Raw genomic sequence first — 57,147 nt, forward strand, 5'->3', positions numbered from 1 at the left:
CATTGAGGAAGAGGCCGGGACGGTAAGCGACATTGACGATGCGGCCACGCACGGGCGCGCGGTTCACATGGCAGTTGAACACGTTCATAAACACCGAAATGCGAACCATCGGCTCCCTGCCGAGTTCCAGTTCCAGCGGCGGAACGACGCTCTGCACGGCGGAAACCTTGCCATCGGCCGGGCTGATGATGAGGTCGTCATCCTGCGGCGTGACACGCTCGGGATCGCGGAAGAAATAGGCGCACCAGGCCGTCAGCACGAGACCGACCCAGAACAGCGGTTCGGCGATCCAGCCGAGCACCAGCGAAGCGACGAAGAAGGCCGCCACGAAGACATAACCTTCCTTGTGGATCGGTACGATGGTGTTGCGAATGGTGTCGAACAGATTCATATGGTTCCTTGCTCCGGTTTTTGTCTGCGCCTCCATATGTGGTCTTCATACGACACGATCCATACGGGCATGCGACAAACTTCGCCTTGCTGGTTACAGCCAAACGTCCCGCCCGGCAATGGCCCGGCGGGTCTCCCACCCCGGTTCCCCCGGAGTTTATGCCTTCAATGCGCCGGTTCGCCGCGGTTCACGACGCCGAGATCGTCGCTTTCGCGAACATGGCGCAGCATTTCTTCGGCGCGGATCGCCTCGCGCTGGCGGCTCCACATCGAGGCGTAGAGGCCATCATGCGCCATCAGCGAGGCATGCGTTCCCCGCTCGGCGATCAGCCCTTCCTTCAGCACGATGATCTCATCCGCGTGGATGACCGTGGAAAGACGGTGAGCGATGACCAGCGTCGTGCGGTTTTTCGAGACGATGTCGAGCGCGCTCTGGATTTCCTGCTCGGTATGCGTATCGAGCGCCGAGGTCGCTTCGTCGAGGATCAGGATCGGTGGCGCCTTGAGAATGGTCCGGGCAATCGCCACGCGCTGCTTTTCACCGCCTGAAAGTTTCAAACCGCGTTCGCCGACCATCGTCGAATATCCATCCGGCAGCTTGCCGATAAAGGCGCTGATCTGCGCCGCATCCGCCGCTGCCCTCAATTCCTCGTCTGTCGCGGAGGGCCGGCCGTAGCGGATGTTATAGGCCAGCGTATCGTTGAACAGCACCGTATCCTGCGGCACCATGCCGATCACCGAGCGCAGGCTCTTTTGCGTCACATCGCGAATATCCTGCCCGTCAATGGTAACCGCGCCCTCCTGAATATCGTAGAAACGATAAAGCAGCCGCGAGATCGTCGATTTTCCCGCACCGGAAGGGCCGACGATCGCCACCGTTTTGCCCGCCGGCACATCGAAGGAAATGCCCTTGAGGATCGGTCTTTCAGGATCATAGGCAAAATGCACGTCGCGGAAGGAGATCGCGCCGGGACCGGCCGCAAGCGGCTTCGCATCCGGCCTGTCGGTAACTTCGGCTTCCACTTCCAGAAGATCGAACATCTGTTCGATATCGGTCAGGCCCTGGCGGATTTCGCGATAAACGAAGCCGATGAAATTCAGCGGCACGGAAAGCTGCAGCAGCAGCGCATTGACGAACACGAAATCGCCGATGGTCTGCTCGCCGCGCTGTACGGCCAGCGCCGACATCACCATCATGACCGTGGAGCCAATGCCGAAAATCACGCCCTGGCCGAAGTTCAGCCAACCGAGCGAGGTCCAGATCGAGATGGCCGATTTTTCGTAACGTTCCATGGCGATATCGAAACGTCGCGCCTCCATCTCCTCATTGCCGAAATATTTGACGGTCTCGAAATTCAGGAGCGAGTCGATCGCCTTGGTATTGGCGTCGGTATCGCTGTCATTCATGGCGCGGCGGATGCCGATACGCCAGTTGCTGGCCCTGACGGTGAACCAGATATAGGCCCAGACGGTAATGACGGTGACCAGCACATAGGAAAAACCATAGGACGCCCAGAAGATGATGGCCGTCAGCAGAAATTCGATGAAGGTCGGTGCGGTGTTGAGAATGGTGAAACGGACGATAGTTTCGATGCCCTTCGTGCCCCGCTCGATCACCCGCGATAGCCCGCCGGTCTTGCGCTCCAGATGGAAACGCAGCGAAAGTCGGTGCATATGCACGAAGGTGCGATAGGCGAGTTGGCGCACCGCATGCTGACCGACGCTGGCAAACAGCGAATCGCGCAGCTGGTTGAGCCCAACCTGGATCAACCGCGTCAGATTATAGGCGATGACCAGCGCTACCGCGCCGAGCAGGAAGGCCGGAACCAGACCCGCCATGTCGAGCTTACCGTTCAGCGCATCCGTTGCCCATTTGAAGAAATAGGGAACGGCGATCAGCACCAGCTTGGCGACGATGAGGAACACGGTTGCCCAGATCACCCGCATCTTCAGGTCCCATCGGCCCTCCGGCCACATATAGGGCCACAGATTGATCAGGGTCTGGGTCGGATTGCTGGAATCCGCCGAAATGGTTTTTTTCTTCGTGGCCATCATTCTCTCCGGTCACTGCCGGAAGCCGACAGCAGGACGGCGGCTTTGCTCAAGCCGCCGCGCGTGTCACAGATAGGGACGTTGCAGGTTCACCGCAACGTCTTCACATCGTCAGGAGCCACTCTTCAGCCGCTTGCGGTGGAGTTCTTCGGCATTGGGCAGCGCCTCTTTCGGCACGCCGAAAATCTGGCCGGGCTCGATCAGGTCAGGATTTTTGATCTGGTCCTCATTGGCGAGGTAGATCGTGGTGTAACGCACGCCCTGTCCGTAAACGCGCCGGGAAATCTGCCACAACGTGTCGCCGCGGCGGATGATGACGCTGTTCTGGCTTTCGGCAAGCGGCGCCTGCTCGAAGGTCTGCGGGCCGGCAGGGGCCTGCGGCGCGGGAGCAGGCGGAGCGATGATGTGCAGTTCGGCGAGGCGGCTTGCCAGCGAGGCGATGCCCTTGCCGATGGCCGCCACATCGTTCGGCCAGGCTTCGACCGTTGCAAGCAGCTGACGCGCCTTGGCCGTGATATCGCCGGCAAAAGCGGTGAAGCCAGGCTCGGTGGCGGCGGCGGTGCGGAACTCGGAGAGCGATTTCAACGCGATCACCACGGCGGAGCGGCCGGCAATGGCCTGATCGAGCGCCGGCGTCGCCTGATCCTTGTAGAGACCGGACAGGATGCCGAAGGCCTTGGCGACATCGGTGCGCAGCTTTTCAACTGCGGCGCGATCGCTTGCCGTGCTCTGGTTTTCAGCCGGTGCCGCGGTCGTGTTAGCCGAAGATGAGGTGGATGGGGCCTGCATGGCGACGGTTGCCTGATCGGTCTGCGGCCGCTCGAAGGGAACGCGCACGCGCACCTTCGCCGTGCCGTCGGCATTCAGTTCCTCGACGGTAATGATATGGTTGCCGACGGCGAGCTCGACATCGCCTTCGATGACGAAATGCCCGGAGGCTTCAGTCGTGCTCTTGCCGATTTCCTTGTCATCGACAAGCGCGCGAACGGTCGAACCGGCGGGCGCGGAACCGGCGACGAAGATCTTCGATCCCTCGAATTCGACGGCGGTGACCTGAACGCTCGACGTAAGCGGGGCACCGGCGGCGTTGGGGGCGGCCGTGGCGGAGGAGGGGGCCGGCGCGGTGTTGGCTGTGGTTTCGGAAGATGCCGCAGGCTGTTGCGACGGCGTTGCCTGCTGCGGCTGGAGCGCCGGCGGTGCTGCCTCCGGCATGGCCAGCACACGGCTTGCCTTGCCGGGTTTGGAAACCATGGCCAAAAGCTCGCCCGACTTGGTCTCCGGCACGGAAACCGTGGCGACTTCTTCGGATTGCGTTGCCTTGCCGTTGGCATCGGTCGAACGCAGCACCAGCTCATGATCGCCGGGTGGCAGCGGATTGTCGAACACGGCGGCGAAATCGCCGCTGCCGTCGATGGTCGTCTGGGCGACCACTTTGCCGTTGCTCAAGATTTCGAGCTTCGCACCGGGCTGCGCCTTGCCGGCGATCACGGCCGAACCGTCCGGCTCGACGCGCAGCACGTCGAAAGTCGGCGTGGCGGATGATGATTGCGCCGCATCGGCGGGTGCTGCGGCCGGTTTTTCCGGTTCTGGTGCACCATCGTCGGTGCCGGCGAAGACGCCAGCCAGACGACGCACCTGGGCCGCCGCCGCCGCCGCATTGTCAGGCAGGCCGCGCAGGAACGCCGTGGTGCGCTCGGCGGCCGCGCGCGCCGTAGTGATGAGCCGCGACGTCGTTTCGTCCAGCGACTCGGGAATTTCGATATTCGTCAGTTCCTTCAGCGAGGTTTCGACCTTCTTGCGCGCCGCTGCGAAATCGGCGTCGGAGGGAACCTTGCTGTCGGCGAAAAGCGTCGTCAGATCCTTGATCGACTGGGTGGCGGAAGCCGCCCGCCGCCCGACCTTGTCGGCGATGTTAGCGGTTTCCTCGGCCGCGTCGGACAGAATGTCGCCCGCCTTGTCGGCGCCCATTTCAACGCTGTTCTTCACGGCGTCGCCGGCCTCGTTGATAGCGTCGCCGATCGGTTTGCCGTCGTTTGAAATCCGCGGCAGGACGAAAAAGATCATGAGCAGGGACGCAATCCCCAGCACGACCAGCGCCAGCAAACCGGCTTTATTATTTTTCATCCTGGAATCTCCGGGTATTTCAAGCTTTTCACACAAGTTGAGATTGCTAGCGCCTTACCTTGCGCCAGACAAGCGGCGAGTGGCTAAAAGGCCATATTTGCAAGGGATTTCCCAAATTTTCTTGACGTGCCGCATCGCACATAGTTCCTTCCCTTCATGACGGACAAAAATACATCGATTCGATCCATCTGCGTTTATTGCGGCTCCCAGCCCGGACGTGATCCGGCTTATATGGAAGCAGGCCGCGCGCTTGGGAAATGCTTTGCCGAAAGCGGCATTCGCCTCATTTATGGCGGCGGCACCAAGGGCATCATGGGCGCGGTCGCCAGCGGCGTTCTTTCCAATGGCGGCGAAGTAACCGGCATCATACCGGAATTTCTGGTCGATATGGAGGCGACGCGCCATTCTCTCGGACAATTGAACGAGCTTGTCATAACCAAGGACATGCACGAGCGCAAACATATGATGTTCGAGCGGTCCGATGCCTTCGTGACATTGCCGGGCGGTGTCGGCACGCTGGAGGAGATCGTCGAGATCATGACCTGGGCGCAGCTTGGCCGCCATTCCAAACCGATGGTCTTTGCCAATATCAACGGCTTCTGGAACCCGATGCTCGAGTTGGTGCAACACATGCGCGACCAGGGCTTCGTTCACCGCGCGCATCTTCTCAACCCGCTCGTCATCGACGAGGTGAAGGATATCGTGCCCGCCATCATCGACCGGGCGCTGGCGCAGCAGAACCCGGAAGGCGACCCTTCGGTGATTTCCCGCCTCTAGCTTTGCCCTTTGTTAACGGCCGCCTGGGCGGCTCGTTACAATTTTAAATGTATATTAATACAGATTTAACGGCGGCATCTCTCCGCCCGCTCTTTTCATGGCCCCGCGGCTTATCTTGTGCCAGCCTCAATAAGGCGTTGGTTGTCGCGGAATTCGTTTCGCCGCCATGAGAGTGGGTGTCATCGGGAAATGATTGCTTTTGTGGTGCGGCTCAAAAGCCGGGCGCATTTTATTATTCAGAGAAATTCCGCGCAGGGCAGGGAGGCGCTCCTCGGTTCCGCCGCTCGCCGCAGGGTCGATGCGCGCATGAGGCTCGGCATCCTGATCGCTGCCTTCGCTGTCATCTATGCTGTCGTCGCCGCACGTCTCGTCCAATATGGCCTTGCCGAACCGGTGGCGACCGCATGGATCAATACCGGTGCCAATGCCGTCGCCTCCCGGCCGGATATTGTCGATCGCAACGGCACGCTTCTGGCAACCGATCTTAACATGGTCTCGCTCTATGCGGATCCGCGCCGGATCGTTGATCCGGACGAGGTGGTGGAGAAACTCGCGACCGTTATTCCCAATCTCGACTGGCGTGAAACACACCGCCGGTTGCGCTCGGATACCGGCTTTCAATGGCTGCGACGCCAGCTGACGCCCCGGCAGCAGGCGGATATTCTCAACCTCGGCATACCGGGCATCGGCTTCCGGCCGGAAAAGCGAAGGTTTTATCCGGGCGGCCCCACCGCTTCGCATATTATCGGCCACGTCAATGTCGACAATCAGGGGCTTGCCGGCATGGAGCGCTACCTCGACCAGCAGGGGCTGGCCGATCTGCGCGCCGTGGGTCTTGCCAGCGGCGCGCCGATGGAGCCGGTGCGGCTCTCCATCGATCTCAGGGTACAAAACATCGTCCGCGATGTGGTCGTGAAGGCGAAAAGCGCCTATCAGGCCGAAGCCGCCGGTTCGGTGATCCTTGATGTGGAGACGGGCGAAGTGCTGGCCATGGCCTCGGTGCCTGACTACGATCCGAACGAACCGTCCCGCACCCTCGCCGATGGCAGCATCGACAGGGAGTATGAAAAGGGCTGGTTCAACCGGATGAGCAACGCCACCTTCGAGATGGGCTCCACATTCAAGAGCTTCACGCTCGCCATGGGGCTGGATGCCGGGGCGATCACGCTGGGTTCGGTGGTGGATGCGTCGCGGCCGATCCGCATGGGCGGTTTCACCATCAAGGATTTCAAGGGCAGGAACCGGCCGCTCTCCATTCCGGAAGTGTTTCAATATTCATCGAATATCGGCACGGCGGCGGTGGCCGACAAGGTCGGGGTCGAAGGCCATCAGCAATTTCTGACGAAACTCGGGCTTCTTACCAGGATGGACACGGAAATGCCCGGTGTGGCCACGCCTACCCAGCCGAGAACATGGAAGAAGATCAATTCCGTCACCATCTCCTTCGGCCATGGCGTCGCCACCACCCCGTTGCAGACGGCGGTGGCCGCTGCCGCGCTGATCAATGGCGGCAACCTGATTTCGCCGACCTTCCTGCCGCGTTCGAAAGAAGCTGCCACATCGCTCGCGCGCACCGTCATCAACGACAGGACGAGCGCCGATATGCGCTACCTGTTCAATTGGAACGGCATCAAGGGTTCCGGCCGTGGCGCGCAGGTGGAGGGATTTCATGTGGGCGGCAAGACTGGAACCGCCGACAAGGTGATCAATGGCCGTTACGCCAAGGATATCAATTTCAACGCCTTCGTGGCAGGTTTTCCCATGCACAAACCGAAATATATCGTGTTGACGATGATCGACGCCCCGAAGACCGGCGTGAACGGCGGGCGCACGGCGGCCTCAACCGCGGCCCCGATGACCCGCGAGATAATTACCCAAACGGCAGGCGTTCTCGGCGTCAAACCGCATTTCGGTTACGACGCCAACCCGCAATTGCTGGTGGACTATTGACGCTACCTCTCTTCATTCCCGTGATGAGCAAAGGAATGAGGGATGCCGCCCGGACTACCGCTTGAGCCGCAGCAGGCTGGAGCCGGTATAGATCGCCAGCGCCACCCAGATCATCGCAAAGGCGGCCATGCGCACCATGTCGAACGGCTCCTTGAAGATGAAGATGGCAATGAGGAAGATCATCGTCGGTGCGATATATTGCATGATGCCGATGGTCGACAGCCGCAGCAGTTTTGCGCCATTGCCATAAAGGATGAGCGGAACGGCGGTGATAAGCCCGCTTGCCGCCAGAAGCCAGGTATCGGCGGAGTTGCCGCCCATGAAATGCGCCTGTCCGCTGAAGGCGAGCCAGATCATCACCAGCACGGCAGGGATGGATAAAAGCATGACTTCCAGCAGGAAACCCTGCGTTGCGCCAATCGGCAAAGTCTTGCGGAAAAAGGCGTAAAAACCCCAGGACACGGTGAGCGCGATGGACACCCAGGGCAGGCTACCCGCATGCCAGGTGAGGATCGCCACCGCCAGCGCCACGAGGCAGATAGCGGCGATCTGCGCCGGATAAAGCTTTTCCTTGAGAAGCACCGCGCCGAGGAAAATGCTGAACAGCGGATTGATGAAATAGCCAAGCGCGGCATCGAGCGCGCGGCCTGCGCCGATCGCCCAGATATAGACGCCCCAGTTGATGCTGATGAGGATGGCCGTCAGGCTCGCCATAGCCAGCATCTTCGGGGTTCTGAGCGCGGTTCTGATTTCCGCCGTGCGCCCGAGCGCAATCAGCACGACCGCCGCAATCGGCACCGACCAGACGACGCGATGGACAATGACCTCGATCGGCGAAATATGCGCAACCGCTTTCATGTAGAAGGGAAGAAACCCCCAGAGCAGATAAGCGGAAAGCGCGAAAGCAAAACCGCGCGCGCTGTCGCCGCCCTCCTGGGCCGGGAGCGATTTGTCGAGTGCCATGGGGAGTACCGCCAATTGTTCGGATGCCGTTTTATAACGGATCGCCACAGTGGCGGCCAATTCATTTCCGTGAAGGGTTCATGAGAAAAACTGCATGAATAAAAGGCGCGCTGCCCTTGAAATGGGCTGCCCCGCGACGGGAGGAAATGATCCGCGCAGGACGCCCTGCGTGAATCATTCTCTTATCCGTCCGTTGCAAGGTGATGAAAGGACTGGTTATTTCCCGGCAAAACGGTCGTTGGCGCGGATCAGTTGATCAAGAATGCCCGGCTCGCTCATCGCGTGTCCGGCCGCCTCGACGATATGGAAATCCGCCTTCGACCAGGCTTTGGCCAGCTGCCAGGCATATTTCAGCGGGCAGGGCATGTCATAACGCCCATGCACGATGACGCCGGGAATATCGTTAAGTTTGCCGGCGTCGCGCAGCAATTGGCCTTCTTCCAGCCAGCCGCCATTGACGAAAAAGTGGTTTTCGATGCGGGCGAAAGCGATGGCGTATTTGTCCTCGCCGAAATCCGCGACCCGGTCGGGATCGCTGACGAGCGAGATGGTTGCCCCTTCCCACTGGCTCCATGCCTTGGCGCATTCGAGTTTCTTCGCTTCGTCGGTACCGGTGAGATAGCGGTTATAGGCCTGCATCATCTCGCCGCGTTCGGCTTGCGGGATGGGTGCTATGAATTTTTCCCACTGATCCGGATACATTTCGGAAACGCCGAACTGGTAATACCAGTCCAGTTCCGGCCTGGTGACGGTGTAAATGCCGCGCAGAACCAGCTCACTGACGCGGTCGGGATGGGTCTCGGCATAGGCGAGCGCCAGCGTCGAGCCCCAGGAACCGCCGAAAACCAGCCATTTCTCGAAGCCGCAAAGCACGCGCAGCCTTTCGATATCGGCAACGAGATGCCATGTGGTATTGGCTTCCAGTTCCGCATGCGGCGTGGAGCGGCCGCAGCCGCGCTGGTCGAACAGGATGACGTCGTAAAGGGCCGGATCGAAAACGCGGCGATGCGTGGGATTCACCCCGCCGCCGGGACCGCCATGCAGGAAAACCGCCGGTTTTGCACCGCGCGTGCCCACCCGTTCCCAATAGATCGTGTGGCCGTCGCCGACATCGAGCATGCCGGTCTCGAAAGGTTCGATCTCGGGGTAAAAGCCGCGCAATTCTTCGGTCATGGGTCATCATCCTTCGCTGGCCATTCGGCCGTATCATGGTCCGGGTGCTGGCAATTGTTCACCCGAGGGGAAGGGCTATCCGTTGCAGGCTCCGGCTCGATCGGCAAGCCATCGAGTGCGCCGAACCACTGCATTTTGCCAGCGAGATTGGATTGCGCCTCGGGTTTGATCCGCTGGGGTTCGTCCAGCGAACCGAGGGCGATATTGATGAAATCGGCGCCCGGCATGTCGTAGAACAGCGGCGTGCCGCACCGGCCGCAGAAACCGCGACGCACGTGATCGGAGGACTGGAACCACGTTGCTTCGCCACGGGTGATTTCAAACTGCGTAAGCGTACTTGCGGCAAGCGGCATGAAATAATTGCCCGATGCCTTCTGGCACATGCGGCAATGGCACAGATGCGGATAACGAAGACCGCCCTCTATCCGATAACGCACCGCGCCGCACTGACATCCACCGCTGAAACCCTCGGCTCCGCTCATGCGCGCTCGTCTTCCGGCGGCCAGACCTGTGTGTCGTGATCCGGGTGCTGATAGGAGGTGATCTCCGCCTCGTCCACGCCTTGTTCCACGGTCGGCTTGCCGAAGAGCTGCTCTATCCACGGCATGCGCTTGTGGACATTGACCTGCACCTGCGGCTCGATCCGCTCGGGCTCATCGAAAGCGCCGATGGCGATCTCGACGCCGCCGGGATAATGGTAGGTCAGCGGCGTGCCGCACTTGTTGCAGAAACCGCGATGGATTTTCTGCGACGAACGAAAGAGGGCAGGCTGGCCGCGCGTCCAGGTCAGATGCGCCTGATCGGCTGTGACGAGGGCGCCGAAGAAATTGCCGAAATGTTTCTGGCACATGCGGCAATGGCAGATGGAGGCCCGGCCAAGCTTGCCCGCATGGAAACGCACCGCGCCACACTGGCAACCGCCGGAAAAACCACTTTCGCTCATTGTCTGTTCTCCAGCGGCCATTGTGCCGTATCATGGTCGGGGTGCTGATAGGAGACGAGATTGGTGAGATAGTCCACCGAGGTCAGGTCGTCTTCCGTCGGAACGGCAGGCAGCGTGTGAAGCGTGTCGACGAAATCGATCTTGCGCTCCACGCCCCACTGAATGGTTGGCGGCAGCGCTGCGGGATCGTCAAATGCCCCGGCAGCCACCGCCACGCCGTCCGGCGCTTCATAGGTCAGCGGCGTTCCGCATTCCGGGCAGAAACCACGCTTGACGACGCTGGAGGACTGGAAACGTTTCGGCTCTCCCCGGGTCCATGCAAACTCCACGCCGCGCACCGAGACCAGCGGCGCGTAATAGGCCCCGAAAGCCTTCTGGCACATACGGCAATGGCAGATGGAACTGTCTTTCAGGTCGCCCGTGGCGCGAAAACGGACCGCGCCGCATTGGCATCCGCCGGTATATGTCGTCATGGTCGTTCCTCCTTCACCGTTCGGATAATGTGGAGACAGATATTGTCGATGTCTCCGAGGATATCCTCGTTCCAGAAACGGAGGCCTGTCCAGCCAAGTTCCTCAAACGTGCGTGTTCTCTCTCGGTCATAGGCTGCCGCAGCGTCGTCCGCGTGCTGAAACCCGTCCAGTTCGACAATGATCTTATGCGAGGGGCAAGCGAAATCAACGATATATCCGGCGACCGGCAGCTGGCGTCTGAAAGACAGGCCGTCTAGGCGGTGAGCGCGGACGGCGTTCCAGAACTTCAGTTCTGCGTCGGTCATGGCCTTTCGCATCTGCCGGGCGTGTGACCGATGTTGAGGATTGACCTTGGCGTGGGGCACGGGATGCTCGCGGCTTGATGGGTGCTGCGAGATTGGAGTATGGCGTGGTCGAAAGCAAGGGCGTGTCGTGGGACTTACCCCCCTCTGCCCTGCCGGGCATCTCCCCCTCAAGGGGGGAGATCAGCAGGAGGCGCTACCTCAACTTCACTCTTAAGCGTTGAGATGGGCGAGACCGCGCCACAGATCGATCTCCCCCCTTGAGGGGGAGATGCCCGGCAGGGCAGAGGGGGGTAAACCCCAAGCCGCAGCAGTAAATTACCGCTTAATCTCCCACGTCGTCGTCCGCTCCCCGGTCTCCTTGTCCTTCCCATCCTTCAACTGAATGCCCTTTTCCAAAAGCTCGTCGCGAACACGATCCGCCTCCGCAAAGTTTTTCGCCTTCAGCATTTCAAGACGCAATTCCACCAACGCATCGACAGCCGAAACGATGGCCTCATCCACCTCCGTCTTCTTCGGCAGAACACCCAGCAGGGCGGCGCTGGCGGCGAAGGCGGGTAGTCTGGACGGGTCGGTATTGGCCGCATGGGCCAGCGCATGCAGCGCCTGCACGGCGGCAACCGTGTTGAGGTCGTCGGCAAGCGCATCTAGGACGGTGTCATCCGGCGCGGCGTCGGAGTTTTCGGCCGCCGGCCATTTGGCCAGCAGGCGTTCGGCCTCTTCCAGACGCTTCACCGAAAAATCGATCGGCTCGCGATAATGCGTCATCAGCATAGCGAGACGCAGTACTTCGCCCGGCCATTGCCGTTCGCCGAATTTTTCCGTGTGCAGCAATTCGTAGATCGTCACGAAGTTGCCTTCGGACTTCGACATCTTGCGGCCTTCCACCTGCACGAAGCCGTTATGCATCCACACATTGGCCATGACATGCGTGCCGTGGGCGCAGCGCGATTGCGCGATTTCGTTTTCATGATGCGGGAAGATGAGATCGAGCCCGCCGCCGTGAATGTCGAAGACTTCGCCAAGGTAACGGCCAGCCATGGCCGAGCACTCGATGTGCCAGCCCGGGCGGCCGAGACCCCAGGGGCTCTCCCAGCCGGGTTCGTTATGGGACGACAGTTTCCACAGCACAAAATCACCGGGGTTCTTTTTGTGGGCTTCCACCGCCACGCGCGCGCCGGCCTGCTGCTCGTCCAGCGGGCGTTTGGAAAGCTGGCCGTAATCGGCCATCGACCGCGTGTCGAACAGAACCTCGCCGCCCGCCGTATAGGCGTGGCCGCGGTCGATGAGCCTCTCGATGAGGTGGATCATCTCGGCAATATAGTCGGTGGCGCGGGGTTCCACGGTCGGCGGAAGGCAGCCGAGGGCGGCGACGTCATCATGGAACTGGTCGGCCGTCTTTTTCGTCACCGCGTGGATGGCGTCGTTCAGCGGCAGATGCGGATAGTCGCGCAGTGCCCGCGCGTTGATCTTGTCGTCGAGATCGGTGATGTTGCGGGCATAGGTAACATGGTTTTCGCCGTAGACGTGGCGCAGCAGGCGATAGAGAACATCGAACACGATGACCGGGCGCGCATTGCCGATATGGGCGAAATCATAGACCGTTGGCCCGCACACATACATGCGCACATTGTCAGGATCGATCGGCGCAAATTCCGCCTTTTCGCGTGTCAGGGTATTGTAGAGTTTCAGGCGCAAGGACATGCGGGTGTTCCCTAGAGGCAGTCAATTGTCCTGACCGGACCGTTTGTCTGTTGGACCTTGCGGGAAGACGAAAACGATCTGGCCGGTGGCGAACCAGCAAAATTTATTCAGCAGCAGGTGCAGATCGTTGTTTTCATACCTTGCCTTATGGCGCGGCGGTTCTGTGTGGTCAAGCGTTTCTCGCCGGTGCCGCAATGACGCGGGCCAAAAGCTTATTCCGGCTGGCGATATTCCACGAATTTCCTCTCACGCACGACGAAGAGCTTGCCGGTTTCGGTAAGATCGGGCAAGGCGAGTGGAAGGATGGCGGCGGCAACTTCGGACGGATGCGGCACGGTGGCCGGATCCTCGCCGGGCATAGCCTGGGCGCGCATCGCCGTGCGCGTGGCGCCGGGATTGATGCTGTTGATGCGTAGCGGGGACTTCTGCGTTTCCGCGGCCCAGGTGCGGGCGAGCGCTTCAACAGCCGCCTTGGAGGTGGCGTAGACGCCCCAGAAGGGACGACAGCTATGGGCCGCACCCGAAGACAGGATGAGCGCGCGGCCGGCATCCGATTTCAACAGCAGCGGCTCGACCGAGCGGATCAGCCGCCAGGTGGCGGTGACGTTGATGTTCATGACCCTTTCGAAGACCTTCGCCTCGATATGGCCGACCGGGGAAATCACGCCGAGAACACCGGCATTGGCGACCAGAATATCGAGCTTGCCCCAGCGCTCGTATATATTGGCGCCCAGCGCATCGATGGCTTTCATGTCGGCGAGATCGAAGGGGACCAGCGTCGCCGTGCCGCCGACGGCCTTGATGGCGTCGTCCAGTTCCTCAAGGCCGCCGACCGTGCGGGCGCAGGCGATGACATGCGCGCCCGCTTTGGCCAGCTCCAGCGCGGTGAAATAGCCGATGCCGCGCGATGCGCCGGTAACGAGAGCGATGCGCCCCTTGAGATCGATAGTCATGGTCTCTCCCGAAATGATTGCGCCTTCTTCTACGAAGCCGCGGACGCCCGCTGCAAGCAATTAAATTGTCGCAGCTGACGTGCGGAATAAAAGGCAAGAAAAAAGCGGCCGCCGGAGACCGGTGGCCGCTTGTTCTGTCGCACCTATCAGCCGTTACTGGCCAGCATGGAAATCTTGCTGCCCATGGCCTCGCCATTCTTGTCGAGAAGGCGGGTCGGATAATCGCCGGTGAAATAATGGTCCGTGAACTGCGGCCGCGCCGGGTTGCGGTTTTCGCCACCCACCGCACGGTAAAGCCCGTCGATGGACAGGAAGGCCAGCGAATCTGCGCCGATATATTTCGCCATCGCTTCGACGTCCGCATATTGGTTGGCGAGCAGCTTGTCTGCGTCAGGTGTATCGATGCCGTAAAAATCCGGATGGAAAATCATCGGGCTGGCAACGCGGATATGCACTTCCTTGGCGCCGGCTTCTCGGATCATCTGCACGATCTTGACCGAGGTCGTGCCGCGCACGATGGAATCGTCCACCAGCACCACGCGCTTGCCTTCGATCATCGCCCGGTTGGCAGAATGCTTGAGCTTGACGCCGAAAGCGCGGATCTGCTGCGTCGGCTCGATGAAGGTGCGGCCGACATAATGGTTGCGGATGATGCCATATTCGAAGGGAATGCCGCTTTCCTGCGCAAAACCGAGCGCTGCCGGCGTGCCGCCATCGGGAACCGGTACCACGACGTCAGCTTCCAGCGGTGCTTCCTTGGCAAGGTTCATGCCCATGTTCTTGCGCGTCGTGTAGACGTTGCGGCCACCGACGACGGAATCGGGGCGGGCGAAATAGACATATTCGAACAGGCAGAGACGCTCCGGCTGTGGCTTCGAGGGCTTGCGCGCGTCGATGGTGATCGAACCGTCAGGCTGGATTTCGCAGATGATGACTTCGCCGTTTTCGACGTCGCGCACGAATTTCGCGCCGATGATATCGAGAGCGCAGGTTTCCGAGCAGAAGATCGGCTTGCCGTCCAGCTCGCCCATGACGAGCGGGCGGATGCCGATAGGGTCGCGCGCGGCGATCAGCTTGGTGCGGGTCATCGCCAGCATCGAATAACCGCCTTCCATCTGGCGGATCGCGTCAATGAAACGATCGGCGGTGGAAGAGTGGCGTGAGCGGGCGATGAGGTGAAGGACGACTTCGGTATCCGACGTCGACTGACAGATGGCGCCTGTCGCGATGATCTGGCGGCGCAGCGTCAGGCCGTTGGTGAAATTGCCGTTATGGGCAATGGAAATGCCGCCTTCTTCCAGCTCGGCAAACAGCGGCTGCACGTTGCGCATCGCCACTTCGCCCGTGGTGGAATAACGGGTGTGGCCAATGGCGATGGAGCCTGGCAGGCGGGCGAGCGTTGCGGGATCGGTATAATGATCGCCAACGAGGCCCATATGGCGTTCCTGATGGAAGCGCTTGCCATCGAAGGAGACGATGCCGGCCGCTTCCTGGCCGCGATGCTGAAGCGCATGCAGGCCGAGAGCGGTCAGCGCCGAGGCATCGGCATGGCCGAGAATGCCGAACACGCCGCATTCTTCATGCAGCGTATCGCCGTCGATCTCTTCCTTGAAAGTGGTCCCATGGAATGTGGAATGCGAAAGCGGCTCAATCATCCGGCTTGCCCTTGCTCTCTACCGAGAAAAAAGAAAGACCTCTCCGGTGAGTATCTCTCCCGGTCGGTCCGTCTGTGTCGTGCTTGATATTTAGCACAAATAGCGCGCCTTGCATGCATTGCAAGGCGCGACACTGTGTCAATTATTCGTTGCCGGTTGATTTGTCGCCGGCACATCTTCCGCAGGCGCCTGCGCTGCTGTCGGTTCCTGCGGTTTTCCAAGGATACGGGCGCGGATCTGCGGCTCGATATCGTCAGGAAGAACCGCCTCCAGCTTGCCGACCAGCCCGTCGAGGAAAGGTTTGGACTTGGCCTGGGTCATCCATTCCGGCTGCGTCTTCACATCCACCAGCCAGTTCCAGAAGGCGACAGCGACGACGAGCAGCAGGATGCCGCGCGCCGCGCCGAACAGGAAGCCGAGCGTACGGTCCAGTGCGCCGATGCGGCTGTCGATGATGAAATCGGCAATACGCGAGGTGATGAAGGAAATCACGATCAGCGAGACGAGGAAGACCACACCGGCGGAACCGGCGATGGCGATCTTGTCGTCATCGGTATAGTTGCGCGCATAGGGCAAGAGGACCGGATAAAGATAATAGGCGGCGGCGACAGAGCCGCCCCAGCTCGCAATCGACAAAATCTCGCGTGAGAAACCGCGCACCATTGCAAGAAGGGCAGAGAAAAGAACAACGGCGATGACGATGCCGTCGAAAATTGTAATGGGCATATACCAACTCCGGAGGTGCGACGCCTTGTCAGACGCTGCCTTGCCAATTTTGCGATCCTCTTACACCACTGTTTCCCTTGGCGAAAGGATCAATATTCGTCGTCCTCAACCTGTTTGAACCGGTTGCCGGAGCCGGCGATGCGGGCCACGAGGTCCGGAAGGCTTTCAATTTCCGCCCACCGACCCTTGCCCGCTTTGGGCAATTCAGCCGAACCAGACGGCAGAAGTGCGGCGGAAAAGCCGAGTTTTTCAGCTTCTTTCAACCGTTGGCCCGTATGCGAAACCGGGCGCACCGCACCCGACAGGCTGATTTCGCCGAAATAGACGCAATCGGCGGGCAGGGCAAGACCGGCAAGCGAGGAAACAAGCGCCGAGGCAATCGCCATATCGGCCGCCGGTTCTGAAATTCGGTATCCGCCCGCGACATTCAGATAAACATCATGCTGGCCAAGCTTCACCCCGCAATGGGCCTCCAGCACGGCGAGAATCATGGCGAGTCGCGAGCTGTCCCAGCCGACGACCGCGCGGCGCGGCGTGCCGAGCGACGTGGCAGCGACCAGCGCCTGCACCTCGACAAGTATGGGACGTGTGCCTTCGATGCCGGCGAAAACCGCTGCACCCGGCGATTTTTCGTTGCGCTCGCCCAGAAACAGCTCCGACGGATTGGACACTTCCCTGAGGCCACGATCCGACATTTCGAAAACGCCGATTTCATCGGTCGGCCCGAAGCGGTTCTTGACCGTGCGCAGAATGCGGTAATGGTGACCACGATCCCCTTCAAAATAAAGCACGGCATCGACCATGTGTTCCACCACGCGCGGACCGGCGATCTGGCCTTCCTTTGTCACATGGCCGACAAGCACCATGGTCGCGCCTGTCTGCTTGGCGAAACGGATCATCGCCTGCACGCCGGTGCGCACCTGCGTCACCGTGCCGGGGGCGGAATCGGCCGTGTCGCTCCACAGCGTCTGAATGGAATCGATGATGACGAGATCGGGCCGCTTGCCCTCGGAAATCGTTGCCAGAATATCCTCGACATTGGTTTCCGCCGCCAAGAGCACGTCCGTATCCGCAGCGCCGAGACGTTGCGCCCGCAGACGCACCTGCGCCACCGCCTCTTCGCCCGAGACATAGACGATGCGATGGCCGCGCCGCGACAGGGCAGCCGCCGCCTGCATCAGCAGCGTCGATTTGCCGATACCCGGGTCGCCGCCGATCAGAACGGCCGAACCGCGCACGAAGCCGCCGCCAGTCGCCCGGTCCAACTCGCTGATGCCGGTCGGAATACGCGGCGCTTCCTCGATCTCGCCGGAAAGCGAGGTGAGCGTGACAGGTCTGCCCTTCTTCGGCACCTTGCCCGGCCCGGAGCCGATACCGCCCATCGGGTCTTCTTCGACGATGGTATTCCACTCGCCGCAGCCTTCGCATTTTCCTGCCCAGCGGGTATGAACCGTGCCGCAGTTCTGGCACACAAATTGGGTCTTGGCTTTGGCCATGTTTTGTCAGTTTTCTTCTTGTTTGAAATCGTTGGCGGAAATGTCTTGATGGCCGTGCAGTACGCGCAAAACGGTAAGCTCATTCTCGTCGACACGAAAGAAAATGACGCGCTCACGATAAGCGATGCTGCGAAGCCCGGCTCCATATCCGCTTCTTGAGACACCGGATAAGCCCAGTGCCGCTATCGATTCGATTTTATTGAAGATATCGAGGGCGAAGCGATCAGCAGCAAGGGGATTTTCGGCCTCGATATAGGCGTGGTCTTCGGCAAGGTCGCGCCTTGCGCGCGTGGTGAAGGTTGGAGTCCGGATTTTAATGGCCGGACCCCGTTTTTTGCTGCGCGGAAACTCGTTTGATATCGCTCAGAAACTCGTCCTGTGAGGTATAACGGTGGACCCGGCCCGCCTCGGCGTCGTCGATGCCCTCCTGGATCAGCAACTGAAGCGCGGCTCGTTTACCTTCGTCACTGCTCAGCAATTGCAGGCTCGCATGAATGACGGCGTCCGCGTCGCTGTAAATACCAGCCGCCACCTGCTCCTCAATGAACTTCTCGTCCTGCTCGCTCAAATGGATTTCGGGCATTTCGATCTCCTTTTGTTCTCTTTTAGCACAGGTCACATCGGCTTTCCAAGAGCTAAAGGCAGCCCTCAGTCGTCGGCCATCAGATATTGCCGTTCGTAACGCAGGCCGAGCCCTGTGAACATCTCATAGCCGATGGTGCCGGCCGCCCGTGCAGTCTCGTCGACCGGAACGTTGGGGCCAAAAAGCTCGATATAGTCGCCGCTGCGAATGGCATTAACAGGTACATCCGTCACGTCGAAAATGGTGAGATCCATGGTCACGCGTCCCGCCACGGGCACCTTATGGCCGTTGACGACACCGTAAGCGCCGCCATGGCCCATTTCACGCAGCGGAATGCCGGAACCGGAAAGCGAACGCTGATATCCATCAGCATAACCTACGGAGGCGATGGCGAGCCGGCTGGCGCGCTTCAGCAGGAAGCTGCCGCCGTAACTGACGGTCTGGCCTTCACCTGCCTCGCGTATCTGGATGATCCGCGCCTCGGCCTTCGCCACGGGCCGCATCGGGTTGGCCATGCCGTTGACGGCTTCGCCGCCATAAAGCGCAATGCCGGGGCGGGTGAGGTCGAAATGATAATCGCGACCGAGAAAGATGCCGGCGGAAGCCGAAAGGCTTGATTCGATACCTTCGAAAGCGGCGCTAACCTTCCGGAATGATTCGAGCTGCGCCCTGTTCATCGGTGAGGAGGGCGTGTCGGCGCAGGCGAGATGCGACAGCACCAGAACCGGGTCGAAACTCGCCGGTCGTGTCACGTCGTCGGCCAGAAACAGGGCGTCTTCGAGCGGCAGGCCGAGGCGATTGAAGCCGGTATCCACATGCAGCGCGCAGGGGTGGTCTCCGCGCTCGGCAACCGTCGCCATCCAGAACGACAGCTGCTCTTCTGACGCCAGCACCGGCACAAGATCGTTGTCGAAGACCTGCCGTTCCTGCCCCTGCCAGATGCCTGACAGGACGAAGATGCGCGCTTCCGGGGCATAGGATCGCAACGTTGCGCCCTCAGCCACCGTCGCCACGAAGAAGTCCCGCGCGCCGGCATGGTAAAGCGTCGCGCCGCAATCCTCGATACCGAGACCATAGGCATCGGCCTTGACGACAGCCGCCGTGCGGGCGCTTCCGGACCGCTTCTTCATGTCCCGCCAATTGTCGGCGAGCGCGCCGAGATCGACGGTCAGCCGCAGCGGCGCGTGCTCGAAAGCATCATTTTCGTTTTCGGGAAAGCCGTCTTCGAAGTCGTCTGTCATGCCATGCGTCCGGTTGATTTTGGAACCGGCCAGACCCTAGCACTTTTGTTCAAGACGGTAAGGACGGAATGCTCTAAACTTCGCTCATGCACAATGTTTCGCAGGAACAGGCCCTTGATTTTATGCCCGTTGCCACGACGGAAACCACGCGTTTCTGGCGGGACGGACGTTTTGGCGGCATGGAATGCCTCAGCGCGACGTTTCTCACCCATGAATACTCACCGCATGCACATGACACGTTTTCCATCGGTGCCATCGAAAGCGGCTCGCAGATTTCCACCATTCAGGGCACCACCGAACAGACGGGGCCGGGGCATCTTTATCTCATCAATCCAGACGAGATTCACGACGGCGCGCCGGGCGGCGGCGGTTATCGCTACCGGATGATCTATCCCGACACGGAACTGCTGCGCGACATCATCGAGGACGTAACGGGCAGGGCATTTCACGGCACGCCGTGCTTTCCCAAATTCCTGCCGCACGATCCGCAGATGGCGGCCGCCTTTCAGATGGCCCACCGGCGGCTGGAGACGAAATCCGGCGCGCTGGAGGCGGATGAGGGCATGTTCTCGGTTCTGGCGGCGCTGTTCGGCAGGCATGGCAGCGCCATCATCCTGCCGGTTGAAACCCGCGAGAAAAGGGCGGTTCATACCGCCCGCGATTATCTCACCGATAATTACGAGAGCGATATAGGCCTTGAAGAACTCGCCTCTATCGCCGGTCTCAGCCGGGCGCATCTCATCCGCGCTTTTCGCAAGGAGTTTCACATCACCCCGCATGCCTATCTGACGGATGTGCGCATCCGCAGGGCGCGTCGGCTTCTGCGTGCAGGGGAGATGCCGGCCGAGGTGGCGGTTCTGTGTGGTTTCGCCGATCAGGCGCATTTCACCCGGCATTTCAAAGCGCGTACTGGCGTAACACCAGGACAATTTCGGACGGGTTGACTTGCCGCAGACCTTACCGTCACGCGGCGTCACTTTTGTTCAAGACGACTGTATTTCTCAGGCGTAATCCCTTTCCTTCGAAAGGGAGAATGCGATGTTCATATCGGAGAAACGCGCGGAATTTATCGCGGGGTTGCGGGCCGCCGCCCCATTGCTGGTCGCCATGGTGCCGATCGGCGCGGTGTTCGGTGCTGTCGCCATCGGCAAAGGCCTGTCGCCGCTCGAGGCCTCGCTGATGTCGCTGCTGGTCTTTGCCGGCGGCTCACAATTCGTTGCCATGGATCTATGGACGCATCCCGCAAGCTGGACAGCGCTCGGTTTTGCGGCGCTTCTCGTCAATCTGCGCCATGTGTTGATGAGCGCCTCCATCGCGGGCAAGCTGGAGGATTTCAGGGGTTGGCGGAAATATGCCGCCATGCTGGTGCTGACCGACGAATCCTGGGCATTGTCCGAATTCCGCGTCATCGCCGACAGGCTGACGGCGGCCTTCTTCACCGGTGCCGCGTTCTCGATCTATCTCGTCTGGAACCTTGCAACCCTTGCCGGCGCGCTGCTCGGTTCGGTGGTGGGAGACATGTCGGTCATCGGTCTGGATTTCGCCTTTCCCGCCGTCTTCATCGTGCTGCTCATGGGGTTCTGGAAGGGCAGGGAAACCGGCTTCGTGCTTCTGGCAAGCGCATCCGCCGCCTGTCTCACCCACACGCTGGTTCCAGGCGCGTGGTATATCGCCGCCGGCGCGCTGGCGGGGCTTGCCGTCGCCGCCTTCGGGCATGAAGAACAGGTGGAGCAGCCGGCATGACGCTCGACCCGAATACGCTGCTGACAATCCTTGCCATGATGGCGGCAACCGTCGCCACCCGCCTTGGCGGCCTGTTGCTGGTCACTCATTTTTCGCTGACACCGCGCCTGAAAAAGGCGCTCGGCGTGGTGCCGCCCGCCGTCTTGATGGCCGTGGTGACGCCGACGGCGCTCGCCAGTGGCTTGGCGGAAACCATCGCCTGTGCAATCACCGCGGTTGCGGCGCTGCGCCTCAGCCTTCTGCCGGCCGCAACGCTCGGTGTTGCGGCCGTGGCGCTGCTGCGCGGAATCGGATTGTGAGAAAATTCCGCCAAGACCCTGAAAAGATTCCAGCCTTGTTTACGCAATGTGAGACATGGTTGAGACGGTAAACATACCCTCTTTGCCATTGTTGCCGGATCAATGCTCTTCGTACTGGCTGAAACTCGGATCGGCCAGATCCGTAAAGCGGGTGAACTCGGACTGGAAGGCAAGCTTCACCGTGCCGGTCGGTCCGTGACGCTGCTTGGCGATGATGACGTCAGCCGTGCCTTTCACTTTGTCGAACAGGGCTTCCCATTCGGCATATTTGGGATCGGATATATCGCGCGGCTCCATGTTCTTGACGTAATATTCCTCGCGGAACACGAACAGCACCACGTCCGCGTCCTGCTCGATGGAGCCGGATTCACGCAGGTCGGAAAGCTGCGGACGCTTGTCTTCGCGGCTTTCCACCGCACGGGATAGCTGTGACAGCGCGATGATCGGAACGTTGAGTTCCTTGCCGAGCGCTTTCAGACCCGTGGTGATCTGGGTGATTTCCTGCACGCGGTTTTCGCCGCTCTTGCCGGAGCCGGTCATCAGCTGAACGTAGTCGACCACCAGAACATCGAGGCCGCGCTGGCGCTTCAAGCGGCGGGCGCGGGCGGAAAGCTGGGCAATCGAGATGCCACCGGTCTGGTCGATGTAAAGCGGCACCTTCTGCATCATCTGGGAGCAGGCGACGAGCTTTTCAAAATCGGCCTCGGTGATGTCGCCGCGGCGGATTTTCGAGGAAGACACTTCCGTCTGCTCGGAAATGATACGGGTAGCGAGCTGTTCGGACGACATTTCGAGCGAGTAGAAGCCGACGACGCCACCGTTTTTCGCCTTGTACGACCCGTCCGGCTGCACTTCCTGCTCATAGGATGCGGCGATGTTGTAGGCGATGTTGGTCGCAAGCGAGGTCTTGCCCATACCCGGGCGGCCGGCAAGCACGATAAGGTCGGAACGCTGCAACCCGCCCATGCGGGCGTCGAGCGAATGAATACCGGTGGAAATACCGGAGAGATTGCCGTCGCGTTCGAAGGCGGCGCCGGCCATGTCGATCGCCAGCGCCACGGCGTCGTTAAACGACTGGAAACCGCCGTCGTAACGGCCGGTTTCCGCCAGTTCGAACAGGCGGCGTTCGGTGTCTTCGATCTGCGCCTGCGGCGGCATGTCGAGCGGCGCGTCATAGGCGATGTTGACGACATCCTCGCCGATCTGGATCAGTGCGCGGCGCAGCGCCAGATCGTAGATCGCCCGGCCGTAATCTTCCGCGTTGATGATCGAGACGGCTTCCGCCGCCAGACGCGCGAGATACTGCGCCACCGTCAGATCGCCGATCTTGTCGTCGGCAGGCAGGAAGGTCTTGATCGTCACCGGATTGGCGGTCTTGCCCATGCGGATGATATCGCCCGCCACCTCGAAAATCTTACGGTGCAGCGGTTCGTAAAGATGCACGGGCTTCAGGAAGTCCGACACGCGATAATAGGCGTCGTTATTGACGAGGATGGCGCCTAGCAGCGCCTGTTCCGCTTCGATGTTGTTCGGCGCTTCGCGGTAATGCGGTTCCGCCGGTTGCGCGGGGGTGATCTTTCTCACAGCGTCGTTCATGGTTTGCGTGATCTCCCTTTGCCTTTTCTTACACCTCAGGCTTTGGCTTCCTGGGGCATGGCAGTCAATGATATTGTTGCAACACTCCATGGCAGGGTGACGTCTGCCCCGTTGCGCTCGATCACATCTTCAGTTGTCCCCAGCAATCCACAGGGGGCGCAGACAAGAGGCGGGAAAAATTACCGGCCCGGAATTCGCGGCAACGTGATTCGCTGCCATGAGTTTACCGCATGGCAGACCCGGCGTGAAAGAAACTTGAAATTCGTCAGTCTTACGAATAAATAGGTAGAAAATAAGTAGTGTGCTAATTATAAGGCTTACTGACATGTCCCGCGAGACCGACAAGGAACAGCTTCTGGATGAAGTCTCCGCTTTTACCCGCAAACTGCGCGCGTTTTTCGATGCGCGGGTGGGGGAAAGCGGCCTGACGCTGGCCCGCGCGCGGGCGCTTTTCGCCCTTTCTCGCCGAGGTCCGCTGACGCAGACGGAACTTGCCGAGGAAATGGAAATCGAGACGCCGACCCTGGTGCGCGTGCTCGACGGCATGGAGAAGCAAAACCTCATCGAACGCCGTTCCGATGAGAACGACCGCCGCGCCAAACGCATCCACATGACGGCGGAAGGCGAGAAAACGTCGGAGACGGTGCAGGCGATGGCAAAGTCGCTGCGTTCCGAGATTACCGCCGATATTTCCTCGCAAGATCTGGCGATGGCATTGGATGTCATGCGCCGCCTGTCGGCCAACCTGCAAAATCTCGCTTCGGGAAGGGGGCAGGCATGAGCTCTGTGGTATCGCAGAATGATCACGATGTGAGGCTTAACCAGGAACCGGATGCGGCGGAGAAGCAGGCGAATGTGACGCCTGCGGTCGTTTCTGCGACAGCTGCGGAACCGGAACCAACGCTTGCCGCGCCCGTTCAGCCGGAACGGCCGCTGTGGCTGCGGCTCTGCTTCATTTTCGCTGGGCTGTGTTTTTTCATCACGCAGGGTCTCGGCATGAACCTCGTCATGGCCAATCTCTATCAGCTGCAGGGCGAGTTTTCCGCAACCGTGGCTGAGGTGGCCTGGCTTTCGGCGGCCTATATGGCGCCCTATGCCACCTTCTCCATCGCTTTGTTCAAGGTCAGGGCGCAATATGGCCTGCGACCCTTCGCCGAGCTTTCGATCGTCGCCTTTGTCATCGCCAACTGCCTCAATCTTTTCGTCACCGATCTGCATTCGGCGATCGTCATCCGCTTCATCAGCGGCATGGCCGCCGCACCGATTTCCTCGCTCGGCTTCCTCTACATACTAGAAGCTTTTCCGCCCGCGCGAAAATTCTCGCTCGGCTTCAGCATTGCGCTGACGGGAACCCTGCTGTCCGCGCCGATTGCGCGCATGGTCTCACCCTCGCTGCTGGCGATTGACGGCTGGAACGCCCTCTATTCAATGGAAGTCGGCTTTGCGCTGATCTCGCTTGCCATGATCTATGTCCTCAAGGTCACGCCGCCGCCGCGCGCGAAAGTCATCGAGCGCATGGATATTCTAAGCTATCTCCTGTTTGCTGGCGGTCTCGGTTGCCTCGCGGTGATGCTGACGCTCGGCCGGTTCTATTGGTGGTTCGAGACCTGGTGGCTCGGTGCGCTGCTGGCGACATCCATTGCTCTTCTGACACTGATGGCTTTCATTGAATTGCCGCGCCAGAACCCGCTTCTCGACCTGCGCTGGATTTTCTCCAAAACCAACCTGCACGCCATCGCGGTCCTGCTGGTCTATAGAGCGGTATCGTCTGAACAATCCTCGACGGCCGTCAGCTTTTACCAGCAGCTCGGCCTGCTCAATGATCAGACAATTCCGCTTTATGCGCTGGTGCTGCTGGCGACCCTCCTGGGCGGGGCGGCCTGCGCCTGGTTGATGTTGACGAAATATGTCGATACGGCCCATGTCATTGCGCTGACGCTGATTGCCGCCGGGTCCTTTATGGACAGTCAGTCCACCAATCTGACCCGCCCCGAGCAAATGTATCTCAGCCAGATGATGATTGCGTTCGGCGCCGCCATGTTCCTGCCGCCTGTCATGGCGAAGGGTTTTGGCGCAGCGATTGCAAGGGGCACACCCTATCTGGTGAATTTCATCACCATCTTCCTGTTTACGCAGATTACCGGATCGATGTTGATGACGGGCCTGCTCGGCAGTTTCGTGACGCTGCGGGAAAAATTCCACTCCAATATTCTGGTGGAAAATATCCTGCTCACCAATCCCGCAGTCGCCCAGCGCGTCTCGCAACTTTCCGGCGCTTACAGTCATGTCATCACCGATCCGGCATTGCTGAAGGCCGAGGGGCTGTCGCTGCTCGGTCAGCAGGTCAGCAGGGAAGCCTATGTGCTTGCTTATAACGATACGTTCCTGCTGATCGCCGTTGTCTCGGCGCTGGCGCTTGCCTTCCTTTTAATCCATCTTGCCTGGCGACGCATCTGGCCACTCCTTTCGGGAAATGCCGGTGCTGCGCCAGCGACACAGTCTTGAACATCCAAGAGTGACATCATGCTGAAGAAGTTTTTTACCCCCGTTTCCATTCTCGTGCTGCTCGGCGGCATCGCCGGTGTGGCGCTGGTGCTTTACGCCTGGCGGCTGCCGCCGTTCCTTTCCACCGTCGAAATGACCGACAATGCCTTCGTGCGGGGTTATGTCACGACGATGAGCCCGCAGGTGAGTGGCTATGTGGTGAATGTTCCGGTGAAGGACTATCAGGAAGTCAAGCAGGGCACCCTGCTGGCGAAGATCGACGACCGCATCTATCGCCAGAAACAGGCCCAGGCGGAAGCAACGCTCGATACGCATAAGGCGGCACTCGACAATTCCCGCCAGCAGGAAAATGCGGCCAATGCCAATATTCGCTCCAGCGAGGCGGCGGTTGACAGCGCGCAGGCCTCGCTGAAACAGGCGCAGCTCGCCTCCGACCGGCAGGACAATCTCATCAAAAGCGGGGTAGGAACCTCAAGCCTCCAGGAAGAAGCTCATGCCGCGCTGGAAAAGGCGAGGGCATCGCTGTCGCAGGCAAAAGCGGCGCTGGAAGTGTCGCGACAGGATTTGCAGACGATCATCGTCAACCGCAGCTCGCTGCAGGCAGCCGTCGCCAATGCCGAAGCCGCCGTCGAACTGGCCCGGATCGATCTTGCCAATACCGAAATCCACGCGCCGGTCGATGGCAGGCTCGGCGAAATCGGCGTGCGCACTGGCCAATATGTCACCGCCGGCACGCAGCTGATGGCCGTTGTGCCGCATGATGTCTGGGTTATCGCCAATTTCAAGGAAACCCAGCTCGCCGGCATGCAGGTCGGCCAGCCGGTGACGATCTCGGTGGACGCGCTGCATCGCCGCAAGCTTACCGGCCATGTGGAACGGTTCTCGCCGGCGACGGGTTCGGAATTCGCCGTTATCAAGCCTGACAATGCGACGGGTAATTTCGTAAAGATCGCCCAGCGCCTCGGCGTACGGATCGCGATCGATGCCGATCAGCCCCTGACGGCGGAGCTTTCTCCGGGCATGTCGGTGGTGGTGCATGTGGACAAGAGCAAGGCGCCTGAGCGCACGGAGACGGCGGCGAGGTAGTGGGCGTTGAGTTTGCGGAGGGATACCCCCCTCTACAAACACAACAAACAAAAAACCCCGGATGTCGCCATCCGGGGTTTTCCTTTGACCGTTAGGCCAGATCTTATTCGTCGTCGCCGTCGCGGTCAGCTTCCGGGTCGAAGAAATCTTCCGGACGCAGCGCGTCTTCGTCAACGCCGTAAATGGCGTCAGCGGAGGTGAGGCTTTCGCCCTTGGCCTGACGCTCTGCTTCTTCAGCCGAACGGGCAACGTTCAGCTCGACCTGCAGCTCGACTTCGGCGTGCAGGTGCAGGGTAACGTTGTGCAGACCGATGGTCTTGATCGGCGTGTTCAGCTCAACCTGGTTGCGGCCGATGTTGAAGCCTTCGGCGCCGAGGATTTCGACGACGTCGCGAGCAGCGACAGAACCGTAGAGCTGGCCGGTTTCGCCAGCCGAACGGACGACGATGAAGGACTTGCCTTCGAGGGCTTCGGCAACCTTCTGGGCTTCCGACTTGCGCTCGAGGTTACGGGCTTCGAGCGTTGCGCGCTCGGTTTCGAAACGGGTCTTGTTGGCAGCATTGGCGCGCAGCGCCTTGCCCTGCGGCAGCAGGAAGTTACGGGCATAGCCGTCGCGAACCTTGACGGTTTCGCCCATCTGGCCGAGCTTGTTGATGCGTTCGAGAAGAATAACGTCCATCTTCTTGATCCTTTCTAGTTGTTGGTTTCGTTCGTATTGTCGGTTTTCCGCGTCGGAGTAAGAGAGATCGTGCTGCGCACGTCGCTCAGGCCGAACACGAGAATGATGAACAGCGGAAAGACAAAGACCGCCGAGAGATATGCGAGAATGAGAACCGGCAGACGCCAGTCCTTTCCACGCGCGCGCTTGTGCAGCGAGGCGTAACCCGCCATCAGGAAGCCCGCGCCGAAGGTGCCGCAGATGACCGCTCCGACCATGGCCGCGACGCCGCCAAGGAACATGGCGACGATGCCAGCGAGGAAAATGAAGATGGCGTTGCGGTGCATGCGCAGTGCCGAAGCGATGTCCTCGCGCGGGCGAAGACCCTTGCCGAAGGTGCCGACCACTCGCGTCGCGAAATAATAGGCGGCAAACAAAAGGATGACCCAGAGGCCGCCCTGAACGATCGGCAGCATCAGCACCAACAGGGTCTTTGTTTGCGCCAGCGCCTCGACATTGGGCTCGAACAGGGGTTCGCGGCTCTGAACCGAGGTCATCATCACATCGACCATGCGCGCGACGAGATCGGGACCGTAACCGATCATCCAGCCGAGAATGATGACGGCGACGGAAACCAGAATGCACAGATGCAGCACGATGCCGGACAGCGGATACCAGGCAAGCAGATCATCCGGGCCGCCGAGTTCGGAGGCCGGGCGCGCCAGATTGGCGAGATGCGAAAGCCAGCCCGCCGGAATCAGCGTGAAGATGGCAATCGTCAGCGCGAAAAGCGGCGACATGACCAAAGCACCGATGATGGCCGTGGTGATGATTGCGATAATGGCGGCGCGGTTGCCCCAGCCCATGCCGGCGATGAAAATCGGCATGGCGGAACCGGCATAAAGCAGGAAAGAAAGCGACGACTGTGCCGTTGCGCCAAGCGTCAAAAACGCGGCGCATATGCCGGCGAGAACGCCGGAGATCAGCACTGTCTGATTCAACTTCTGCACTTCGCTGTCCTGCTGAAACTTAAGCAGTTAGAGGATCGCTCCTTGGAGTCTCATCCCCAACATGGGTTTTTTGGTATCGATCCGCGCCCAACGCGGAAGGATTGAGATAAAGCGAGGCCGCACCAAAACGCAGCCTCGCTTCAATTCATTATGCTACGACGTAAGGCAGCAGGCCGAGGAAACGGGCGCGCTTGATCGCCTGGGCGAGTTCGCGCTGCTTCTTCTGGGAAACGGCCGTGATGCGGGAAGGAACGATCTTGCCGCGCTCCGAAATGTAGCGCTGCAGGAGACGAACGTCCTTGTAGTCGATCTTCGGAGCGTTGGCGCCGGAGAAGGGGCACGTCTTGCGACGGCGGTGGAACGGGCGGCGTGCCTGGGAAGAGGATGCGTCAGCCATAGGTCAATTCTCCTTATGCACGGTCTTCGCGCGGACGGCGCGGACGGTCTTCGCGGTCGCCGAAGCCACCTTCGCGCGGTGCGCGGGGACCACGATCTTCACGCGGGCCACGGTCCGGACGGTCGCCGTCACGGCGCGGACGGTCGTCGCGATCGCGCTTCTGCATCATCGCGGACGGGCCTTCTTCGTGGGCTTCGACGGCGATGGTCATGTAGCGAAGAACGTCTTCGTTGATGCGCATCTGGCGCTCGACTTCATGGATGGCGGCCGCCGGAGCGTCGATGTCCATGAGAGCGTAGTGAGCCTTGCGGTTCTTCTTGATGCGGTAGGTGAGGGACTTCAGACCCCAGTTCTCGACGCGTCCGACTTTACCGCCGAACGATTCGATAACGCCCTTGTACTGCTCGACAAGTGCGTCAACCTGCTGGGCAGAAATATCCTGCCGGGCAAGGAAGATGTGTTCGTAAAGAGCCATTTAAGCTTTGCCTTTCTTGCGTTTCGTCCTTCACCCGGCAACGGCGCTAAGCCTCAACGACTGCTCCTGAAAAGGCGTGAGCCTTAAAGCAAGAAAAGCGTTGTTCGAGACGGTCGAGAGCGGAGACACGGGAGGCCGGAAAAACCTTATGGTTCCTGCTGTTCCGTTACCGGAACCAGCCCTCCGTTCAGCCACCAGCCAATTGGACCGGGTGTTGTGAACAGCGCGCTTATACGGATTTTTGCCCGGAATGCAAGGGCGAGTGCGAAAAAGCGCGCTGTTGCATCGTCAGATCGGCATTGGATATTGCCGGTGGATCGCCGCTACACCCTTCAGTACCTCGTCCGACAGCGTCACATCCGCAGCCGCAATATCAACCTTCAACTGTTCCATCGTCGTCGCGCCGATGATGACGGAGGCCATGAAGGGGCGCGTCAGGCAGAAGGCAATGGCGAGCTTTGCTGGATCGATGCCATGAGCGGCAGCAAGCTCCAGATAAGCCTTGACCGGCGCTTCCTGAAGCGGTTGCAGGCGACCGCCGAGGTCTTTGTTGATGCTGCCGCGCGAACCCGCCGGGCGGGCGCCGTTCTGGTATTTGCCGGTCAGCAGCCCTGCCGCCAGCGGCGAATATGCGAGCAGGCCGACGTCCTCGTGGTGCGCGACTTCCGCCATGTCGAGATCGAAGCTGCGGTACAGCAGGTTGTATTCATTCTGAATGGTGGCGACGCGCGGCAGGCCGTTAGCCTCCGCGATATCGATATATTTCTGCGTGCCCCAGGCGCTTTCGTTGGAGAGACCAATGGCGCGGATCTTGCCGGCCTTCACCAATTCGCCGAGCGTTTCGAGCTTTTCGGTGATTTCGGCGAGCGTGCGCTTGGTGTCCTGGCCGGAAGCGTCAAAGCTCCATGCGCCACGGAAATGATAGGTGCCGCGATTCGGCCAGTGGATTTGGTAGAGGTCGATATAGTCGGTCTTCAGGCGCTTGAGGCTGGTGTCCACCGCCTCGCGGATGGCTGCGGCGTCGATATCGCGACCGCCACGAATGTAGTCACGTCCAGAGCCTGCGACCTTGGTGGCGAGCACGACCTGATCGCGCTTTCCGGTCTTTTCAAACCAGGTGCCGATATAGTCTTCCGTCCGCCCCTGCGTTTCGGCGGAAACGGGGGTGGTAGGATAAAGTTCTGCCGTATCGAAGAAATTGACGCCGTTTTCGACGGCGTAATCCATCTGCGCGTGCGCGTCGGCTTCGGTGTTCTGCGTGCCCCACGTCATGGTGCCGAGGCAGATTTCAGACACGGAAATACCCGTGCGGCCCAATAGTCTTTGTTTCATGGAAATGTCCCGGTGCTTGGCCAGATAGTTTGGAAGGTGGGGTGAAAGTAATGGGGATTTGCCGCAGTGCAAGAAAAAATATGATGAAAAGAAAAGGGGAAAACAGGTCGGCAAAACCCCTGGCGAGCGCCCGCCATGGGGCTTCAAGCCTTGACTTCGCTGGCGGGAATGTGAATGGAAGTCGACAAGAATAAAGGCAACGCCAGACAAGAAGGACGACATCCCATGGGTATTGCATTCACTTTTCCCGGACAGGGAAGTCAGGCCGTCGGCATGGGCAAGGAGCTGGCGGATACCTATCCGGAAGCGCGCGCCGTGTTTCAGGAAGTCGACGAGGCGCTCGACCAGAAGCTCTCCGATATCATGTGGAACGGTCCTGAAGAGACGCTGACGCTGACCGCCAACGCCCAGCCGGCCCTCATGGCGGTGTCCATGGCGGTCATGCGGGTTCTCGAAGCGCGCGGTTTCAAACTGTCCGATACGGTTTCTTATGTCGCCGGCCACTCGCTCGGCGAATATTCGGCGCTCTGTGCCGCAGGCACCTTCTCGGTTGCCGATACCGCCCGTCTTCTGCGCATTCGTGGCAATGCCATGCAGGCCGCCGTGCCGGTGGGTGAGGGCGCCATGGCGGCGATTATCGGGCTTGAGCATGACGCCGTTTCGGCAATCTGCGAAGAAGCGGCCATTCTCGGCGTCTGCCAGATCGCCAACGACAATGGCGGTGGCCAGCTCGTCATCTCCGGCGGCAAGGCCGCCGTCGAGAAGGCTGCGGCGATCGCGTCCGACAAGGGCGCCAAGCGCGCCATTATGCTGCCGGTTTCCGCCCCCTTCCACTCCGCGCTGATGGCGCCGGCGGCGGAAGCGATGCGCGAGGCTCTGGCGAAAGTCGAGAAGCACAATCCGGTCGTGCCTGTTATCGCCAACGTGCGCGCCGCTCCCGTTTCCGACGCCAATGAGATCGCCGCCCTGCTGGTCGAGCAGGTGACGGGGCAGGTGCGCTGGCGCGAGACGGTAGAATGGTTCGCCGCCGACAATGTCACGCAGCTTTACGAGATCGGCTCCGGCAAGGTGCTGACGGGCCTTGCCCGCCGCATCGACAAGACGGTGAACGGCGTTGCCGTCAACGGCGCTGCCGATATCGACCAGCTTCTTGCCACGCTTATCGGTTGAGACGGATACTCCGGCTGCCGCATTCATCGGGCGCAACAGCGCTGAACATTTTCAGTCCGAAGCTCTAAAGAAGGAATAGGACATGTTTGATCTGACAGGCCGCAAGGCTCTCGTAACCGGCGCAACCGGTGGCATCGGCGAAGAAATCGCCCGCCTTCTGCACAGCCAGGGCGCAACCGTCGGCCTGCACGGCACCCGCGTTGAAAAGCTCGAGGCGCTGGCGGCAGAACTTGGCGAGCGCGTCAAGATTTTCCCGGCAAACCTCGCTGATCGCTCAGAAGTAAAGGCACTCGGCGAAAAAGCCGAAGCCGAACTGGAAGGTGTCGATATCCTCGTCAACAATGCCGGCATCACCAAGGACGGCCTCTTCGTGCGCATGAGCGACGAGGACTGGGACAACGTCATCGAAGTGAACCTGACGGCGATGTTCCGCCTGACGCGTGAGCTGACGCATCCGATGATGCGCCGCCGTTTCGGCCGCATCATCAACATCACCTCCATCGTCGGCGTCACCGGCAATCCCGGCCAGGCCAACTATTGCGCCTCCAAGGCCGGCATGATCGGTTTTTCGAAGTCGCTGGCCCAGGAAATCGCCACCCGCAACGTCACCGTCAACTGCGTGGCGCCGGGCTTCATCGAAAGCGCCATGACCGGCAAGCTGAACGACAAGCAGAAAGACGCCATCATGGGCGCCATTCCCATGAAGCGCATGGGAACCGGTGCTGAGGTCGCCTCGGCCGTTCTTTACCTCGCCTCCAACGAGGCGGGCTACATGACCGGCCAGACCCTGCACGTCAATGGCGGCATGGCTATGATCTGACGGCGCCTAAGGCTGTCATGAAAAGGATTGCGGCGCTGTTTAAGCACCTTCTTGGGTAGCTGGCGCCGCAAGGCTCCGCCGACTGGTTTTCGGCGAAATTGCCTGTCATACGCTGTGCTTAGCGCGTTTTCAGGCTTTTCGACCGATTGAAACCATGTTAAGCGGGCCAAGACTGTGAACAGTCGTCCCGGAGAGACAGGAAGCCGTTGCGATTTTGCGTGACGATGTCTAGCTTGGAACGGGTTGAACGGGTTTGCCAGCAGCGCCGGATTTGAACGGCGCATGAGGGCTTCTAACAGGGCAGGGTGCCGCAAGGCATTCCCTTCAAAATAAAGGTCGAGGAAACCGACATGAGCGATATCGCAGAACGCGTAAAGAAAATTGTAATTGATCATCTTGGCGTTGACGCCGACAAGGTTGTCGAAGGCGCCAGCTTCATTGACGATCTGGGCGCTGATTCGCTCGACACCGTTGAACTGGTCATGGCTTTCGAAGAAGAATTCGGCGTTGAAATCCCCGACGACGCAGCTGACTCGATCCTGACGGTCGGCGACGCCGTCAAGTTCATCGAGAAGGCCCAGGCCTGATCGACCTTCATCGGGAGGGTGACATATCTTCCCGTCTTGGCCCGGCTTGTCCGGGCCAATGTTTTATAGGCAGACGGTGGGTGCCGCAAAGGCACGCTTTCCCGTTGTCGTAAAGGTCACGGGCTGCAATAACGCTGCCTGTAACCTTCAAGCAAAGATTGAGACGTACTGCAGCCTGCCGAGAGTGCCATCTCATGGTGCCCGGTGTTGCAGGAAGACCGATGATTTGGATAAGGGCGGAGCGTTGGCGATGAGGCGTGTCGTTATCACCGGTACCGGCATGGTATCTCCTCTTGGATGCGGAACGGAAGTGACCTGGGAACGGCTTTTGGCCGGCCAGAACGGCGCCCGTCTCGTGACTGAATTCGAAGTCGAAGACTTGCCCGCAAAGATCGCCTGCCGTATTCCCGTCGGCGATGGTTCCAACGGCACTTTCAATGCCGATGACTGGATGGAACCCAAGGAACAGCGCAAGATCGATCCTTTCATCCTGTACGGCATGGCTGCCGCCGACATGGCGCTTGCCGACGCAAACTGGCATCCGGAAACGGACGAGGACCAGATCGCGACAGGCGTTCTGATCGGCTCCGGCATTGGCGGCCTGGAAGGCATTGTCGAGGCGGGCTATACGCTGCGCGACAAGGGCCCGCGGCGCATTTCCCCATTCTTCATTCCCGGCCGCCTGATCAACCTCGTATCCGGCCAGGTTTCCATCCGCCACAAGCTGCGCGGACCGAACCATGCCGTGGTGACGGCCTGCTCGACCGGCGCGCACGCCATTGGCGACGCCGCCCGTCTGATCGCGCTCGGCGATGCCGACGTCATGGTCGCCGGCGGCGCCGAATCGCCGGTCTGCCGCATCGCGCTCGCCGGCTTCGCCGCCTGCAAGGCGCTTTCCACACAACACAATGACGATCCGCAGAAGGCCTCGCGCCCTTATGACCGTGACCGCGATGGTTTCGTCATGGGTGAAGGTGCGGGCATCGTCGTTCTGGAAGAGCTGGAACACGCCAAGGCGCGCGGCGCGAAGATCTATGCGGAAGTCGTCGGTTACGGCCTCTCTGGCGATGCCTATCACATCACCGCACCGTCCGAGGACGGTGAAGGTGCCTATCGCTGCATGTCGATGGCGCTGAAGCGCGCAGGTCTCACGCCTGACGATATCGACTACATCAACGCTCACGGCACCTCCACCATGGCCGATACGATCGAGCTTGGCGCGGTCGAGCGGCTTGTCGGCGAATCGGCCTCGAAGATTTCCATGTCCTCCACCAAGTCGGCGACCGGCCATCTTCTCGGTGCGGCGGGCGCTATCGAGGCGATCTTCGCGACGCTTGCGATCCGCGACAACATCGTTCCGCCGACGCTGAACCTCGATAATCCCGATGTGGAGACGAAGATCGATCTCGTGCCGCACAAGGCGCGCAAGCGTAAGGTCGACGTGGCGCTCTCGAACTCCTTCGGATTCGGCGGCACCAACGCCTCCCTCGTGCTGCGTCGTTACGAAGCATAATCGCGGCGGCTCTGCCGTCGCTGGCGCCCTCCCACCGGGTGCTGACAAAGGACGTTCTTTCATTTGAAGAACGCATTGCGGCCTGTGAAAGCTATTCCGGTTTTCGCGCCGCTATTGTAGTCGTTTTATGGGAAGCGTTTGCCGGGTGCCGGCTGCTCCCTAAATCGGCTTTGTCCGAAACGATGTTCGTGAAGCGGAACAGCAGGCTTCACGATACCTCTATGTGGTGCGGGACGGCATTCCGAACCTGTTTTTGCCGCATTACCTGCGCAAAAAGCGCTGACAACGCCGAACTGAAAAGGACCGACGGTGAGCGACACGAACCAGAACAGCCAGGGACCATACGGACAAACCGGCGCGGGCGAAGGCAATCGCGGCCCGATCATTCCTAAATCCCCGACGGAGGCGCTGCGGCCGGAAAAAGTGCCGGCTCCGCCCAAGCGCTCCCGCAAGGCCCACGGCCAGCTTGTGATCTTCCTGAACTTTCTGATGACGCTGGCCGTCGCCGTCTGTGTGCTGGCCATTGCCGCTTTCTATTACATGATCAATGCGTTCCAGGAGCCCGGTCCGCTCCAGACGAATACCCATTTCACAGTGCGCAACGGCGCAGGCATCATCGAGATCGCCAATAATCTCGAACGCAATGACATCATCTCCAACGCCCGCGTTTTCCGCCTGATGACCGGCAGCTATCTGCAGAAGGACCAGACGCTGAAGACGGGTGAATACGAGATCAAGGCTGGCGCATCGATGAAGGACATCATGGTGCTGCTGGAGTCCGGCAAGTCGATCCTTTATTCCGTGTCGCTGCCGGAAGGCCTGACCGTGAAGCAGATGTTCGCACGTCTTGCTGCGGATGAAGTGCTGGACGGCGAGCTTCCCGCCACGCTGCCGCCGGAAGGCAGCCTGCGCCCGGATACCTATCGCTTCACCCGCGGCACCAAGCGCGAAGAGATCATCAACCAGATGAGTGCGGCGCAGGACAAGCTGATCGACATGATCTGGGAACGGCGCGATCCCGATCTGCCGATCAAGACCGTCGAGGAATTCGTGACGCTTGCCTCGATTGTCGAGAAAGAAACCGGCAAGGACGACGAACGCGCCCATGTCGCCTCCGTGTTCTACAACCGCCTGAAGAAGGGCATGCGCCTGCAATCCGACCCGACGATCATCTACGGCCTGTTCGGTGGTGACGGCAAACCGTCGGACCGCCCGATCTACCAGTCGGACCTGCAGAAGCAGACGCCGTTCAACACTTATGTCATCAAGGGCCTGCCGCCGTCTCCCATCGCCAATCCGGGCCGCGCGGCACTTGAGGCTGTCGCCAATCCATGGCGCACGGATGACCTTTATTTCGTTGCTGACGGCACCGGCGGCCACGTCTTTGCCAAGACGCTTGAAGAGCACAACGCCAATGTTCGCCGCTGGCGCAAGATCGAGGCTGAGAAGGCTGCTTCCGGCGCCAATCCCGATGTTGTCGTGGATGGCCAGCCAGGCGGAACCGAGGCGGAGAAACCCGCCAACAACTGATAATCTCGACCGGGCTCTGTGATCCACAGGGCCCGGTTTTGTAAGGCATGACGGGGGCTTTCAGATATGACATTGCAATCGATGACCGGCTTTGCGCGCAGCGAAGGAACCTCCGGCCGTTACCGCTGGGCGTGGGAATTGCGGTCCGTGAACGGCAAGGGGCTCGATGTGCGCCTGCGTCTGCCGACCGGTCTTGAAGCGCTGGAAACGGCCCTGCGCGAAATCGCAGGCGAGCATCTTTCCCGCGGTAATATCCAGGCGGGTCTGACGCTGGCGATTGCGGAAAACCGGCTGGAGGCGGTGGTCAACCGCGATGCTCTGGCGGCTGTTCTGACGCTGAAAAAGGAGCTTGGCGATGTCGTGGAAGACAAGCCGCTGAGCTTCGACACGCTGCTGACGCTGCGCGGGCTCGTCGATTTTCGCGAGGCGGAAGACGATGCGGAGGTGCAGGCCGCGCGCAACGATGATGTGCTTGCCGGCTTCGCCGCCGCGGTCGAGAAGCTGAAGGATATGCGCGAGCGCGAAGGGGCTTCGCTGTTTGCCATCCTGTCCGGTCACATCAACCGGATCGAGCAGCTCGCAGACATCATTGAAAACGATCCTTCCCGCCAGCCCGAGCAAATTGCGGCACGGCTCGCCCAGCAGATCGCCCTCATCGGCGACGGCTTGCACGGGCTCGATCGTGACCGGCTTCATGCAGAGGCGGCGCTGATCGCCACCAAGGCGGATCTGCGTGAAGAGATCGACCGGCTGCACGCCCATGTTCAGGCGTCGCGGGAGCTTTTGGCCAATGGCGGGCCGGTTGGCCGCAAGCTCGATTTTCTTGCACAGGAATTTAACCGCGAGTCGAATACAATCTGTTCCAAATCGAACGCCAGTGCGGTAACCGCAGCAGGCATAGAGCTGAAAGTGGTGATCGACCAGTTCCGCGAGCAGGTCCAAAATCTGGAGTAGACCCATGGCCCCGGTGAATAATTCTCCCGTCACGATTGCCCGCAGAGGGCTGATGCTGGTGATTTCTTCGCCATCGGGCGCGGGAAAATCCACGATTGCGCGCAACCTGCTCGACAAGGACAAGAATATCGGCCTGTCCGTCAGCGTCACGACACGTCCGCGCCGCCAGAGCGAGATTGACGGTATCCACTACCATTTCATTTCCAAGCGCGATTTCGAGCGCCTGCGCGACAGCGACGCGCTGCTGGAATGGGCCGAGGTTCATGGCAATTTCTACGGCACCCCGCGCGAGCCGGTGGAAGAAGCCATGGCCGCAGGCCGCGACATGCTGTTCGATATCGACTGGCAGGGCGCCGAGCAGCTTCAGGACAAGATGAAGGCCGACGTCGTTTCGATCTTCATCCTGCCGCCGACCATGACCGAACTTCAATCGCGCCTGCACCGCCGCGCTGAAGACACCGAAGAGGTCATCAAGACCCGGCTTCTCAATTCCCGTGCCGAGATCGAACACTGGCGCGACTATGACTATGTCATCCTCAATGACGACCTGCAGGCTGCCTTCGAGGCCGTCGAAGCAATCGTGAAGGCCGAACGCGTCCGCCGCGACCGCCGCCACGGCATGTTCGATTTCGTGCGGGCGTTGCTGGAGGAAGAGCCAAAGCTCTGACTTACGCGATGAGTCCGCGCGCCAGCCATTGCCGTGACAATCGTTCGTCCGCCGCGTCTTCCGCCCAGCCATGACCCGTTTTGATCGTTTCAAGAACGACCTCCGCTCCGGCCGACGCCAGCTGCTCGGCCAAATCTGGAGCATCGGAAGGCTGCCGCCGGTCGTCACGCACGCCCGCCAGCAGGAGTATGGGATATCCTGCCAGGCTCGGAAAAGACTGGTCCTTTCTCGGAGATAGCGGGCGAAGCAGAATGGTGCCTTTCGATAGATGACGGTCCTGACATATCGTTTCAGCGGCGATGATCGCGCCGTTGGAATATCCGACGAGAAAGGGTCTTTGCCCCGTCTGCTTAAAGACCATGGTGAAAAACCGGCATAGTCTGGCGGCTTGATGTTTGAGGTCGTCAATATCAAGCTGTCTGTCGGGCTTTCGGCGGAAAAACGCGAAACCATTCTCCCAGGGAACAGCGCCCCTCGGCGCATATAAGACACCCTTGGGAAAGACGGCGCGGCCAAAAGAAATGAGATCGTCTTCCGTTCGCCCCGATCCATGCAGCAAGACAACCGCGCAGTCGGGCGTTTCAGCGGGAATGTCGAGCTTGTAATGAAAACCGGCACTCTCCACGCGCTTGTTCCTTTATTCGCAGTCTCCACGAACCCGTGTCCCGCTGCTCGGAATGGCACATTACACGACGGATTTACAGGCAGTTCGCCAAAGTGACGAATTCCTCCACCGACAGCGTTTCCGCCCGGCGCGTGGGATCGATGCCCGCTTTTTCCAGCAGCGTTTCCCCGCCAAGGCTTTTCACGCTCTGGCGGAGCATCTTGCGGCGCTGGCCGAAGGCGGCTTCCGTCACCTTTTCAAGCTTGGCGACATCGCAGGGCAGCGGCTTGTCCTTCGGCAACAGGTGCACGACGGTGGAGGTGACTTTTGGCGGCGGGCTGAAGGCTTGTGGCGGGACGTCGAAGGCCATTTCGGAAACCGTGCGCCAGCCGGCGAGAACGCCGAGACGGCCGTAGTGATTATCGCCTTCTTCGGCCACGATGCGCTGCCCAACTTCCTTCTGGAACATCAGCGTCATCGAAAGCCAGAAGGGCGGCCATTCCCTCGGCAGCAGCCAGTTGACCAGCAATTGCGTGCCGACATTATAGGGCAGGTTGGCGATGATCCGCACCGGTTCGCCGACGGCAACCAGAGCCTCGAAATCCGTCTGCAGCGCGTCGCCTTCGATGACTTCGAGCCGCCCGGGATAATGCGCTTCGATTTCCGCCAGCGCCGGCAGGCAGCGGCTGTCGCGTTCGACGGCGATGACCTTTTTTGCCCCGAGCGAAAGAATAGCGCGGGTGAGGCCGCCGGGACCGGGGCCGACTTCGATCACCGTCACGCCTTCGAGCGGCCCGGCGGTACGGGCGATCTTCTGGGTGAGGTTGAGGTCGAACAGGAAGTTCTGTCCGAGCGATTTCTTCGCGTCGAGCCCGTGGCGCTGGATGACATCGCGCAGCGGCGGCAGTCCGTCGATGGCCGCCATTATGTGTTGGCCCGGCTGCGGAGCGAAATGTCCGCCGCCATCTTCAGCGCCGCCACAAGGCTCGCCTCATTAGCGATGCCCTGGCCGGCAATGCCGAAGGCGGTGCCATGGTCGGGCGAGGTGCGGATGAAGGGCAGGCCAAGCGTGACATTGACGGAATCGTCAAAGCCGAGCGCCTTGGCCGGAATGAGCGCCTGATCGTGATACATGCACACCGCCACGTCATAACGCTTGCGGGCGGCATCGTGGAACATGGTGTCGGCGGGCAGGGGGCCAAAGGCATCGATCCCGTCCTTCCGCAACCGCATGGTCGCCGGGTGAACGATATCGCGATCCTCGCTGCCGAGTGCGCCATCTTCCCCCGCATGCGGGTTGAGGCCGGCAACCGCCAGACGCGGCGCCTCAATGCCGAATTTCCGCCGGAGATCGGCATCGATGATCCGGCAGGTCGTAACGATCAGCTCCTCGGTGAGAGCGGCCGGCACGTCTTTCACGGGGATATGGATCGTCACCGGGACGACACGGACCTTGGGACCGGCAATCATCATGACCGGTATGACTTGCTCCCCGGTCTGGCGCAGGGCGAGATCGGCCAGAAATTCCGTATGACCGGGGAAGCCGAAACCCGCCTCGTATAGCACCGATTTCGCGATCGGATTGGTGACGACGGCCGCAGCCTTGCTCTCGACCGTGAGGGAAACGGCGGTCTCGATGGCCTTGATTGTCGCGTGCGCCGCTCCGACATGCGGCTGACCCGCCTGCACTTCGAAGCCGACGGGAAGGGAAAGGATGGGGAAGGCTTGTTCGAACAGGTCGACGGCGCTTTCCGCACCGCAGGTCTCGATATTGACCGGCACGCCGATCAACGCCGCGCGGCTCGCTACCACATCGGGGTCGCCGATGAAGATGAAGGGCGGCATGCCGTTCTCCCGGCGCTTGGCCCAGGCGGTGATGGCGATATCAGGGCCGATACCGGCTGGATCTCCCTGTGTCAGGGCAAGCGGCAGGGATGCATATGTCACGGAAAGACCCGGCTCTTTAATCAATATCAGGTGTTGACGATCTGCGCCTTCTTGCGCAGCTCATCCATATATTTCTTTTCGTTCGGGTTTTCGCCGTCCTTGGCCTTCATCAGATCTTCGGACTTGAACACCATTTCCGCCGCGTAGTCGTCGGAAACCTGGCGCTGCTTGCAGATGGCCAGATATTCGACGCCCTTTTCGGTGACGCGCGTGCCGGTGGTGCCGCCTTCCTTGGTCTTCTCCACCAGCGCCTTCCAGTCTTCCGGCAGCTCCGGCGCCAGAATGCGGCCAAGGTCCTTGATCGCAACATCACGCATGGTCGCGGCGAAGCTCATGGCCTGGTCGCAGCCGGGATAACGCTTGCGCGAGGCTTCAGCCTCGGCCTTGCGCTTGCCGGTAATGGCCTTGCGCTTTGATTCCGGTATCACGAAGATAACCTGCTGCAGAAAATATTCCGTGGTGACGGGCTTGTCGCCACGTTCCTTCAGGCGGGTAACGAGATCCTGCGTCGACATCTTGCCGCGTGCACCGTAACGCGCGTTGACAAGACGCGGCCAACTCATCTGAACGGCGATGAAGGCCTTGAAATGGTCGGCGCCGACGCCCGCCTGCGCAAGCACCTTCGTCAATTGCTGCGGGCTCATCTTGTTGTTGCCGGCAAAGCGCGCGAAGGCCGCATCGACATCGTCGGTGCTGACCGACATCTTGACGCGGGCGATTTCCTCGCGCTTCAGCGCTTCATCGACAAGCTGCTCACGCGCCTTTTCATTGAGATTACCGGACTGGCGCTGCAGCTTGAGGAAGGCGACGCGCTTGGCAATATCGTCGTTGGTGATGGGTGTCTTGTTGACGACGATCTTGACGGTGCTATCGGCGAAGGCCTGGCCGGTATAGGGCACAACGGCCATGGGAACGGCGAATATCGCAAAGGCAAAAGCAGCGCCACGCAAAGCCGTCTTTCCGAAATTCATCATATCCTTCTCCCTTTCGTCGGGCAGGGTCCTGTTGCCCTGTCCCGCCAATCTGTTCTGCCTGATGGGGGAATATTGAACTTTCCCGCTTTCAGACCTGCACCTGTGCGTCCGCACCGCGAATTTGCCACGTATATATCATCGCGATCCGCAAGACGGCAATGTGTCGGTTTGTTGAAAGAAAACCCGATAGGTTCCATGTGCGGCCGACATTGGCGTGTTGTTGCGGCGAAACCGTGGCTTTACTGGCCAAATGGTAAAAAGGCAGGTCACGATGCTGCGTAACCTGCCTCTAAACTCAGTAGTTGTTTGGCTTCCAGCCGATATCCATGTCGTTCCAGTCCTCATTGGCTGAGCCGATGCTGATATCGCCGAGCGTGCGGAAGGCCAGACGCGCATTGATCGACCAGTCATTGGCGGCCTGACGGCTGGAATTGATATTGCCTTCGTCCGAATAGCTGACCGTCAGGATTGTGCACTCATCCTGATAGGCAATACCGATACGGCGTTCAGCGGCAAACTTCCCGTTCAGATCGTAATTGATCGATCCGAAAAGCGACCAGTTGTCGTCCATGCGCAGCGTGCCGGACGCCTGAATGATGTCGCGGTCTTCGTTATAGCCATATTTCGGCTGTGCCTTGACCTGCGTATAGCTGAGCTTGCCGGTAAGGCGACGGTCCGAATAGCTGATACCGGTTTCCGAGCGGTTGATGTCGAAATCGTCCTTGTCGAGACGCAGGCTCGACGAGAGCGAGAGTCCGATCGGCGCATCGAAAGCGGCCATGGCGACATAATCCGAACGGTCGGATTCGAGGCCGGAATTAGCGCCTGCATTGACGAGATCGTAAGACGCGAAGGAATTGTCGCCCGCCAGATGGAAGGATTGGCCGGCAATGGCACGAATGCCGTAACCATTGTCGAACGTGCCGTTATAGCGGAAGCCGAGATTGGCACGCGTACCGCCTTCGATACGGTCGAAGCCGGAGAACTTGTCGCGCTCGAAGAGGTTGGTGGCGTCGAACACAAAGGCTTGCGAGTCCTCGTTCGGGAAACGACCGGAATATTGCTCGTTCGGCCGAACGAAAATCTGCGCGATAGGCTCGATCACGTGGCTGCTGTTGAGGGCCGTGAACAGCCAGGGATAACGCACCTCAAGGCCACCGGTGACCATGCCACGCAGGGCAGCATCGTCATGGATCATGCCTTCATAGGCATAGGATGTACCGCCGGAGGTGAAGCTTGCCGCATTCATGTCGGTCCACAGCGCGTCGCCGCGCGCAGCAAGGATCGGCGTGATCTGAAGACCGCTATCCATCGTGATGGTGCGCTTCCATTCCGCTTCCGTGGTCCAGCGCGTATAAGAGCCTTCCAGACCGTTGAAGCGGGGGAAGCCGCCCATCGCGTAGGAATCCTGCGTCGAACGGCTGATGCTCGTGAAGTTCGTGGTCAGCGACAGTTCACCGCCATAGATCGGATCCGGCAGGAAGTAACGATAGTCTACGACCGGATGAACGATCGCCTGCTTGCGTTCCTTGAGCTCCGAATTATCCGTGTCCTGAACGTTGAAATAATAACCACGGGCCTCAAAGCTGTTACGCTCGCCAGTGCCCGACAGATAAATCTGGTTGGTCTGGACGTCGTTCTTGTAGCCCTTGAGGTTATAGGTGCGCGAGAAGTTGTTGTCGGACTGCACCATGGCGTCCCAGCCGAAAGCCCAGCGCGGGTTGATGCTGAAATCACCCTTGGTTGCCACCATGCCGCGCTGATCGTTCAACGCGTCACTCGTTCCGGCGTTGAAGGTGTCAGACGACTGCTGGCTGATGCCGGCAATCGTCAACGTATGCATGCCGCTTTCGAAACGGTTCCGCAATTCGCCCTGCAGCAACAGACCCTGCTTGGTGTAGTAGGTCGGCGTGATGGTCAAATCCGACGTGTCGGAAAGAACCTGGAAATAGGGAACGCCAAGGCCAAAACCAAGCTTGTTGGTCAAGCTCATCTGCGGGAACAGGAAGCCCGATTTACGCTTCACTGTGTTGTCCGGAACCGTGAGGAACGGCAGATAGGCGATCGAGTGGCCGAAAAGCTGAAGGCGGGCCTTTTCCAGCCGCACCGTATGGGTCTTGCCGTCCTGAATGACGCGCTCGGCCTTGACCTGCCACAGCGGCGCCTTTTCGGGCCGTTCGGCGCAGGGCAGACAGGCGGTGTAGACGCCGTTGTTGAGAACCATCCGGTCGCCTTCGAGACGCTCGGCGCTTTCACCCGCAATGCGAGTGTTATCCGTTGTCTCAACGCGCAGGGCATTGACGAAGCCCTGACCGAAGTCATCGGTCACGTCCATCTCGTCGGCATAAATCTTGTTGCCGCCCGGCTCGATCAGCTCGATGTTGCCATGGGCGATCACGCGACCGGTCTGCTGGTTGTATTCCACCTGCTGGGCCACCATGCGGTAGCCCGAATATTTCATGCGAACGACGCCCTTCGCAATCACGCGCTGGGAATCGCGATTATAGGTCAGTTCATTTGCTGTAAGCAGGAGTTTCGAATCGTCTTGGCTTGCCGACGCAAGCAAACCATCCTGGCCGAAAGCGACCGGGCTGGATGCCAAATACGCGCACACAGCGGCACCTGTCAGAAGGGCCGTCCAAAGCCGCCTGATATTCCCGCGGTCAATTACCGCCACTAGCCGTCCTCCTGATGAAGCAGAATGGTTGCCCCCAAAGCCAACGCCACGATGACTGGAACCCAGACCGCGACGGTGGGAGGGACAACACCACCACTCCCGAATGCCCTTACGAGCACGGTTACTACATAAAGCACGAAGCCGGAAACGATTCCACCCAGAATCACGGAGCGCGATTGGGCGAAGCGGCTGAACTTTAATGAAACGGTCGCGGCGATCAAGGTCATCGCGACCAGAAGCAGGGGCGTCGATAGCAGGAAATGATACTGCGTCTCAAGCGCCTTTGAAGATAGTCCAAAGGACTTTGCAACTTCGATCTTGTGAGAAAGGTCAAAGAAAGCAACGGTTTCCGTCTGCGTCATGCGTTCCTGGACGAATTCCCGTCTCAGATTGGTACTGATCCGCATACTCTCTTGCCGAACTGACACATGCCCGGCGCGCGTTTCCGAAACGCCGTTAAGAAGCCAGTAACCATCTTCCAATTTAGCCGACTTCGCATCCTTACGCGAGACGATGTTTCCGTCCTTGTCGATGTCGATCAGAACCACATCGAGAAGCAGCGTTCCGTTGTCCTCGAAGCTCTTGGCGCCGATGATCGTATCCTTGCCGCCGCTCGACTGGCGCATCCACGGAACGATCTCCTGCTGGCGGCCGCCGCCCGCTTCGTTGCGCAGGCCGGCTTCCATTGCCAGCGACTTGTTTTGGCCCCATGCCGCGATGGGGTTCAGGATCGTGACCGACAGGATGCCGATGAAAACCGCGCCGAGCACGAACGGAAGGATGAACTGCCAGGCGGAAATGCCGGCGGCGCGCGTCACCACCAGCTCATAGCGCCGGTTGAGCGAGATCAGCGTGGTCATGCCGACGAAAAGCGCGATGAAGGGCACGGTCTGCTGCAGGATCAGCGGCAGGCGAAGCGCCGTCAGGCCAAGGGCGGCCGGAACGGAATAGCCGGGCAGGCCGGACATGCGCCGTGCCGTTTCGCTGAAATCGGCAAGGTAAATGATCGAAGATACGCCGAGCACGAACCAGACGGCGGTGATCAGATATCGCTTCAGGAAATACCGGGAGAGCGTGTTGAAAATCATGCGCTGCCGCTCCCAGAGTTTTTGGCCATCCGGCTGGAGAACAGACGGCGCAGACGACCCACCGCATCGGCGAGGATTGTCGGCATTTTCGGCTTTCGGCCGGTCAGCAGAATGAAGGCGGCAGCGCCGCCGCTAAGGCCCGGCACGGCATAAACCAGGGGAATGAAGGCCGCGCTCTGCTTGACCTGATTGGTGACGTAAAAACCAAGCCAGCGCAGCATGAAGGCCGTCACCAGTGCGGCCACCATCGGATGCAGGCGCGCCTCGCGGTGCGAACGGGCGTCGGCGGCGATGACCAGCGAAATAAGCGCGAAGGAGAAGGCGAACATCCAGTCCGAGAGACGCTTGTGCAACTCGCTGCGGAAGTTTTCCGGTGAGCGCTTGTAGCTCGCATTGTTCTCGTCGGGCGCGAGAAGGAAACCGAGGCTGGCGTCGCCCGGAGAGAGCGACGGCTCGGAATCCTGCTTCTCCGACATGGTCGAAAGATCGAAGGCATAGGACAGGAACTTGACGATCGAGACCTTGCCGTCCGGCGTCTTCTGCTGCACTTCACCGTCGCGCATGGTGAGCGACGTGCCGCTTTCATCGATCATGCCTTCCTTGGCGTAATAAATGAGGTCGAAATTCGGATCGCGGCGGTCGGCGACGAACAGGCCTTTGAGAATACGGCCCTGCCGCTGGGCGATCTGCACGTAAAGGCCATCCTGAATGGTGCGGAAAGTCTTTTCCTCGATCACCGAGGACAGGAGGTCGGCATAGGCGGCGGCCACCATCTGCCGGGCGGAGCTGCGGGCGGGCGGCTCGATGAAATTGGTGATGGTGAAGGAAAAGGCGCTCAGAACGGCGGCCAGAATGAGAACCGGGCGATACATCACCGACCGCGGCGATCCGGCCGCATCAATGATGGCAAGCTCGGAATCGTTGTTCATCGTCGTGAAAATCTGGGTAATGCCGATGACAAGCGCAAAAGGCAGGACGACTGGGATCAGCGTCGGCAGGATCATGGTCGCGAGCGCCATGAAGGAACCCATCGACTGGCCCGTATCGGTGACGAGATTGATTCTCTGGAGAACCTGGATCGTCCAGATGATGGCCAGCACCGGCAGCAGCGCGACCAGAAACATCTGCGTTGTCCGCCGCAGGATATAGTTCTCGAGAAGCTTCATACGGCCCTGTTCGACATTGTTTTTACGTGCGATCGCTCGCCGAATTTTCGTCTATCTAATCGCATCGTTTGCAATTGGCTATTCCGGCGCGCTCACAAATATGTTTTGCGCGACGATTTTTCCGCTGCCTGTGTCTTTTTGTGAAACAAGCTGTCGGTTTCATGACGTGATTTCGCATTCCACAAAAATGCCTTTCCTTTAACGACTGTGGGGCTTTAAAGAATGCAAGGGTTGCGCCCGGGGCCGAAAAGGCCATGATCATGCGCATCGTGCAAGTCGTAGAAGAAGAGCAGGAAAACATGTCCGCCAAATTCGATATTTCTTTCGCCAATTCCGCCGTGCTGGAAAATGCGCTCGCCGTTGTGCTGCAGGCCTCGGGTGAGGCTCAGGCCGTCGCCGGCGCCTCCGAGGCCGATCCGGGCGGTGTGATCGAAAGGGCGGCGAAGATCGCAGGTTTTTCCGCAAAATCCATGGCGACGCTCGATGTGATCGCACCGCAGGGTTCCGCCGCCGATCGTTTGCTTGTCATCGGTCTTGGCAAACCATCCAAACTGGTTGCGCACGACTGGTTGCGTGCTGGCGGTACTGCGGCCGCCCATTTCAAGAAGGCGGAAAAGGTCGTTATCTATCTCGACGCACCGAGTGTCGAGGTTGGCGCACGGGCGGCAGGTGATTTCGCGCTTGGCCTGCTGCTGCGCGCCTATAGTTTCGATGCCTACAAGACCAAGAAGAAGTCGGACGACGAGAAGGCGCCGAAGAAGGTCGAGGTTGTCATTGTCACCGCCGCTCACAAGGAGGCCGAGAAGGCCTTTGCCGTGTCGCAAGCGGTCGCGGACGGTGTGATTCTCGCGCGCGATCTCGTCAACCTCCCGCCGAATATTCTCGGACCTGTCGAATTTGCCGAGAAGGCCGAAGAGCTGCGCAAGCTCGGCGTCGAGGTGGAAGTCCTCGGTGAGAAGGAACTGAAAAAGCTCGGCATGAACGCGCTTCTGGGCGTGGCGCAGGGGTCGGCCCGTCCGCCGCGGCTGGCGGTCATGCAATGGAACGGCGGTTCAAAGAAGGATGAGCCCATCGCCTTTGTCGGCAAGGGCGTCGTATTCGATACCGGTGGTATTTCGCTGAAGCCGGGCCTCAATATGGAAGATATGAAGGGCGACATGGGTGGTGCTGCGGCCGTTACCGGCCTGATGCACACGCTGGCGGCCCGCAAGGCCAGGGCGAATGTGATCGGCGTCATTGGCCTGGTCGAGAACATGCCCGATGGCAATGCCCAGCGCCCCGGCGATATCGTCACCTCCATGTCCGGCCAGACCATCGAGATCATCAATACCGATGCCGAAGGCCGGCTGGTTCTGGCCGATGCGCTCTGGTACACGAAGGATCGCTTCAACCCGAAATTCATGGTGAACCTCGCCACGCTGACGGGCGCGATCACGGTTGCGCTCGGCAATCTTCAGGCCGGTCTTTTCTCCAATGACGACGAACTTGCAGCGCGCCTCACGCAGGCGGGCGATGTGACGGCGGAAAAACTGTGGCGCATGCCGCTCGGCAAGGATTACGACAAGATCATCGATTCCAAATTCGCCGACATGAAGAACAGCTCGGGCCGCCTTGCGGGTTCCGTCACCGCTGCGCAGTTCCTCAAGCGTTTCGTGGGCGAAACATCCTGGGCGCACCTCGATATCGCCGGCACCGCCATGGGCTCGCCGCTGACCGAGATCAACCAGTCCTGGGGTTCGGGCTATGGTGTGCGTCTTCTGAACGAACTCGTTCGCGCCCATTACGAAGATTGAAGCGAGCGGAGCTGCGCGTCTGCGAATGACTGAAATTCTGTTCTACCACCTGACGGAATCGAAGCTGGAGGACGCGCTGCCGCCCTTGCTTGAGAAATCGCTGGAACGCGGCTGGAAGGTCGCGATCCAGACGGTGGGCGAGGAGCGCCGTGATTTTCTCGACACGCATCTTTGGACCTTTCGTGACGACAGCTTCCTGCCGCACGCCACCGATATTTCGCCCGCACCGCAAAATCAGCCGATTCTCCTGACGGCGTCGGGCGAGAACGCCAACGCGGCAAGTGTCCGCTTTCTCGTTGATGGCGCCGAGCCGCCGGCGGTGGAGGCTTATGAACGCGTCGTCTTCATGTTCGATGGATACGATGCCTACCAGCTGGAAATGGCACGTAACCATTGGAAGAGGCTGAAGACGGAGGGGCACTCCCTGACCTATTGGCAGCAATCGCCAGAAGGCCGCTGGCAGAAAAAAGCCTGATCCACCAGGGACCGTGCCTCCCCGACAGGCGGTTGATGCCCGTCTCGGCATTGGTGGTGCGCTTGCCCCTTCATGTGGATGCAGACCGCATGGGGCCGCTGCACAGCATCGAAGAGCGCTGTATGAGGCCAAAAATTCAGGGCGCGACCGTTTCGTCAGTCGCGCCCTTTGAATCAGCGTTCTTGGCAAGCGTTTCGGCTTCTCAGTCGTAGAAGGAATCCACGAATTTGTGGCGGCCGAGCAGGAAAGCGTCAGCCACATGGGTCAACGGCGCGAGGTCGACATCGGAACGGCCTGCCTTGATGATTTCCGAGAAACGCTCGTAAAGAGCCGGATATTCCCGCTCCGGCTGGGAGAGCTTTTCTTCGCCGTTGATCGAGAGCTTCGCACCGCCTTCCGAAAGCACCATCTGTCCCGCGGCCGTCTCGGCAACGATATCCCAGCTTTGCTTGCCGGTCTGACGCCAGTCGAATTCGGCATGGACGGGCATTTTCGTCACATCGGAAAAATGCAGGTCGGCGGCGATCGGGGCGTCGCGGTTTTCCGGGAATTCGAGTGTCGCCTTGGTCAGGAACAGCGCGCGCGGCAGGATATGGGTGATGATCGAAAGCGCATTGATGCCGGGGTCAAACACGCCGAGACCGCCCGCCTGCCAGATCCAGGCCTGGTTCGGGTGCCAGTGACGCACATCCTCTTTCCAGATGACATGCACGCTGTCGATTGTCGTCGAGGCCAAAAACGCCTTCGCAGCCTCGACCGCGGGCGCATAACGCGAATGCCAGCTCGCAAACAGTGAAAGGCCCTTCGAATCCGCCAGCCGAGCGAGATCCTGCACTTCCGAAAGGGTGGCGCCCGGCGGCTTTTCAAGGAAGACATGCTTGCCGGCATTCAGCGCTGCGTAAGCCGCCTCATAGCGATATTGCGGCGGCATGCACAGCGACACCGCATCGATATCAGGCACAGCCTCCAGCATGGCCTCGATGGTGCCATAGGAAGCGACGCCGTCCACGGTGCCGTGACGGCTTGCGGTGCAGATCAACTCAAAATCCGGATTGCCTGCAATGGCGGGAAGATGCTGGTCGCGAACGATTTTGCCGACGCCGACGATGGCAAGCTTGGTGGCTGACATGAAGTGGAACCCGTCTGAGTGCTGCGTGGGATAAAGTGTGATTTTTACAAGTTTCTAGCAGAAACGCTCCAAGGAGCAAGGTGATCGTTTCCATGCGGCGCGTCTTTTTTCAAGCCGTAATATCGCAACAAGTTTCGGTGTGTGTATCCGCAGATCAATTAATATTCGATTGTTTCAAATATTTTTCTGGATTATTGAGTGTTGTTTTTGAATTTTGATAGTTATAGTGTTAATTTTCTCCGGTGTATTGTGCAGTTATCCGTAATAATTTTAGATTTCACTTGAATATATTTTACGAAGCAGGTGTTTTGTGTTTTTGTTTGAAGATGATCGTTTGTCTGGCTTTCTTCGGAAAGTCAACGAAAGCAGTCGGAAATTCAATACATATGGATTGATTTTCGGTGTCATCCTTTACAATCTCTACGTGTTTGTGGACCTAAGTCTGGTGCCGGATATCATCTGGCTGGATCTGACGGTCCGTCTGCTTATCATCACGCCGCTTCTTTTTCTTTATTTTCCGGCACGATACTATGCGCTCAGGGAGCGGGCGGATGCGGTGGCGCATGAGGTCCTTCACGGGCTGGGCTGCATGTTGGTCGTCGCATCGATCATGTTCATCTACGCCAATGCTCGGACCTCGTCGGCGAGCGAATATTACATGGGTATCGTCACCGTTGTCCTCTATATGAACACGATACACCGAAAACCGTTTCCGGTTGCGGTCATGGGAACGGTCGGCTGCATGGCGGTTTTCATCGTCGGCATGGAATATGTCACCGTGACGAGTGAGGTGGCCAAGCTGCCGGCGATCATGTGTTCCGTCGGCATCAGCGCCGTCTCGCTGTTTGCGGCCTATCGTATCGAACAGGTGGAAAGGCGGGATTATCTGGCCTCGCTGCGTGAAAAGACTTTGCTGCAGAGGATCCAGAGGGCAAATCACGAGCTTCAGCAGCTTTCCAATACCGACCAGCTCACCGGCATTCGCAACCGCCGCAGCTTTGACGAAGCGGCGAGCCACGCCTCGGGCGGCAGCGGCCGGCCCCGGGCGCTCATCCTTCTCGATGTCGATTATTTCAAGAAATATAATGACTCAGAGGGGCATGTGGCCGGCGACGACTGCCTGCGCAGGGTCGCCGGCAGACTGCGCAACGCCCTTTGTAGGGACGATGGCGACAGAAGTTTTGTCGCGCGTTACGGTGGCGAGGAATTTGTGGTTCTGCTCGATAATTGCGTTGTTTCCGCCGCGCTCGCCATTGGCGAAAGGCTCAGATTGGCCGTGATCGACGAGGCCATACCCCATCTTAACCGCCCCGACGGACGAGAGATCGTAACGGTCAGCCTCGGCATTGCCGTTTCCGGTGACGGCAGGGAAATCATATACGAGATGGTGAACCGGGCCGATGTGGCGCTTTACGAGGCGAAGCGTCAAGGCCGCGATCGGCTGGTACTCGCCTCCGGGAATATTGGAACGATTGTCGAGCCAGCGGAGATTTACGACGTCGAATCCGCGATGTCGGCATAGGGCGGCGAAGGTCTGGCGATGTGTTGTAAAGTCTGCCCTGCCAGAAGCAGGATTTGTGAAGGCCAGGTGCCGGAATGCCGGCGCCAGAACAAAATATAACCGGGGAACGCAGATGATGGAATTGATCGCCGCACAAGCGGCAGCATCGGCTGCCGAGCTTCCATTCCTGCTGCTTCAGGCCGCCGCCGTGATTGGCATGGTGTCTGTGCTCATTCTTGTGCGGCGAAATATAGCACTCGAGGACCCGCGCTATAAAATCTATTACGGCATCATCTTTGGAATGGCGGGCTTTCTGCTGACGCTGCTGGTGTCCGAATTCATCAAGCTGCCCTCCAAACCCTATATCCGCTCCGACCTGCTGTTTCTGGCTGGGGTGCTTGGCTCCTGGCAGGGCGGGCTGATCAGCCTGTCCCTCGTGGCGGCCGGGCGTTTCGTGTTCGGTGGTCCCGTGCTGTTTTTTGCGGCCCTGCAGGACATGGTTGTCATTTCGGCCAGCGGCATCATCATGTATGGCTGGATGCGCAAGCGCCGCCTCGCCGATCTGGGAATTCGGGATATCCTCACCGTCTTCGCGGTCAGGTTCATTGCCGTGCTGCTTGCCGTCTCGGTCTCGTTCGTCCTTGGGCTGGTCGACCAGTCGCTGTTTTTAAGTGCAATAGGCCGCCGAACCTTGGGCGCCGTCGCCGTCGGCCTGCCGATGATCTTCTGCCTGTTCATCCTTCTGCGCAACGAGGCGCGAGCGCGGGAAGAGACAAGGCAACGCGAATCGGCGGCACGCACGGATTCGTTGACCGGCCTGCCCAACAGGCGCGCCCTAAGGGACCATATAGAAGCGATGATGCGGCAGGAGCCGGCGGTTTCGCATGCCCTCATTCTGATCGAGATCGTCAATATTGCCGATGTCGCCGCCTGCGCGGGCGAGGACTGGAGCGATCTTTTCTGGCCGAGGCTGGCGCGTGAAATCTGCGACAGGGAGGACGGCCTGCTATGCAGCTCCGATACGCCGTGCAGCTTCATGTTCGGCGATACGACGCTTGCGGTCGTCATGCGGGGGATTTCGCTGGAGAAGTCCGAAAGCACAAAACTCATGATGCATCTGCATGACGGGTTGAGCACGTTTTGCCGCTTGGCGGAGGCGGGGCCGGTGCCGCATCTCAAAATCGGTGCGGCGAATCTGGACAGGCTTTCCCGGCAGAACACGGCCTCGTTCCTCAGGCACCTCAGCCTCGCGCTGAAGGGAAGCGATCATCCGGTGCAGATTTTCCCCTTCTCCTTTGCCGAGAAAGCGACACGGGACGAGGCGGTGCGGCAGATGCTGGTCAACTGGATCAAATCCGGCACGCCGCCCATTTGTTATCAGCCGAAATTCGAACTGCGCAATCGCCGCATGATCGGCGCTGAAGCGCTCCTGCGCGCGGTCGATGCGCGGGGGCAGGCGCTATCGCCTTATTATGTGTTGGAGATCGCCGAACGCCATCGGCTGCTGGTGGAATTCGAATGGTCGACGATAGAAGCCGTCGTGCGTGACCTTCGAGACCTGCAGGGCCTTGAGGCGGATTTTCATCTGGCGGTGAATATCTCCGCATCGTCTTTTGCGAGCGCGCATTTCGCAGACCGGGTCGTGGCGCTGCTGCACGAAATGGCGGTGCCGGCGCATCGCCTCTCAATCGAAGTGACGGAGATGAGCAGAATACCGACCACCGACGTCGTACAGCAAAATTTCGACACGCTGATTGCCGCGGGCGTCCGGCTGGCGCTCGATGATTTCGGCACCGGTTATGCCGCACTCACTTTGCTCGCGCGGTTCCCTTTCGAAGAGGTGAAGATCGATCACTGGATGACGTCGAGGCTCGACCAGTCGCGGTTCAGGGAGGCCATCGCGCTCGCTTTCGAGAGCGCCGAGCGCTATGGTGCGAAGCTGGTGACGGAAGGCATAGAAACCGAGGAGCAGAGCCGACTCCTCATGCAGATGGGCATTCGCTTCGGGCAGGGTTATCTTTATTCCCCAGCCGTACCGCTTGCGCGATTGCAGCCGCGCAGGGCTTGCGCTTAGCGCGGAGGCCAATGGCGGTCAGGGGTGAATTCGGCGACCGCTGCATTGAATGTTTTCCCGGTCTGTGCTGAGAAACTCCTTCGGTCGCAACGGCGCAAACGCTGTCGAATGCGCGCGTGAAGGCCTCAATACGATCGACGCGAAGTAAGATCGACAATAGGTTCGGCGGCTTCCTCGGAGGTCGCCGGACGGAGAGGGGATGCACTGCAAACCCGGCCTCGTCAGCCCGCCATCGCATCCTCATATTCGCTGGAAAGCAGCAGCCATTGCTCTTCCGCATCGGAGAGCTTTGCAGCCGCCTCACCACGTTCCTTCACTTTCTGGGCAGCCTTCGCAGGGGCTTTTTCATAAAGGGCCGGGTCCGCCAGCTCCTTGTCGAGCGACTGAATCACTTTCTCAAGCTTTGCCGTCAGGGATTCGATTTCATTGATCTTTTTCTTGAGCGGCGCGAGCTGGGCGCGCTTTTCCGCGTTGGCCTTGCGTTGATCGGCCTTGGATGCCTGATCGGGGACGGCGTCGGTCTTGTCTTCCTTCTTCCTGCCAGAGGAAACGACGATATCGCGATATTCCTCCATGTCGCCTTCGAAGGTCTTGACCGTGCCGTCGGCCACCAGCCACAGCCGGTCGACCGTCGCCTCGATCAGGTGGCGGTCGTGCGAGATGAGGATGACTGCGCCGCTATAATCGTTCAGCGCCTCGATCAGCGCCCGACGGCTGTCAATGTCGAGGTGGTTGGTCGGTTCGTCGAGGATCAGCAGGTTCGGCGCATGGAAGGCCGCAAGCCCCATCAGCAGGCGGGCTTTTTCGCCACCGGACAAGTCCTTCGCCGCTGTCGCCATTTTCTCCGTCGCAAGCCCCATCTGGGCGACACGGGCGCGCACCTGCGCTTCGGGCGCCAGCGGCATCAGTTTGCGCACATGTTCGACCGGCGTTTCATCCGGCACGAGGTCATCCAGCTGGTGCTGCGCGAAGAAACCGATCTTGAGCCCGGGAGCAACACGAAGATCGCCCGCCTGGGGGGCAAGCCGGCCGGAGATGAATTTCGCGAAGGTGGATTTACCGTTGCCGTTCGAGCCGAGCAGCGCGATGCGGTCGTCATTGTCGATCCGCAGATTGAGCTGCTTCAGGATCGATTTGCCCGGCTCATAACCCACAGCACCGCCATTGATGGCGACGATGGGGGAGGCGGGCTGCTTTTCCGGCTCGGGAAATGTGATCGGCTGGACATGATCCTCGATCACGGCGGCCACGGTGCCCATGCGCTCCAGCGCCTTGATGCGGCTCTGCGCCTGGCGCGCCTTGGTGGCCTTGGCACGAAAACGATCGATGAAGCTTTGCAGATGCTTGCGCGCGGCGTCGTTCTTCGCCTTCGCTTTCATCTGCAATTCGTCGGCCTCGGCCTTCTGCCGCTCGAACTGGTCGTAACCGCCGCGATAGAAGGTCAGCTTCTTCTGGTCCAGATGCACGATGGAATTGACGGCATTGTTGAGAAGATCGCGGTCATGGCTGATGATGATGACGGTATGCGGATAACGCCGGATATAATCTTCCAGCCAGAGCGTGCCTTCGAGGTCGAGATAGTTGGTCGGCTCATCGAGCAGCAGCAGGTCGGGTTCGGCAAACAGCACGGAGGCGAGCGCCACGCGCATGCGCCAGCCGCCGGAGAAGGAGGAGGCGGGGCGAAGCTGCGCCTCATGATCGAAACCGAGGCCGGCAAGAATGCTGGAGGCGCGCGCTTCGGCCGAATGGGCGTCGATGTCGACAAGCCGCATCTGGATTTCGGCGATCCGGTGCGGATCGGTTGCGGTTTCCGCCTCGGCCAGAAGCGCGCTGCGCTCCTTGTCGGCGGAAAGCACGATGGAAATCAGCGAGTCTTCGGTGCCTGGAGCTTCCTGCGCCACCTGGCCGATGCGCGCCTGCTTCGGGATCGTCACCGAACCGCTTTCCGCCGAGAAGTCGCCGGTGATGACCCGGAACAGGGTGGATTTGCCGGCGCCGTTGCGGCCGACAAGGCCCGCCTTCACACCGGCGGGAAGCGTCACGCTGGCATGATCGAGAAGCAGACGCCCGGCGATGCGGGCGGAAAGATCGGTAATCGTAATCATGGCGCCGTTTTGGCCGAACTGTCTGGCCAAGGCAAGAGCGCCCGCGCCACATCGCGCGAGATTAAACGGTCAATCGCCGAGCTGCACCAGATAGCTGTTGCGGCTATGCTGCGCCACCTCCCGCGAATAACCGACGACGCAATTGCGTGCGCCGCAGCGGGCCGAAAGCAGAGCGAGTTCGGCATGGTCGAAAAATTCGGCGGGCGTGGCGGTGCCATCCACTTCTGCGACGCCGATCGACACCGTCAGATGTTCGCCATCGCCGCCAGCGGTCGCAAAGCGCAACGCCTCCACGCTCTGCCGCAGCCGCTCGGCAATGGCCTCGGCCGTGTTTTGCGATACGCCGGCAAACAGAAATGCGAATTCATCACCGCCGATACGGGCGACGAAATCGTCTTTCTTGATGGTTTTGCGAAACAGGGCGGCGAGACGTCGTAATGCCTTGTTGCCGGCGGACGAGCCGTATTTGCCGTTGATCTCCCGGAAATGATCGATATCCAGCAGCACGAGCGAGGTGGCGGATGCAGCCCGGTCCTTTGAAAAAAGAAGGTCCAGCTTTTCGAGAAAGGCGGCCCGGTTTGGTAGAGCCGTCAGCGCGTCGCGCAACGAGGCGACCTGAAGCTCGCCCCGGTTTCTTTCAACCTCGCGGATTTTCACCAGTCCCATGGCGATGAAATTCCGAAGGCTCGTCTGTTCTTCGTGGATATCGCCCAGCAAATCGACCAAGCGCTCCGCTGCGGACCGCTCGCCATCTTCATCCTGCTCAAGGCTGGCCAGGAAAGTCTCTGTGCGTCGAAGGCTTGCATCAAGCCGCACGGAAATCTGCGTCAGTGTATCGAGGGCCTCGCTTGCCATCTGTTCGGCTTCGATGCGCGAAAAGCCGGGCAGATTGTGCCGCTGGCCGATGAGGTCGATTTCATGCTGCTGCGGCGCATTGCCGAGCGCAAGAATGTCGCGACCCATGGCAGGATTGTGTCCGGACAATATTTCGTAGATCAATTCATAATTGCGCGGCAGAGGCGCAATGTTCATCTTGGCGATGAACTGCGTAATTTTGGTGACGACAAGAGAACTTCGCGCCTGATCACGTTTTTTATCGCCCGCCGATGTCGTCACTGACAGCCCCAATACCGAGAGATTATTATGAATAGACCGGCAATAACCGATTGTTGAATGGTGTTATTCTTACAAGCAACGCTTTAAAATTGATTGAATCAGGGAAAAATTGTTGCGCTGCGAAGTGAAAAATTTCACTTCGCACAGACTCACGGATCACATGCGCTTGTGATCGATTGAATGACAAATCCTGATTTGATTTCATCGTCCGGCCGTTCTTATATCGTTTTATCGATATTGCAGAAGAGGGCAGCCCATGACGACTTCCAGAACGCTTTATTCGCTATGCGGAAGCGATACTTCCCGGCCATTTTCTCCCCATTGCTGGAAAACCGTGCTTTCGCTGGCGCATAAGGGGCTGGATTTCGAGGAGCGGCCTTTACCCTTCACGGTGATCCCGACGGTGGAGGATGGTTTTTCGAAGACCGTGCCGATCCTGCGAGACGGTGACGAGCTGGTGAGTGACAGTTTTGAGATCGCGCTTTATCTGGACGAGGCTTACCCGGAGCGCCCGTCGCTGTTCAACGGCGAGGGCGGCAAGGCCATGGCCCGTTTCGTCGAAAGCTGGTCGCAGACGATGCTTCATCCGGCCATCGTCCGTATTGCCGTGCTCGATATCCACAATATGCTGGACGAGCCGGACCGCCGTTA

General features: G+C 59.8%; 53 protein-coding genes (2 of these 53 running past the window's edge). 20 read left to right on the top strand and 33 right to left on the bottom strand.

Annotation, left to right across the window (positions count from 1 at the left end; translation table 11 throughout):
* The 3 genes from ACQZ48_RS07065 to ACQZ48_RS07075 all read right to left on the bottom strand — a co-directional run.
* A protein-coding gene (locus ACQZ48_RS07065) for a phosphatidylserine decarboxylase (RefSeq protein WP_245307032.1) crosses the window boundary here: on the bottom strand, positions 1-391 show its 5' portion. 308 nt of this gene lie to the left of the window's left edge; only the first 391 of its 699 coding nucleotides appear in the window; it begins with the start codon at positions 389-391; the stop codon falls past the left edge of the window.
* 164 nt (positions 392-555) lie between these two features.
* Complete coding sequence (locus ACQZ48_RS07070) at positions 556-2,442, bottom strand: ABCB family ABC transporter ATP-binding protein/permease (protein ID WP_448728698.1); 1,887 nt, start codon at positions 2,440-2,442, stop codon at positions 556-558.
* Positions 2,443-2,553: 111 nt separating this feature from the next.
* The gene (locus tag ACQZ48_RS07075; protein WP_191217736.1) at positions 2,554-4,566 is read right to left on the bottom strand and encodes a LysM peptidoglycan-binding domain-containing protein; all 2,013 of its coding nucleotides are present in this window, start codon (positions 4,564-4,566) and stop codon (positions 2,554-2,556) included.
* Positions 4,567-4,722: 156 nt separating this feature from the next.
* Between ACQZ48_RS07075 and ACQZ48_RS07080 the strand changes: the two genes are divergently transcribed.
* Together ACQZ48_RS07080 and ACQZ48_RS07085 are read left to right on the top strand one after the other, a co-directional pair.
* A complete protein-coding gene (locus ACQZ48_RS07080; RefSeq protein WP_191217737.1) occupies positions 4,723-5,343 on the top strand; it encodes an LOG family protein in 621 nt (206 codons plus the stop codon).
* Between the two features lie 189 nt (positions 5,344-5,532).
* Complete coding sequence (locus ACQZ48_RS07085; protein ID WP_191217738.1) at positions 5,533-7,293, top strand: peptidoglycan D,D-transpeptidase FtsI family protein; 1,761 nt, start codon at positions 5,533-5,535, stop codon at positions 7,291-7,293.
* 54 nt (positions 7,294-7,347) lie between these two features.
* Here the strand turns inward: ACQZ48_RS07085 and rarD are convergent, their stop codons facing one another.
* The 14 genes from rarD to alr all read right to left on the bottom strand — a co-directional run bounded on the left by rarD (position 7,348) and on the right by alr (position 19,505).
* Positions 7,348-8,256, bottom strand: coding sequence for an EamA family transporter RarD (gene rarD / locus ACQZ48_RS07090; RefSeq protein WP_077982587.1), 909 nt, complete (start codon positions 8,254-8,256; stop codon positions 7,348-7,350).
* Between the two features lie 216 nt (positions 8,257-8,472).
* A complete protein-coding gene (gene pip, locus ACQZ48_RS07095) occupies positions 8,473-9,429 on the bottom strand; it encodes a prolyl aminopeptidase (RefSeq protein ID WP_191217739.1) in 957 nt (318 codons plus the stop codon).
* Entirely contained in the window at positions 9,426-9,911 is a 486-nt protein-coding gene (locus tag ACQZ48_RS07100; protein ID WP_077982585.1) for a GFA family protein, read from the bottom strand. Before ACQZ48_RS07100 ends, pip begins: the two co-directional genes overlap by 4 nt.
* Positions 9,908-10,372 (bottom strand): GFA family protein, encoded by a 465-nt coding sequence (locus tag ACQZ48_RS07105; protein ID WP_077982584.1) that lies wholly within the window; start codon positions 10,370-10,372, stop codon positions 9,908-9,910. Before ACQZ48_RS07105 ends, ACQZ48_RS07100 begins: the two co-directional genes overlap by 4 nt.
* On the bottom strand, positions 10,369-10,845 hold the full coding sequence (locus ACQZ48_RS07110) for a GFA family protein (RefSeq protein ID WP_191217740.1): 477 nt from the start codon (positions 10,843-10,845) through the stop codon (positions 10,369-10,371). The genes ACQZ48_RS07105 and ACQZ48_RS07110 overlap by 4 nt, the downstream gene beginning before the upstream one ends.
* The gene (locus ACQZ48_RS07115) at positions 10,842-11,150 is read right to left on the bottom strand and encodes an endonuclease domain-containing protein (protein WP_321186472.1); all 309 of its coding nucleotides are present in this window, start codon (positions 11,148-11,150) and stop codon (positions 10,842-10,844) included. Before ACQZ48_RS07115 ends, ACQZ48_RS07110 begins: the two co-directional genes overlap by 4 nt.
* Positions 11,151-11,465: 315 nt before the next feature.
* Positions 11,466-12,851 (bottom strand): cysteine--tRNA ligase, encoded by a 1,386-nt coding sequence (gene cysS, locus ACQZ48_RS07120; RefSeq protein ID WP_191217742.1) that lies wholly within the window; start codon positions 12,849-12,851, stop codon positions 11,466-11,468.
* 212 nt (positions 12,852-13,063) lie between these two features.
* Positions 13,064-13,804, bottom strand: a complete 741-nt coding sequence (locus ACQZ48_RS07125; protein WP_191217743.1) for an SDR family NAD(P)-dependent oxidoreductase — start codon at positions 13,802-13,804, stop codon at positions 13,064-13,066.
* A gap of 146 nt (positions 13,805-13,950) precedes the next feature.
* Positions 13,951-15,459, bottom strand: coding sequence for an amidophosphoribosyltransferase (gene purF / locus ACQZ48_RS07130; protein ID WP_077982580.1), 1,509 nt, complete (start codon positions 15,457-15,459; stop codon positions 13,951-13,953).
* A 138-nt stretch (positions 15,460-15,597) separates the two neighbouring features.
* The gene (locus ACQZ48_RS07135; protein ID WP_137410042.1) at positions 15,598-16,185 is read right to left on the bottom strand and encodes a CvpA family protein; all 588 of its coding nucleotides are present in this window, start codon (positions 16,183-16,185) and stop codon (positions 15,598-15,600) included.
* An 89-nt stretch (positions 16,186-16,274) separates the two neighbouring features.
* Positions 16,275-17,681: a DNA repair protein RadA gene (radA, locus tag ACQZ48_RS07140; protein ID WP_077982578.1), complete on the bottom strand. Its 1,407-nt coding sequence runs from the start codon at positions 17,679-17,681 to the stop codon at positions 16,275-16,277.
* Positions 17,682-17,687: 6 nt separating this feature from the next.
* Positions 17,688-18,041 (bottom strand): type II toxin-antitoxin system RelE/ParE family toxin, encoded by a 354-nt coding sequence (locus ACQZ48_RS07145; protein ID WP_319802145.1) that lies wholly within the window; start codon positions 18,039-18,041, stop codon positions 17,688-17,690.
* On the bottom strand, positions 17,995-18,264 hold the full coding sequence (locus ACQZ48_RS07150; RefSeq protein WP_137410043.1) for a type II toxin-antitoxin system ParD family antitoxin: 270 nt from the start codon (positions 18,262-18,264) through the stop codon (positions 17,995-17,997). Before ACQZ48_RS07150 ends, ACQZ48_RS07145 begins: the two co-directional genes overlap by 47 nt.
* Positions 18,265-18,329: 65 nt before the next feature.
* Positions 18,330-19,505, bottom strand: a complete 1,176-nt coding sequence (alr, locus tag ACQZ48_RS07155) for an alanine racemase (RefSeq protein WP_448728699.1) — start codon at positions 19,503-19,505, stop codon at positions 18,330-18,332.
* Between the two features lie 86 nt (positions 19,506-19,591).
* Here alr and ACQZ48_RS07160 point away from each other — a divergent pair, with 86 nt between their 5' ends.
* The 3 genes from ACQZ48_RS07160 to ACQZ48_RS07170 all read left to right on the top strand — a co-directional run bounded on the left by ACQZ48_RS07160 (position 19,592) and on the right by ACQZ48_RS07170 (position 21,547).
* The gene (locus ACQZ48_RS07160; RefSeq protein WP_170985470.1) at positions 19,592-20,449 is read left to right on the top strand and encodes an AraC family transcriptional regulator; all 858 of its coding nucleotides are present in this window, start codon (positions 19,592-19,594) and stop codon (positions 20,447-20,449) included.
* Between the two features lie 94 nt (positions 20,450-20,543).
* On the top strand, positions 20,544-21,248 hold the full coding sequence (locus ACQZ48_RS07165) for an AzlC family ABC transporter permease (protein WP_142912520.1): 705 nt from the start codon (positions 20,544-20,546) through the stop codon (positions 21,246-21,248).
* A complete protein-coding gene (locus tag ACQZ48_RS07170; RefSeq protein WP_077982574.1) occupies positions 21,245-21,547 on the top strand; it encodes an AzlD family protein in 303 nt (100 codons plus the stop codon). Before ACQZ48_RS07165 ends, ACQZ48_RS07170 begins: the two co-directional genes overlap by 4 nt.
* A 99-nt stretch (positions 21,548-21,646) precedes the next feature.
* Here the strand turns inward: ACQZ48_RS07170 and ACQZ48_RS07175 are convergent, their stop codons facing one another.
* The gene (locus ACQZ48_RS07175; protein WP_003520716.1) at positions 21,647-23,143 is read right to left on the bottom strand and encodes a replicative DNA helicase; all 1,497 of its coding nucleotides are present in this window, start codon (positions 23,141-23,143) and stop codon (positions 21,647-21,649) included.
* Between the two features lie 325 nt (positions 23,144-23,468).
* Here ACQZ48_RS07175 and ACQZ48_RS07180 point away from each other — a divergent pair, with 325 nt between their 5' ends.
* From ACQZ48_RS07180 to ACQZ48_RS07190, 3 genes are read left to right on the top strand one after another with little or no spacing between them, the layout of a single operon-like run.
* Positions 23,469-23,924 (top strand): MarR family winged helix-turn-helix transcriptional regulator, encoded by a 456-nt coding sequence (locus tag ACQZ48_RS07180; RefSeq protein ID WP_217004530.1) that lies wholly within the window; start codon positions 23,469-23,471, stop codon positions 23,922-23,924.
* Entirely contained in the window at positions 23,921-25,648 is a 1,728-nt protein-coding gene (locus ACQZ48_RS07185; protein ID WP_191217747.1) for an MFS transporter, read from the top strand. The genes ACQZ48_RS07180 and ACQZ48_RS07185 overlap by 4 nt, the downstream gene beginning before the upstream one ends.
* Before the next feature lie 18 nt (positions 25,649-25,666).
* Positions 25,667-26,734: an HlyD family secretion protein gene (locus tag ACQZ48_RS07190; protein WP_077982572.1), complete on the top strand. Its 1,068-nt coding sequence runs from the start codon at positions 25,667-25,669 to the stop codon at positions 26,732-26,734.
* 103 nt (positions 26,735-26,837) lie between these two features.
* On the opposite strand, the gene rplI is transcribed toward ACQZ48_RS07190, so the two are convergent.
* The 5 genes from rplI to ACQZ48_RS07215 form a co-directional block, all read right to left on the bottom strand.
* Entirely contained in the window at positions 26,838-27,413 is a 576-nt protein-coding gene (gene rplI / locus ACQZ48_RS07195) for a 50S ribosomal protein L9 (protein ID WP_077982571.1), read from the bottom strand.
* A 14-nt stretch (positions 27,414-27,427) separates the two neighbouring features.
* Positions 27,428-28,402, bottom strand: a complete 975-nt coding sequence (locus ACQZ48_RS07200) for a DUF2232 domain-containing protein (RefSeq protein ID WP_142912523.1) — start codon at positions 28,400-28,402, stop codon at positions 27,428-27,430.
* A gap of 148 nt (positions 28,403-28,550) precedes the next feature.
* Positions 28,551-28,799 carry a 30S ribosomal protein S18 gene (rpsR, locus tag ACQZ48_RS07205; protein ID WP_003502063.1) on the bottom strand — a complete coding sequence of 83 codons (249 nt, stop codon included), beginning with the start codon at positions 28,797-28,799 and terminating at the stop codon, positions 28,551-28,553.
* Between the two features lie 13 nt (positions 28,800-28,812).
* On the bottom strand, positions 28,813-29,274 hold the full coding sequence (rpsF, locus tag ACQZ48_RS07210) for a 30S ribosomal protein S6 (protein WP_003502065.1): 462 nt from the start codon (positions 29,272-29,274) through the stop codon (positions 28,813-28,815).
* Between the two features lie 288 nt (positions 29,275-29,562).
* Positions 29,563-30,606 carry an aldo/keto reductase gene (locus ACQZ48_RS07215; RefSeq protein ID WP_077982569.1) on the bottom strand — a complete coding sequence of 348 codons (1,044 nt, stop codon included), beginning with the start codon at positions 30,604-30,606 and terminating at the stop codon, positions 29,563-29,565.
* A 225-nt stretch (positions 30,607-30,831) separates the two neighbouring features.
* On the opposite strand from ACQZ48_RS07215, the gene fabD reads away from it, so the two are divergent.
* The 7 genes from fabD (at position 30,832) to gmk (ending at position 37,847) form a co-directional block, all read left to right on the top strand.
* Positions 30,832-31,776 carry an ACP S-malonyltransferase gene (fabD, locus tag ACQZ48_RS07220; RefSeq protein WP_191217749.1) on the top strand — a complete coding sequence of 315 codons (945 nt, stop codon included), beginning with the start codon at positions 30,832-30,834 and terminating at the stop codon, positions 31,774-31,776.
* An 82-nt stretch (positions 31,777-31,858) separates the two neighbouring features.
* Positions 31,859-32,596 carry a 3-oxoacyl-[acyl-carrier-protein] reductase gene (fabG, locus tag ACQZ48_RS07225; protein ID WP_080791001.1) on the top strand — a complete coding sequence of 246 codons (738 nt, stop codon included), beginning with the start codon at positions 31,859-31,861 and terminating at the stop codon, positions 32,594-32,596.
* 350 nt (positions 32,597-32,946) lie between these two features.
* A complete protein-coding gene (locus tag ACQZ48_RS07230) occupies positions 32,947-33,183 on the top strand; it encodes an acyl carrier protein (protein ID WP_003502080.1) in 237 nt (78 codons plus the stop codon).
* Between the two features lie 250 nt (positions 33,184-33,433).
* Entirely contained in the window at positions 33,434-34,696 is a 1,263-nt protein-coding gene (gene fabF / locus ACQZ48_RS07235) for a beta-ketoacyl-ACP synthase II (protein ID WP_077982567.1), read from the top strand.
* Between the two features lie 309 nt (positions 34,697-35,005).
* Positions 35,006-36,226, top strand: a complete 1,221-nt coding sequence (gene mltG, locus ACQZ48_RS07240; RefSeq protein WP_077982566.1) for an endolytic transglycosylase MltG — start codon at positions 35,006-35,008, stop codon at positions 36,224-36,226.
* Between the two features lie 66 nt (positions 36,227-36,292).
* On the top strand, positions 36,293-37,180 hold the full coding sequence (locus tag ACQZ48_RS07245) for a YicC/YloC family endoribonuclease (RefSeq protein WP_191217750.1): 888 nt from the start codon (positions 36,293-36,295) through the stop codon (positions 37,178-37,180).
* A 4-nt stretch (positions 37,181-37,184) separates the two neighbouring features.
* Positions 37,185-37,847: a guanylate kinase gene (gmk, locus tag ACQZ48_RS07250; RefSeq protein ID WP_080790997.1), complete on the top strand. Its 663-nt coding sequence runs from the start codon at positions 37,185-37,187 to the stop codon at positions 37,845-37,847.
* Position 37,848: 1 nt separating this feature from the next.
* On the opposite strand, the gene ACQZ48_RS07255 is transcribed toward gmk, so the two are convergent.
* The 7 genes from ACQZ48_RS07255 to ACQZ48_RS07285 all read right to left on the bottom strand — a co-directional run bounded on the left by ACQZ48_RS07255 (position 37,849) and on the right by ACQZ48_RS07285 (position 46,303).
* Positions 37,849-38,472: an alpha/beta hydrolase gene (locus tag ACQZ48_RS07255; RefSeq protein WP_191217752.1), complete on the bottom strand. Its 624-nt coding sequence runs from the start codon at positions 38,470-38,472 to the stop codon at positions 37,849-37,851.
* A 73-nt stretch (positions 38,473-38,545) separates the two neighbouring features.
* Positions 38,546-39,376, bottom strand: a complete 831-nt coding sequence (gene rsmA / locus ACQZ48_RS07260) for a 16S rRNA (adenine(1518)-N(6)/adenine(1519)-N(6))-dimethyltransferase RsmA (RefSeq protein WP_077982562.1) — start codon at positions 39,374-39,376, stop codon at positions 38,546-38,548.
* On the bottom strand, positions 39,376-40,398 hold the full coding sequence (gene pdxA / locus ACQZ48_RS07265) for a 4-hydroxythreonine-4-phosphate dehydrogenase PdxA (RefSeq protein ID WP_191217753.1): 1,023 nt from the start codon (positions 40,396-40,398) through the stop codon (positions 39,376-39,378). The genes rsmA and pdxA overlap by 1 nt, the downstream gene beginning before the upstream one ends.
* A 26-nt stretch (positions 40,399-40,424) precedes the next feature.
* Positions 40,425-41,372 carry a SurA N-terminal domain-containing protein gene (locus tag ACQZ48_RS07270; protein ID WP_077982977.1) on the bottom strand — a complete coding sequence of 316 codons (948 nt, stop codon included), beginning with the start codon at positions 41,370-41,372 and terminating at the stop codon, positions 40,425-40,427.
* A gap of 295 nt (positions 41,373-41,667) precedes the next feature.
* A complete protein-coding gene (locus tag ACQZ48_RS07275) occupies positions 41,668-44,049 on the bottom strand; it encodes an LPS-assembly protein LptD (protein ID WP_191217754.1) in 2,382 nt (793 codons plus the stop codon).
* Positions 44,049-45,137, bottom strand: a complete 1,089-nt coding sequence (lptG, locus tag ACQZ48_RS07280) for an LPS export ABC transporter permease LptG (RefSeq protein WP_077982560.1) — start codon at positions 45,135-45,137, stop codon at positions 44,049-44,051. The genes ACQZ48_RS07275 and lptG overlap by 1 nt, the downstream gene beginning before the upstream one ends.
* Complete coding sequence (locus ACQZ48_RS07285; protein ID WP_173988626.1) at positions 45,134-46,303, bottom strand: LptF/LptG family permease; 1,170 nt, start codon at positions 46,301-46,303, stop codon at positions 45,134-45,136. Before ACQZ48_RS07285 ends, lptG begins: the two co-directional genes overlap by 4 nt.
* Positions 46,304-46,602: 299 nt before the next feature.
* Here ACQZ48_RS07285 and ACQZ48_RS07290 point away from each other — a divergent pair, with 299 nt between their 5' ends.
* Both ACQZ48_RS07290 and ACQZ48_RS07295 read left to right on the top strand, forming a co-directional pair.
* Positions 46,603-48,096 (top strand): leucyl aminopeptidase, encoded by a 1,494-nt coding sequence (locus tag ACQZ48_RS07290; RefSeq protein ID WP_191217790.1) that lies wholly within the window; start codon positions 46,603-46,605, stop codon positions 48,094-48,096.
* 25 nt (positions 48,097-48,121) lie between these two features.
* Positions 48,122-48,571, top strand: a complete 450-nt coding sequence (locus ACQZ48_RS07295; protein ID WP_077982558.1) for a DNA polymerase III subunit chi — start codon at positions 48,122-48,124, stop codon at positions 48,569-48,571.
* 202 nt (positions 48,572-48,773) lie between these two features.
* On the opposite strand, the gene ACQZ48_RS07300 is transcribed toward ACQZ48_RS07295, so the two are convergent.
* Positions 48,774-49,700: a Gfo/Idh/MocA family protein gene (locus tag ACQZ48_RS07300; RefSeq protein WP_077982557.1), complete on the bottom strand. Its 927-nt coding sequence runs from the start codon at positions 49,698-49,700 to the stop codon at positions 48,774-48,776.
* A gap of 445 nt (positions 49,701-50,145) precedes the next feature.
* Between ACQZ48_RS07300 and ACQZ48_RS07305 the strand changes: the two genes are divergently transcribed.
* Both ACQZ48_RS07305 and ACQZ48_RS07310 read left to right on the top strand, forming a co-directional pair.
* The gene (locus ACQZ48_RS07305) at positions 50,146-51,222 is read left to right on the top strand and encodes a GGDEF domain-containing protein (protein ID WP_338122480.1); all 1,077 of its coding nucleotides are present in this window, start codon (positions 50,146-50,148) and stop codon (positions 51,220-51,222) included.
* A 112-nt stretch (positions 51,223-51,334) separates the two neighbouring features.
* On the top strand, positions 51,335-53,275 hold the full coding sequence (locus tag ACQZ48_RS07310; RefSeq protein ID WP_137410060.1) for an EAL domain-containing protein: 1,941 nt from the start codon (positions 51,335-51,337) through the stop codon (positions 53,273-53,275).
* Between the two features lie 221 nt (positions 53,276-53,496).
* Here ACQZ48_RS07310 and ACQZ48_RS07315 read toward each other — a convergent pair whose 3' ends face one another.
* Together ACQZ48_RS07315 and ACQZ48_RS07320 are read right to left on the bottom strand one after the other, a co-directional pair.
* Entirely contained in the window at positions 53,497-55,380 is a 1,884-nt protein-coding gene (locus tag ACQZ48_RS07315) for an ABC-F family ATP-binding cassette domain-containing protein (RefSeq protein WP_077982973.1), read from the bottom strand.
* Positions 55,381-55,449: 69 nt separating this feature from the next.
* Complete coding sequence (locus tag ACQZ48_RS07320; RefSeq protein WP_165691165.1) at positions 55,450-56,496, bottom strand: GGDEF domain-containing protein; 1,047 nt, start codon at positions 56,494-56,496, stop codon at positions 55,450-55,452.
* 256 nt (positions 56,497-56,752) lie between these two features.
* On the opposite strand from ACQZ48_RS07320, the gene ACQZ48_RS07325 reads away from it, so the two are divergent.
* Positions 56,753-57,147, top strand: partial view of a glutathione S-transferase family protein gene (locus ACQZ48_RS07325; RefSeq protein ID WP_077982555.1) — the 5' portion only. 301 nt of this gene lie beyond the right edge of the window; the window shows 395 of its 696 coding nt (coding positions 1-395); its start codon is at positions 56,753-56,755; its stop codon lies beyond the right edge, outside the window.

It is taken from the genome of Agrobacterium sp. 22-209-1 (genome assembly GCF_053522485.1).

Excerpts from the sequence above, each read along its gene's own strand:
- ACQZ48_RS07230 (WP_003502080.1), top strand. The coding sequence starts at position 32,947 with ATGAGCGATATCGCAGAACGCGTAAAGAAAATTGTAATTGATCATCTT.
- ACQZ48_RS07165 (WP_142912520.1), top strand. The coding sequence starts at position 20,544 with ATGTTCATATCGGAGAAACGCGCGGAATTTATCGCGGGGTTGCGGGCC.
- purF (WP_077982580.1), bottom strand. The coding sequence starts at position 15,459 with ATGATTGAGCCGCTTTCGCATTCCACATTCCATGGGACCACTTTCAAG.
- ACQZ48_RS07170 (WP_077982574.1), top strand. The coding sequence starts at position 21,245 with ATGACGCTCGACCCGAATACGCTGCTGACAATCCTTGCCATGATGGCG.
- fabG (WP_080791001.1), top strand. The coding sequence starts at position 31,859 with ATGTTTGATCTGACAGGCCGCAAGGCTCTCGTAACCGGCGCAACCGGT.
- ACQZ48_RS07150 (WP_137410043.1), bottom strand. The coding sequence starts at position 18,264 with ATGCCCGAAATCCATTTGAGCGAGCAGGACGAGAAGTTCATTGAGGAG.
- ACQZ48_RS07080 (WP_191217737.1), top strand. The coding sequence starts at position 4,723 with ATGACGGACAAAAATACATCGATTCGATCCATCTGCGTTTATTGCGGC.
- ACQZ48_RS07070 (WP_448728698.1), bottom strand. The coding sequence starts at position 2,442 with ATGGCCACGAAGAAAAAAACCATTTCGGCGGATTCCAGCAATCCGACC.
- lptG (WP_077982560.1), bottom strand. The coding sequence starts at position 45,137 with ATGATTTTCAACACGCTCTCCCGGTATTTCCTGAAGCGATATCTGATC.
- ACQZ48_RS07270 (WP_077982977.1), bottom strand. The coding sequence starts at position 41,372 with ATGATGAATTTCGGAAAGACGGCTTTGCGTGGCGCTGCTTTTGCCTTT.
- ACQZ48_RS07310 (WP_137410060.1), top strand. The coding sequence starts at position 51,335 with ATGATGGAATTGATCGCCGCACAAGCGGCAGCATCGGCTGCCGAGCTT.
- rplI (WP_077982571.1), bottom strand. The coding sequence starts at position 27,413 with ATGGACGTTATTCTTCTCGAACGCATCAACAAGCTCGGCCAGATGGGC.
- fabF (WP_077982567.1), top strand. The coding sequence starts at position 33,434 with ATGAGGCGTGTCGTTATCACCGGTACCGGCATGGTATCTCCTCTTGGA.
- rarD (WP_077982587.1), bottom strand. The coding sequence starts at position 8,256 with ATGGCACTCGACAAATCGCTCCCGGCCCAGGAGGGCGGCGACAGCGCG.
- ACQZ48_RS07315 (WP_077982973.1), bottom strand. The coding sequence starts at position 55,380 with ATGATTACGATTACCGATCTTTCCGCCCGCATCGCCGGGCGTCTGCTT.
- ACQZ48_RS07160 (WP_170985470.1), top strand. The coding sequence starts at position 19,592 with ATGCACAATGTTTCGCAGGAACAGGCCCTTGATTTTATGCCCGTTGCC.
- ACQZ48_RS07100 (WP_077982585.1), bottom strand. The coding sequence starts at position 9,911 with ATGAGCGGAGCCGAGGGTTTCAGCGGTGGATGTCAGTGCGGCGCGGTG.
- gmk (WP_080790997.1), top strand. The coding sequence starts at position 37,185 with ATGGCCCCGGTGAATAATTCTCCCGTCACGATTGCCCGCAGAGGGCTG.
- rsmA (WP_077982562.1), bottom strand. The coding sequence starts at position 39,376 with ATGGCGGCCATCGACGGACTGCCGCCGCTGCGCGATGTCATCCAGCGC.
- ACQZ48_RS07185 (WP_191217747.1), top strand. The coding sequence starts at position 23,921 with ATGAGCTCTGTGGTATCGCAGAATGATCACGATGTGAGGCTTAACCAG.
- ACQZ48_RS07125 (WP_191217743.1), bottom strand. The coding sequence starts at position 13,804 with ATGACTATCGATCTCAAGGGGCGCATCGCTCTCGTTACCGGCGCATCG.
- ACQZ48_RS07075 (WP_191217736.1), bottom strand. The coding sequence starts at position 4,566 with ATGAAAAATAATAAAGCCGGTTTGCTGGCGCTGGTCGTGCTGGGGATT.
- ACQZ48_RS07180 (WP_217004530.1), top strand. The coding sequence starts at position 23,469 with ATGTCCCGCGAGACCGACAAGGAACAGCTTCTGGATGAAGTCTCCGCT.
- ACQZ48_RS07115 (WP_321186472.1), bottom strand. The coding sequence starts at position 11,150 with ATGACCGACGCAGAACTGAAGTTCTGGAACGCCGTCCGCGCTCACCGC.
- ACQZ48_RS07285 (WP_173988626.1), bottom strand. The coding sequence starts at position 46,303 with ATGAAGCTTCTCGAGAACTATATCCTGCGGCGGACAACGCAGATGTTT.
- ACQZ48_RS07215 (WP_077982569.1), bottom strand. The coding sequence starts at position 30,606 with ATGAAACAAAGACTATTGGGCCGCACGGGTATTTCCGTGTCTGAAATC.
- ACQZ48_RS07300 (WP_077982557.1), bottom strand. The coding sequence starts at position 49,700 with ATGTCAGCCACCAAGCTTGCCATCGTCGGCGTCGGCAAAATCGTTCGC.
- ACQZ48_RS07105 (WP_077982584.1), bottom strand. The coding sequence starts at position 10,372 with ATGAGCGAAAGTGGTTTTTCCGGCGGTTGCCAGTGTGGCGCGGTGCGT.
- rpsF (WP_003502065.1), bottom strand. The coding sequence starts at position 29,274 with ATGGCTCTTTACGAACACATCTTCCTTGCCCGGCAGGATATTTCTGCC.
- ACQZ48_RS07175 (WP_003520716.1), bottom strand. The coding sequence starts at position 23,143 with ATGAACGACGCTGTGAGAAAGATCACCCCCGCGCAACCGGCGGAACCG.
- ACQZ48_RS07085 (WP_191217738.1), top strand. The coding sequence starts at position 5,533 with ATGATTGCTTTTGTGGTGCGGCTCAAAAGCCGGGCGCATTTTATTATT.
- ACQZ48_RS07135 (WP_137410042.1), bottom strand. The coding sequence starts at position 16,185 with ATGCCCATTACAATTTTCGACGGCATCGTCATCGCCGTTGTTCTTTTC.
- ACQZ48_RS07290 (WP_191217790.1), top strand. The coding sequence starts at position 46,603 with ATGTCCGCCAAATTCGATATTTCTTTCGCCAATTCCGCCGTGCTGGAA.
- fabD (WP_191217749.1), top strand. The coding sequence starts at position 30,832 with ATGGGTATTGCATTCACTTTTCCCGGACAGGGAAGTCAGGCCGTCGGC.
- ACQZ48_RS07110 (WP_191217740.1), bottom strand. The coding sequence starts at position 10,845 with ATGACGACATATACCGGCGGATGCCAATGCGGCGCGGTCCGTTTTCGC.
- pip (WP_191217739.1), bottom strand. The coding sequence starts at position 9,429 with ATGACCGAAGAATTGCGCGGCTTTTACCCCGAGATCGAACCTTTCGAG.
- radA (WP_077982578.1), bottom strand. The coding sequence starts at position 17,681 with ATGGCCAAAGCCAAGACCCAATTTGTGTGCCAGAACTGCGGCACGGTT.
- cysS (WP_191217742.1), bottom strand. The coding sequence starts at position 12,851 with ATGTCCTTGCGCCTGAAACTCTACAATACCCTGACACGCGAAAAGGCG.
- alr (WP_448728699.1), bottom strand. The coding sequence starts at position 19,505 with ATGACAGACGACTTCGAAGACGGCTTTCCCGAAAACGAAAATGATGCT.
- ACQZ48_RS07295 (WP_077982558.1), top strand. The coding sequence starts at position 48,122 with ATGACTGAAATTCTGTTCTACCACCTGACGGAATCGAAGCTGGAGGAC.
- ACQZ48_RS07245 (WP_191217750.1), top strand. The coding sequence starts at position 36,293 with ATGACATTGCAATCGATGACCGGCTTTGCGCGCAGCGAAGGAACCTCC.
- rpsR (WP_003502063.1), bottom strand. The coding sequence starts at position 28,799 with ATGGCTGACGCATCCTCTTCCCAGGCACGCCGCCCGTTCCACCGCCGT.
- ACQZ48_RS07190 (WP_077982572.1), top strand. The coding sequence starts at position 25,667 with ATGCTGAAGAAGTTTTTTACCCCCGTTTCCATTCTCGTGCTGCTCGGC.